General features: G+C 35.4%; 62 protein-coding genes and 1 rRNA gene (1 of these 63 running past the window's edge). 31 read left to right on the forward strand and 32 right to left on the reverse strand.

The features are described from left to right. Positions 1-181 precede the first annotated feature (181 nt). On the reverse strand, positions 182-466 hold the full coding sequence (locus QXW15_RS04355) for a hypothetical protein (protein WP_342790017.1): 285 nt from the start codon (positions 464-466) through the stop codon (positions 182-184). 15 nt (positions 467-481) lie between these two features. Further along, positions 482-787: a hypothetical protein gene (locus QXW15_RS04360; RefSeq protein ID WP_342790018.1), complete on the reverse strand. Its 306-nt coding sequence runs from the start codon at positions 785-787 to the stop codon at positions 482-484. Positions 788-1,739: 952 nt separating this feature from the next. Here QXW15_RS04360 and QXW15_RS04365 point away from each other — a divergent pair. From QXW15_RS04365 to QXW15_RS04390, 6 genes are all read left to right on the forward strand, one after another. Further along, entirely contained in the window at positions 1,740-2,021 is a 282-nt protein-coding gene (locus QXW15_RS04365; RefSeq protein WP_048101918.1) for a 50S ribosomal protein L44e, read from the forward strand. Positions 2,022-2,026: 5 nt separating this feature from the next. Further along, complete coding sequence (locus QXW15_RS04370; protein WP_048102169.1) at positions 2,027-2,227, forward strand: 30S ribosomal protein S27e; 201 nt, start codon at positions 2,027-2,029, stop codon at positions 2,225-2,227. Positions 2,228-2,236: 9 nt separating this feature from the next. After that, the gene (locus tag QXW15_RS04375; protein WP_048101917.1) at positions 2,237-3,001 is read left to right on the forward strand and encodes a translation initiation factor IF-2 subunit alpha; all 765 of its coding nucleotides are present in this window, start codon (positions 2,237-2,239) and stop codon (positions 2,999-3,001) included. A gap of 6 nt (positions 3,002-3,007) precedes the next feature. After that, complete coding sequence (locus QXW15_RS04380) at positions 3,008-3,187, forward strand: RNA-protein complex protein Nop10 (RefSeq protein ID WP_048101916.1); 180 nt, start codon at positions 3,008-3,010, stop codon at positions 3,185-3,187. After that, positions 3,168-3,920 carry a proteasome assembly chaperone family protein gene (locus tag QXW15_RS04385; protein ID WP_055032544.1) on the forward strand — a complete coding sequence of 251 codons (753 nt, stop codon included), beginning with the start codon at positions 3,168-3,170 and terminating at the stop codon, positions 3,918-3,920. The genes QXW15_RS04380 and QXW15_RS04385 overlap by 20 nt, the downstream gene beginning before the upstream one ends. Positions 3,921-4,034: 114 nt before the next feature. After that, positions 4,035-4,646, forward strand: a complete 612-nt coding sequence (locus tag QXW15_RS04390; protein WP_048101915.1) for a hypothetical protein — start codon at positions 4,035-4,037, stop codon at positions 4,644-4,646. Here the strand turns inward: QXW15_RS04390 and QXW15_RS04395 are convergent. From QXW15_RS04395 to QXW15_RS04405, 3 genes are all read right to left on the reverse strand, one after another. Then, positions 4,641-5,120 (reverse strand): AAA-associated domain-containing protein, encoded by a 480-nt coding sequence (locus tag QXW15_RS04395; protein WP_048102167.1) that lies wholly within the window; start codon positions 5,118-5,120, stop codon positions 4,641-4,643. The two genes, QXW15_RS04390 and QXW15_RS04395, sit on opposite strands and share 6 nt — an antisense overlap. 61 nt (positions 5,121-5,181) lie before the next feature. Next, complete coding sequence (locus QXW15_RS04400; RefSeq protein WP_054964493.1) at positions 5,182-6,804, reverse strand: ABC transporter permease subunit; 1,623 nt, start codon at positions 6,802-6,804, stop codon at positions 5,182-5,184. A gap of 9 nt (positions 6,805-6,813) precedes the next feature. Further along, positions 6,814-7,605 carry an ABC transporter ATP-binding protein gene (locus QXW15_RS04405; RefSeq protein WP_048101913.1) on the reverse strand — a complete coding sequence of 264 codons (792 nt, stop codon included), beginning with the start codon at positions 7,603-7,605 and terminating at the stop codon, positions 6,814-6,816. 224 nt (positions 7,606-7,829) lie between these two features. On the opposite strand from QXW15_RS04405, the gene QXW15_RS04410 reads away from it, so the two are divergent. After that, entirely contained in the window at positions 7,830-8,282 is a 453-nt protein-coding gene (locus QXW15_RS04410; RefSeq protein ID WP_052656807.1) for a PaaI family thioesterase, read from the forward strand. 45 nt (positions 8,283-8,327) lie between these two features. Further along, positions 8,328-8,702, forward strand: a complete 375-nt coding sequence (locus tag QXW15_RS04415) for a DUF2004 domain-containing protein (RefSeq protein WP_048101912.1) — start codon at positions 8,328-8,330, stop codon at positions 8,700-8,702. Here QXW15_RS04415 and QXW15_RS04420 read toward each other — a convergent pair whose 3' ends face one another. Genes QXW15_RS04420 through QXW15_RS04430 form a run of 3 tightly spaced genes read right to left on the reverse strand, consistent with a single transcriptional unit; the run spans position 8,703 to position 11,647 of the window. Beyond that, on the reverse strand, positions 8,703-10,037 hold the full coding sequence (locus QXW15_RS04420) for a DUF790 family protein (RefSeq protein WP_162216762.1): 1,335 nt from the start codon (positions 10,035-10,037) through the stop codon (positions 8,703-8,705). Further along, a complete protein-coding gene (locus QXW15_RS04425; protein WP_342790019.1) occupies positions 9,973-11,313 on the reverse strand; it encodes a DEAD/DEAH box helicase family protein in 1,341 nt (446 codons plus the stop codon). The genes QXW15_RS04420 and QXW15_RS04425 overlap by 65 nt, the downstream gene beginning before the upstream one ends. A 40-nt stretch (positions 11,314-11,353) precedes the next feature. Further along, entirely contained in the window at positions 11,354-11,647 is a 294-nt protein-coding gene (locus QXW15_RS04430) for an antibiotic biosynthesis monooxygenase (protein ID WP_048101910.1), read from the reverse strand. A 111-nt stretch (positions 11,648-11,758) separates the two neighbouring features. On the opposite strand from QXW15_RS04430, the gene QXW15_RS04435 reads away from it, so the two are divergent. The 4 genes from QXW15_RS04435 (at position 11,759) to QXW15_RS04450 (ending at position 14,856) form a co-directional block, all read left to right on the forward strand. Beyond that, complete coding sequence (locus tag QXW15_RS04435) at positions 11,759-12,526, forward strand: SDR family oxidoreductase (RefSeq protein WP_048102164.1); 768 nt, start codon at positions 11,759-11,761, stop codon at positions 12,524-12,526. Between the two features lie 122 nt (positions 12,527-12,648). After that, positions 12,649-13,863, forward strand: a complete 1,215-nt coding sequence (locus tag QXW15_RS04440; protein WP_287950994.1) for a YeeE/YedE thiosulfate transporter family protein — start codon at positions 12,649-12,651, stop codon at positions 13,861-13,863. Further along, positions 13,864-14,163 carry a hypothetical protein gene (locus QXW15_RS04445; RefSeq protein WP_048101908.1) on the forward strand — a complete coding sequence of 100 codons (300 nt, stop codon included), beginning with the start codon at positions 13,864-13,866 and terminating at the stop codon, positions 14,161-14,163. 63 nt (positions 14,164-14,226) lie between these two features. Further along, a complete protein-coding gene (locus tag QXW15_RS04450) occupies positions 14,227-14,856 on the forward strand; it encodes a helix-turn-helix domain-containing protein (protein ID WP_287950996.1) in 630 nt (209 codons plus the stop codon). Here the strand turns inward: QXW15_RS04450 and QXW15_RS04455 are convergent. Then, positions 14,851-16,011, reverse strand: a complete 1,161-nt coding sequence (locus tag QXW15_RS04455) for an acyl-CoA dehydrogenase family protein (protein ID WP_342790020.1) — start codon at positions 16,009-16,011, stop codon at positions 14,851-14,853. The two genes, QXW15_RS04450 and QXW15_RS04455, sit on opposite strands and share 6 nt — an antisense overlap. Positions 16,012-16,100: 89 nt before the next feature. On the opposite strand from QXW15_RS04455, the gene QXW15_RS04460 reads away from it, so the two are divergent. Next, positions 16,101-16,745: a phosphoribosyltransferase gene (locus QXW15_RS04460; RefSeq protein WP_287954625.1), complete on the forward strand. Its 645-nt coding sequence runs from the start codon at positions 16,101-16,103 to the stop codon at positions 16,743-16,745. A 9-nt stretch (positions 16,746-16,754) separates the two neighbouring features. Here the strand turns inward: QXW15_RS04460 and QXW15_RS04465 are convergent, their stop codons facing one another. Together QXW15_RS04465 and QXW15_RS04470 are read right to left on the reverse strand one after the other, a co-directional pair. Then, a complete protein-coding gene (locus QXW15_RS04465; protein ID WP_048101904.1) occupies positions 16,755-17,021 on the reverse strand; it encodes a ferredoxin family protein in 267 nt (88 codons plus the stop codon). 1 nt (position 17,022) lies between these two features. Next, a complete protein-coding gene (locus QXW15_RS04470) occupies positions 17,023-18,240 on the reverse strand; it encodes an FAD-dependent oxidoreductase (RefSeq protein WP_287950999.1) in 1,218 nt (405 codons plus the stop codon). Positions 18,241-18,365: 125 nt separating this feature from the next. Between QXW15_RS04470 and QXW15_RS04475 the strand changes: the two genes are divergently transcribed. After that, on the forward strand, positions 18,366-19,772 hold the full coding sequence (locus tag QXW15_RS04475) for an APC family permease (protein WP_342790021.1): 1,407 nt from the start codon (positions 18,366-18,368) through the stop codon (positions 19,770-19,772). Between the two features lie 40 nt (positions 19,773-19,812). Here QXW15_RS04475 and QXW15_RS04480 read toward each other — a convergent pair whose 3' ends face one another. Further along, entirely contained in the window at positions 19,813-20,115 is a 303-nt protein-coding gene (locus QXW15_RS04480; RefSeq protein ID WP_048101902.1) for a hypothetical protein, read from the reverse strand. A gap of 113 nt (positions 20,116-20,228) precedes the next feature. On the opposite strand from QXW15_RS04480, the gene QXW15_RS04485 reads away from it, so the two are divergent. Then, positions 20,229-21,443 carry an MFS transporter gene (locus QXW15_RS04485; protein WP_055041173.1) on the forward strand — a complete coding sequence of 405 codons (1,215 nt, stop codon included), beginning with the start codon at positions 20,229-20,231 and terminating at the stop codon, positions 21,441-21,443. Positions 21,444-21,484: 41 nt separating this feature from the next. Continuing rightward, a complete protein-coding gene (gene ileS / locus QXW15_RS04490; protein ID WP_048101900.1) occupies positions 21,485-24,568 on the forward strand; it encodes an isoleucine--tRNA ligase in 3,084 nt (1,027 codons plus the stop codon). On the opposite strand, the gene QXW15_RS04495 is transcribed toward ileS, so the two are convergent. Next, positions 24,561-25,523, reverse strand: a complete 963-nt coding sequence (locus QXW15_RS04495) for a DNA methyltransferase (RefSeq protein ID WP_048101899.1) — start codon at positions 25,521-25,523, stop codon at positions 24,561-24,563. The genes ileS and QXW15_RS04495 overlap by 8 nt on opposite strands. 9 nt (positions 25,524-25,532) lie before the next feature. After that, the gene (locus QXW15_RS04500) at positions 25,533-25,832 is read right to left on the reverse strand and encodes a DNA-directed RNA polymerase subunit L (RefSeq protein ID WP_048101898.1); all 300 of its coding nucleotides are present in this window, start codon (positions 25,830-25,832) and stop codon (positions 25,533-25,535) included. A gap of 260 nt (positions 25,833-26,092) precedes the next feature. Here QXW15_RS04500 and tuf point away from each other — a divergent pair, with 260 nt between their 5' ends. The 4 genes from tuf (at position 26,093) to QXW15_RS04520 (ending at position 31,022) form a co-directional block, all read left to right on the forward strand. Next, the gene (gene tuf, locus QXW15_RS04505) at positions 26,093-27,373 is read left to right on the forward strand and encodes a translation elongation factor EF-1 subunit alpha (RefSeq protein WP_048101897.1); all 1,281 of its coding nucleotides are present in this window, start codon (positions 26,093-26,095) and stop codon (positions 27,371-27,373) included. Positions 27,374-27,379: 6 nt separating this feature from the next. Continuing rightward, on the forward strand, positions 27,380-27,691 hold the full coding sequence (gene rpsJ, locus QXW15_RS04510; RefSeq protein WP_048101896.1) for a 30S ribosomal protein S10: 312 nt from the start codon (positions 27,380-27,382) through the stop codon (positions 27,689-27,691). 73 nt (positions 27,692-27,764) lie between these two features. Further along, positions 27,765-29,963, forward strand: a complete 2,199-nt coding sequence (locus tag QXW15_RS04515) for an elongation factor EF-2 (RefSeq protein ID WP_048101895.1) — start codon at positions 27,765-27,767, stop codon at positions 29,961-29,963. Between the two features lie 42 nt (positions 29,964-30,005). Further along, complete coding sequence (locus QXW15_RS04520; RefSeq protein ID WP_342790022.1) at positions 30,006-31,022, forward strand: pyridoxal-phosphate dependent enzyme; 1,017 nt, start codon at positions 30,006-30,008, stop codon at positions 31,020-31,022. On the opposite strand, the gene QXW15_RS04525 is transcribed toward QXW15_RS04520, so the two are convergent. The 4 genes from QXW15_RS04525 to QXW15_RS04540 form a co-directional block, all read right to left on the reverse strand. Continuing rightward, entirely contained in the window at positions 31,019-31,441 is a 423-nt protein-coding gene (locus QXW15_RS04525) for an OsmC family protein (protein ID WP_342790023.1), read from the reverse strand. The two genes, QXW15_RS04520 and QXW15_RS04525, sit on opposite strands and share 4 nt — an antisense overlap. Before the next feature lie 30 nt (positions 31,442-31,471). Then, positions 31,472-32,065, reverse strand: a complete 594-nt coding sequence (locus tag QXW15_RS04530; protein WP_342790024.1) for an ArsR family transcriptional regulator — start codon at positions 32,063-32,065, stop codon at positions 31,472-31,474. Between the two features lie 30 nt (positions 32,066-32,095). Continuing rightward, positions 32,096-32,632 carry an archaeal heat shock protein Hsp20 gene (gene hsp20 / locus QXW15_RS04535; protein WP_048102162.1) on the reverse strand — a complete coding sequence of 179 codons (537 nt, stop codon included), beginning with the start codon at positions 32,630-32,632 and terminating at the stop codon, positions 32,096-32,098. Positions 32,633-32,859: 227 nt separating this feature from the next. Next, entirely contained in the window at positions 32,860-33,378 is a 519-nt protein-coding gene (locus QXW15_RS04540; protein ID WP_048101891.1) for a cytidine/deoxycytidylate deaminase family protein, read from the reverse strand. A gap of 137 nt (positions 33,379-33,515) precedes the next feature. Here QXW15_RS04540 and alaS point away from each other — a divergent pair, with 137 nt between their 5' ends. Then, entirely contained in the window at positions 33,516-36,209 is a 2,694-nt protein-coding gene (gene alaS / locus QXW15_RS04545; RefSeq protein ID WP_236688945.1) for an alanine--tRNA ligase, read from the forward strand. A 28-nt stretch (positions 36,210-36,237) separates the two neighbouring features. Beyond that, entirely contained in the window at positions 36,238-38,049 is a 1,812-nt protein-coding gene (locus QXW15_RS04550; RefSeq protein WP_054964381.1) for a hypothetical protein, read from the forward strand. Here QXW15_RS04550 and QXW15_RS04555 read toward each other — a convergent pair. After that, positions 37,946-39,058: an isocitrate/isopropylmalate family dehydrogenase gene (locus tag QXW15_RS04555; RefSeq protein WP_048101888.1), complete on the reverse strand. Its 1,113-nt coding sequence runs from the start codon at positions 39,056-39,058 to the stop codon at positions 37,946-37,948. The genes QXW15_RS04550 and QXW15_RS04555 overlap by 104 nt on opposite strands. Before the next feature lie 89 nt (positions 39,059-39,147). Here QXW15_RS04555 and QXW15_RS04560 point away from each other — a divergent pair, with 89 nt between their 5' ends. Then, positions 39,148-40,512, forward strand: a complete 1,365-nt coding sequence (locus QXW15_RS04560; protein ID WP_342790025.1) for an aspartate ammonia-lyase — start codon at positions 39,148-39,150, stop codon at positions 40,510-40,512. Positions 40,513-40,515: 3 nt separating this feature from the next. Here the strand turns inward: QXW15_RS04560 and QXW15_RS04565 are convergent, their stop codons facing one another. Further along, positions 40,516-41,052 (reverse strand): Lrp/AsnC family transcriptional regulator, encoded by a 537-nt coding sequence (locus tag QXW15_RS04565; RefSeq protein WP_048101886.1) that lies wholly within the window; start codon positions 41,050-41,052, stop codon positions 40,516-40,518. Positions 41,053-41,244: 192 nt separating this feature from the next. Here QXW15_RS04565 and QXW15_RS04570 point away from each other — a divergent pair, with 192 nt between their 5' ends. After that, the gene (locus QXW15_RS04570; RefSeq protein ID WP_342790026.1) at positions 41,245-42,453 is read left to right on the forward strand and encodes a tRNA (N(6)-L-threonylcarbamoyladenosine(37)-C(2))-methylthiotransferase; all 1,209 of its coding nucleotides are present in this window, start codon (positions 41,245-41,247) and stop codon (positions 42,451-42,453) included. 4 nt (positions 42,454-42,457) lie between these two features. Here QXW15_RS04570 and dph2 read toward each other — a convergent pair whose 3' ends face one another. The 3 genes from dph2 to QXW15_RS04585 all read right to left on the reverse strand — a co-directional run bounded on the left by dph2 (position 42,458) and on the right by QXW15_RS04585 (position 45,370). Continuing rightward, positions 42,458-43,492 carry a diphthamide biosynthesis enzyme Dph2 gene (gene dph2 / locus QXW15_RS04575; RefSeq protein ID WP_048102160.1) on the reverse strand — a complete coding sequence of 345 codons (1,035 nt, stop codon included), beginning with the start codon at positions 43,490-43,492 and terminating at the stop codon, positions 42,458-42,460. Positions 43,493-43,591: 99 nt separating this feature from the next. Continuing rightward, on the reverse strand, positions 43,592-44,587 hold the full coding sequence (locus tag QXW15_RS04580; RefSeq protein WP_048101884.1) for an NAD(P)/FAD-dependent oxidoreductase: 996 nt from the start codon (positions 44,585-44,587) through the stop codon (positions 43,592-43,594). Between the two features lie 36 nt (positions 44,588-44,623). Continuing rightward, on the reverse strand, positions 44,624-45,370 hold the full coding sequence (locus QXW15_RS04585; protein WP_287950691.1) for an MBL fold metallo-hydrolase: 747 nt from the start codon (positions 45,368-45,370) through the stop codon (positions 44,624-44,626). Between the two features lie 107 nt (positions 45,371-45,477). Between QXW15_RS04585 and QXW15_RS04590 the strand changes: the two genes are divergently transcribed. The 3 genes from QXW15_RS04590 (at position 45,478) to QXW15_RS04600 (ending at position 47,563) form a co-directional block, all read left to right on the forward strand. Continuing rightward, a complete protein-coding gene (locus QXW15_RS04590; RefSeq protein ID WP_231563430.1) occupies positions 45,478-45,693 on the forward strand; it encodes a helix-turn-helix domain-containing protein in 216 nt (71 codons plus the stop codon). A 65-nt stretch (positions 45,694-45,758) separates the two neighbouring features. Continuing rightward, a complete protein-coding gene (locus tag QXW15_RS04595) occupies positions 45,759-46,889 on the forward strand; it encodes a DUF373 family protein (protein ID WP_048101881.1) in 1,131 nt (376 codons plus the stop codon). Continuing rightward, a complete protein-coding gene (locus QXW15_RS04600) occupies positions 46,886-47,563 on the forward strand; it encodes a 6-hydroxymethylpterin diphosphokinase MptE-like protein (RefSeq protein ID WP_342790027.1) in 678 nt (225 codons plus the stop codon). The genes QXW15_RS04595 and QXW15_RS04600 overlap by 4 nt, the downstream gene beginning before the upstream one ends. Here QXW15_RS04600 and QXW15_RS04605 read toward each other — a convergent pair. Further along, on the reverse strand, positions 47,560-48,216 hold the full coding sequence (locus QXW15_RS04605; RefSeq protein ID WP_342790028.1) for a 2-phosphosulfolactate phosphatase: 657 nt from the start codon (positions 48,214-48,216) through the stop codon (positions 47,560-47,562). The genes QXW15_RS04600 and QXW15_RS04605 overlap by 4 nt on opposite strands. A gap of 151 nt (positions 48,217-48,367) precedes the next feature. Between QXW15_RS04605 and QXW15_RS04610 the strand changes: the two genes are divergently transcribed. Genes QXW15_RS04610 through rpl12p form a run of 4 tightly spaced genes read left to right on the forward strand, consistent with a single transcriptional unit; the run spans position 48,368 to position 50,763 of the window. Next, positions 48,368-48,841 carry a 50S ribosomal protein L11 gene (locus QXW15_RS04610; RefSeq protein ID WP_048101878.1) on the forward strand — a complete coding sequence of 158 codons (474 nt, stop codon included), beginning with the start codon at positions 48,368-48,370 and terminating at the stop codon, positions 48,839-48,841. A 2-nt stretch (positions 48,842-48,843) separates the two neighbouring features. After that, positions 48,844-49,488 carry a 50S ribosomal protein L1 gene (locus QXW15_RS04615; protein ID WP_048101877.1) on the forward strand — a complete coding sequence of 215 codons (645 nt, stop codon included), beginning with the start codon at positions 48,844-48,846 and terminating at the stop codon, positions 49,486-49,488. Next, a complete protein-coding gene (locus QXW15_RS04620; protein WP_048101876.1) occupies positions 49,485-50,435 on the forward strand; it encodes a 50S ribosomal protein L10 in 951 nt (316 codons plus the stop codon). Before QXW15_RS04615 ends, QXW15_RS04620 begins: the two co-directional genes overlap by 4 nt. A 13-nt stretch (positions 50,436-50,448) precedes the next feature. After that, positions 50,449-50,763, forward strand: coding sequence for a 50S ribosomal protein P1 (gene rpl12p / locus QXW15_RS04625; protein WP_048101875.1), 315 nt, complete (start codon positions 50,449-50,451; stop codon positions 50,761-50,763). A 216-nt stretch (positions 50,764-50,979) separates the two neighbouring features. Here rpl12p and QXW15_RS04630 read toward each other — a convergent pair whose 3' ends face one another. The 8 genes from QXW15_RS04630 to QXW15_RS04665 all read right to left on the reverse strand — a co-directional run. Further along, entirely contained in the window at positions 50,980-51,429 is a 450-nt protein-coding gene (locus QXW15_RS04630; RefSeq protein ID WP_048101873.1) for a peroxiredoxin, read from the reverse strand. Positions 51,430-51,471: 42 nt separating this feature from the next. Beyond that, a complete protein-coding gene (locus tag QXW15_RS04635; RefSeq protein WP_052656804.1) occupies positions 51,472-51,921 on the reverse strand; it encodes a DUF1947 domain-containing protein in 450 nt (149 codons plus the stop codon). Positions 51,922-51,923: 2 nt separating this feature from the next. Beyond that, positions 51,924-53,300 carry a hypothetical protein gene (locus QXW15_RS04640; RefSeq protein WP_342790029.1) on the reverse strand — a complete coding sequence of 459 codons (1,377 nt, stop codon included), beginning with the start codon at positions 53,298-53,300 and terminating at the stop codon, positions 51,924-51,926. Next, positions 53,297-54,196 (reverse strand): transcription elongation factor Spt5, encoded by a 900-nt coding sequence (locus QXW15_RS04645; protein ID WP_342790030.1) that lies wholly within the window; start codon positions 54,194-54,196, stop codon positions 53,297-53,299. Before QXW15_RS04645 ends, QXW15_RS04640 begins: the two co-directional genes overlap by 4 nt. Before the next feature lie 10 nt (positions 54,197-54,206). Further along, positions 54,207-54,443 (reverse strand): protein translocase SEC61 complex subunit gamma, encoded by a 237-nt coding sequence (locus tag QXW15_RS04650; RefSeq protein ID WP_052656800.1) that lies wholly within the window; start codon positions 54,441-54,443, stop codon positions 54,207-54,209. Between the two features lie 125 nt (positions 54,444-54,568). After that, positions 54,569-56,038, reverse strand: a 16S ribosomal RNA gene (locus QXW15_RS04655). Between the two features lie 367 nt (positions 56,039-56,405). Next, positions 56,406-57,659 carry a 3-phosphoshikimate 1-carboxyvinyltransferase gene (locus QXW15_RS04660; RefSeq protein WP_048101869.1) on the reverse strand — a complete coding sequence of 418 codons (1,254 nt, stop codon included), beginning with the start codon at positions 57,657-57,659 and terminating at the stop codon, positions 56,406-56,408. Then, a protein-coding gene (locus QXW15_RS04665; protein ID WP_048101868.1) for a shikimate kinase crosses the window boundary here: on the reverse strand, positions 57,656-57,671 show its end. Its footprint extends 812 nt past the window's final position; only the last 16 of its 828 coding nucleotides appear in the window; its start codon lies beyond the right edge, outside the window — the gene reads right to left on this strand; it ends in the stop codon at positions 57,656-57,658. Before QXW15_RS04665 ends, QXW15_RS04660 begins: the two co-directional genes overlap by 4 nt.

Consider the following 57,671-nt stretch of genomic DNA (forward strand, 5'->3'; position numbering starts at 1 on the left):
ATTGATTTATCAGGTTGCATTCGGAAAAATTGCCAAGCCTGCAGAAGGTATGCCAATTCCAGCAGGAAGTAAGGAAATTGCTGCTAATACACTTATAATGTACTTTAAGAGCGAAAAAGAGGCTCCTTATAAGGTTGGAACCAAGTGGGATTTGATTAAAGTTTTAATGGAACACTAGATCTCAATCATGGCCGTACACTGTCTTATGGTCACAGACTTTTAGGAGCCTTATTATCTTCTTACCACCCTGTGTTACGGGCTCGTATACTATTCTATTAGATTTATCCACCTTGACGGCATAAGCATTATTAGAATACTTGAGCCCCTTCTTTCTCTTCCCGAATTTGAAAGGACCATTTGCGGCCAATTCCCGGAGCTTTTCGTCCACTTTAAGTCTAATGGAATTGTCCTTGCTCTTGTATAATTTCTTAAAAGTATCGCTCCAATCGAATACCCAATTCTCCAAGGAACGCACCTAAGATTAATCTTTTAAGTCCTTAAGGAGTTCGTCAATGGAGCCACGCTTGAATTTTCCTTCAGAATAATCCTTGAGGCTTGCTTCTATCTCGATCAATTCAACTTCGCTCAAGTAGTCTGGATCGTCTATATCTTCCGAATTAAAATCAAGCATATTATTTTCTATGCCAAAGGAGGATTGAAATCCTGGGAGATAGAGAAATGAATCAATTGCATTTTCTACCCTCAGATTGTTGTCTACATAGAATGATTGGGACTGAAATTCCCTGTCATTGTATTCCATTATGAAAGGTTCTAAGGTCTGTTCCATATTCATCTTTTTCTTGTAAGAGATACACTACCGCTTTCCGATACATTCAAATTCCGACCGGTCCATTTAATTTATTAATAGAATACTTTTATCTAGCCAGTCTTTATGTTCTTATGACGATCCAGCAGAAGTATCAGTAACCGCTTCTTAATGAGGACCTGCGAAGATGGTTTGATAATCTTAAAGTAAAATTATTTCTCACTTTAACATTTAAATTAAGAAACCTTGGATATTATTGCGAGCTTACACATATAACTACAAAGGAAATTTTGTACAAGGCAAAGTGTAACGAGAAGGATTTTAGATATGAATTAAATTTTGTTTTTAACTTTGGATGGATTGAACTTATGTATGTGAAATAAGGTCAGATGTTATATATTCAAGGCTAAGGAAAAATGATGCACAAGATTTAAATGCCTGTTGACATTATTAAATAGAGATGAAAAACAGGCTTGCGAATGTATGAAACCTCATGGATAAAAACAATTTAAAATATTTTATTATTTCTGTAGTTGCCTCAATTCTTTTAATTGTTTCAGGAATATTTGGAGTCTTTTATTTTATTTTGTTTATTAATACTAATTCATTAGCTTACCAGATCACATCATTTGTAATGGCTGTCTCAGGTATCTATTTTTTGTATACAAATTTAAAGAGGAAAAAAAGGCAAAATTATAGTAGCTTGGGGAGTTTTAAGAGAAAGTAACTTATTATTCTAATTCCTTATATCTAACTATTTTGTTAATTAATCATTATGTGATTTATGATATTTGTGAAAAAGAAATTGTATTAACTTAAAACCTTAATCAACCTGGACTAAAATATCCTATATATCAATAAATTTTATGGCATCATTGGAATGAATTTAAACCACAATGATTTTAAGAATTATATAATTAACTGTCAAATGTTATATATAAGTAAAAAATATAGTAAAAAGGTGTAAATTAAAATGAAAATGCCAAAGCAGATTAAAACTTACTGTCCATATTGCAAAAAACATACGATTCATGATGTTGAGAGGGTAAGAAAAAGAAAGGCAAGTGAGTTAAGGGCAGGTCAGAGAAGGTTTAGAAGGGTAACATCAGGTTATGGAGGTTTCCCAAGGCCAAGGTACGAGGGCAGGGAAAAACCAACTAAAAGAATAGCATTAAGATTGAAATGCACTGTATGCAAGAAATCTATAACACCAGAAGGCCAGAGGGCAAAGAAATTTGAAATAGTGGAGGCGTGAAAATTATGGCAGACGAATTTCATAAATTAAAAAACGTTGGGAATTCATTTGTAAAAATCAAATGCAAAAACTGTGGAAACGAGCAGGTGGTTTATTCAAAAATATCCTCACAGGTTGTTTGCAACATATGCGGGTCCACTCTTGCAAAACCAACCGGTGCCACACTCTCAACATCCGGTGAGCTGGTGGAAAAAGTTAAATTATGAGGTGTTATCATGCCTAGGGATATCCCGGATACAGGCGACCTTGTGGTTGTCACTGTAAAGGAAGTTAAAAACTACGGGGCAATTGTTGATCTGGATGAATATCCCGGTGTATCAGGTTTTGTCCATATTACAGAGGTTGCCACAGGCTGGATAAAGCATATTAAGGATTATTTACGGGTTAATCAGAGGACAGTATGCAAGGTTCTAAACGTTGACCCATCAAGAAATCATGTAGATCTTTCCTTAAAGCGTGTAAACGAACATCAAAAAAGGGAAAAAATAGAGGAATGGAAAAACGAACAGAAGGCTCATAAACTTTTAGACATGCTTTTTGAGGAGGAAAATATTAATGAAAGCAAGGAAAGGGAGGATATAGAGGATTTATTATTAACAGAATATGGAACACTTTACTCTGCTTTCTTTGAGGCCGCATCAAGCAAGGATTTTTTAAAAGATAAGGATTTAAAATGGAAAGATTCTCTTATTAAAATAGCAAAGGAAAATATAGCAATACCCACGGTAAAAATTGGTGGTTATCTGGAAATGTATTCCCTGGCACCCAATGGAATTGAAACAATAAAAAATGTTTTAACCGATGACCTTATAGATGATAAGGATGTGCAGATTACATATATTGGTGCACCAAGGTATAAAATAACAGTAATAGACGAAGATTATAAGTCCGCAGAGGAAAAGTTAAAAAATGTAATTAATGTTATAGAAACCAAAAGCAAAAAAAATAACGTTTCATTTGAATTTAATAGAGAGGAATAAATTATAATGAAAACATTAATTAGGAAATGCAGGAAATGCAATATTTATACACTTGAGGAAATATGCCCTAAATGTGGTGGAAGTACCGAAATGGCAATACCCATGAAATATTCTCCTGCTGATAAATTTCAAAAGTACAGAATTAAATTGAAGGAAAGTGATGATGATGGAAAAAATAATATTTAAAAAATATGAGGAGCCAGAACTTGAAAATCCCATCCTTGTTAGCGGTTTGCCTGGTATTGGCAACGTTGGAAAGATTACTGCAGATTATTTTATAGAAAAATTAAAAATGAAGAAAATGGCGGACATATTTTCAGAATATCTGCCACCTCAGGTTTTTATTTTTGACAATAAAATACACCTTGTTAGGGACTCAATATATTATAAAAAAACCGGGAAAAAGAATGATTTAATTGTTATTGCGGGTGATTTTCAGGGAACGACACAGGAAGGCCAGTATGAACTTTCATATGAAATACTAAATTATCTTAATAAATATAATATCTCAAGGATATATACCCTTGGTGGATATAGCATAGGCAAGATAGTTGAAAAGCCAAAGGTGCTCGGGGCGGTAAGTGATAAAAAACTTGTTAAACCACTTGAAAAAGCCGGTGTATCATTTCCATCAGGTGAACCCAGTGGCGGAATAGTTGGTTCTGCAGCACTAATACTTGGCATTGGCAAGGAAATGTTTTCAATAGACGGCGCATGTCTTATGGGCGAGACCTCTGGTTATTTTGCGGATCCAAAGGGTGCAAGGGAAATTATAATGGTTTTATCGAAGATCCTGAGAAGCAAAATTGATCTTAAGGATATAGATGAAAAGGCAAGGCAGATTGAGGAAATTACAGAGAAAATGAAGGAAGAATCCAAAAATAAAAATTCACGGGAGGATCTTAACTACTTTGGATAAAAATATATATTTTATTCATACAGTAACCATTTTTTATAAAAGCAGTTTTGATTCAAATTTAAGTTTCACGGTTAAAGGTTAAATTATTAAAATAGTTTTTAATTGAGTATATATATGAAACCCGAAATTATTAAGAGGCAGGGTTTAAGGAAGGTTTGCAAGCTTGCAGAGAGATCTGAGGGTGAAAAGAAAGAAATATTCTCTGCAGCCATAAAACTTTTTAGGATGTTTGATGATATCGAGTGCATTAAAATATATAATGAGGATAATGATGTTATCTTTAAGGTAAGACTTGCAGATAACGATTACCGATATGTCAAAATAGTCTTTGTAAATAATGATAGTTTTGACTTAATTAACCTTGATTTTTCACAGAGAAGAATTGGCAGAACCAATCTTTTTAATGAGATAATAAAATCCATACAGCAGTCACAATCAATTGATAGGCAGACAAGAATAGAAATCTTAAATTATATAGATTTTAAAAGGAACAGAAAAAAACTGATATGGATGCTTGCTGATACCGCATTTGATACCTATTACATTTTAACTGAAAATATGATAAAGGATTTAATACTTGAGGATATTGAATACAACTTTATAAAAAATAACAATCAGGAAAACTATTCATGTTCCATACCAAAATTTATTATACACAAATACTGGACAAACATGCTTATAAGAAGGAGGAAATCAGATTATGAACTCTGGAAAAATATACTATGATTGATCCTGTGTGTTTACCTCAAAACCATCATCTGTTTTTTTAAGAAGGCGTGAATAAACACCCCATTCTATTAAAATTACCTCCAGATCATGTAAACCATCCGGATTATTGAATGTCTGAACACCATTATCCTTCAATTTTTCAAGTATATCGTCCAGGCTAAATGATTTTAATTCAATTGCAGTTTTGAAAGGTTCTATATCCCTTAATGAATTGTTTATTATTTTTTTCCTCTGAATCATGCCGGATTTTATGTATTCCCTACCCTTATCTGAAATATTTATATCCCCAGATTCAACGGCAACAAGCCCCAATCTTTCAGCGGTGTATACTATGGGCATTAAATCATCAATATCAACTTCCATTTCCTTCTCCAGCTTGTACAGATCAGTTTTTCCGTTAAATATATTGTTTAAAACATATAAAAGTCCAACCAGATCAGCAATTCTAGCATCAGGATCAATAACATCCATAATTACCATATAACATTTTTATTTATAATATTAATGACACAATAAAAATAAATTATAAAAATTATGCAGCATAAACACCCTCTTCTGCCACGTATTTTTTCTGTGCCAGATCCATCATTTTTCTTGTAAATACAACAGAATATATTGCCACTATTATACCGAATATAAATGAACCCCATGCCGCAAGTGCTATATTTCCTGTACCTGTTGCAACATCTATTGTTTTCATTAATCCCTCATGGACATACAGTGAATGAGTACCATATATATGGGGCCAGTATTCACCTATCATAAGACCTCCCCACGCACTGTTTATTGTGGATGAGATTCCACTTATCATGTATGGAAATGTTGACGGTATGATAACCTTCCTCATTTTTTTAAAATAGCCAAGTTTTAGGTTCCTTGTTATTTCCCAGTATTCTGCTGGCATTGCCTTTACCCCCATCCAGAATGAGTAAAATACATAATAAAACGTGCTTACAAATCCAAGGAAAAGTACATAAAGTTCATTTGCAGTACCACCAAAAACGCTGAACATAAAAGGTTCTGTTGCTATAAATATAAATGGGAAATATATTGGTGCAGGATAGGCACTTAATGTCTGTATTAATGGGATTCCAACAAGCTCCGCATGCTTATTGACTGCAAGATAGTATCCTAGAAATATGGCTATAGCCATGGATACAAGCAATATTGTTAATACCCTTAAATAGTCAAATCCAAGGCCTGTGAGGAGCATCTTTGTTTTTGAGAATAAATACATCCATTCATTATATTTTACAGATATTATGGTTGAAACAGCAGCATATAATATTAATATTAAAAGAAAAATTCCTGCGGCTGCATATATATATTTTAAATATTTCTGTTTTTTGACCTTTTTCTCATATGTTTCCTCATGGCTCTCATTTTCCCTGTATTTATAATATCTGGACAGTCTGGAGAATGGGTTCTTTGATATCACTGCAAAGACCCTTGCTGTTTCCCTGAGATTAATCCTGCCACGTTTTAAAACAGGTGCATCATTATCCAGTGTGTATCTGCTAACAGCATATTTTGAGAATTCCCTGAGAATTAGAATAATGGCCACTATAATAATGCCAAGTATTAAAAGTGACATCTCTATTAAAAATGTATTGCCATCTGCAACAAATGTATCAAGCACAGACCCTATGCCGAATGTCTGGTATGTATGTATTCCAACCTCAAATACCTCACTTACTGTTATGTAAAAAAATCCATCAGAAACACTTGGAAATAAATTGGCTGCTATTCTTGGTATCGAAAATGGTATGTAAAGTGTTCTTAATTTTCCAAATAACTTATATTTAGAATTCTCAACAACCTCAACCATTTCTCGTGGAACTGTTTTAAATGCCTGGTATTCCCCCATCCATATATTCCATACAACTGCAGTGAAAACCAGAAAATCTGCAGCCATTTCAACACCAAGCGGCCCTCCAACCCGGTCTATGAATATAATAAGAACAACAGGGAAAAATGTTATTACCGGTACCGATTCAAAAATCTCTATTAAAATTATGTATGTATTCTCAAAAAACTTTGATTTTATGGATGCATAGGCCAGAAACCAGCCTGTTAATATTGATATTAATATCAGGCCTATTACCCGTCCCGCTGTGGCCATTACCGCCAGAATTATCAGCACTATCTGATTCATTATTACCCCTCATTCTCTTTTCCTCGGTGGCGTTAAATAACTGTATAGCATGTCAAGATTTGCATTAAAATCATCATTTCTAGGGTTTCTGGGTCTTGGCATATTTACATCAACCCTTCCTACCACTGTGGCAGGAATATTATTAAGTATGTATATAACATCGGCTAGCTCAAGAACCTCTGTAAGGTTGTGTGAAACCATTATAACTGATTTAAGTGGTGTTTCACCACTAAATAATATATTGTATATATCCTGGCGCAACCCCTCGGCGGTAAGCTCATCCAGATGGGCAAATGGCTCATCCATTAAAAATATGTAGGGGTCCGCGGCAAAGGCACGTGCTATTGCAACCCTCTGCCTCATACCACCGCTCATCTCCTTTGGATAAAGGTCCTCAAAACCCTCAAGGCCGACCCTGGCCAGGGCCTCCCTTGCCTTTTCCTCCATTTTTTCCCGGTCCATGTTCTTGGTCTTCATGGAAAGCATTACATTCTCCTCTGCCGTCATCCATGGAAATGTTACAATGGATTGATGTATAAGGGCAACCTCCGGGGTTGGTTCGTGCAAAACCCTGCCCATCAATCTGACCTCACCCCTATCGGGTTTTAAAAAACCGCCAAGAATCCTTAAAAGTGTTGATTTGCCAATACCTGATGGTCCAATAATGGCCACAAACTTACCACTATCCGCCTCTATGTTTATATTTTCAAATACCTTGTAGCCATTATCATATGAAAAGTCTATGTTTACCGCCTCAAGTACCACCTGGCTGACGCCCTCATTACCTGCCTGTGCCTCCATTATGAATCACCCCAGTGAAAATATCCCCGATCATAATGGCGTCGATTTTGATTTAATTATGATTTCTAATGCTATTTTTTATCACGAGGCTATCTCCCTTTCCATATTTTAATATTCTATATAATATTATCCTAGCCTTATAATAGTCTATTTATTGATTTAATTTAATATTTTTATCTTCTAATTATTAAGTAGAATTATAAACAAAAAAGTAATTAGTATGCATGCCAGGAAGAATAGAAAAGGCCATGAATTTGGCAAGTAATTTAAAGGCACTGAACGAACTTTTCTCTGCAGATAAGGTTTTTTCATATCTTGGCCTGGAAATAACCAAAGTTGAAGAGGGCCACTGTGAAATGTCCATGCCCTATTCTGAAAGGATAACCCGTGCAGGCATGGTATTAAATGGTGGGATGATGATGGCTGCAGCAGACTTTATAGGTGGGCTTACAGCAATGACGGTAAACAATGGTTCTGATCAGGTCACTCAGGAACTTAAAATCAATTTTTTAAATCCAATGCACAGGGGTCCGTTCAGGCTTGTTTCCGATGTAATTAAGGCCGGTCATAAATCTGTTGTTATTGAGATAAAACTTTACGATGCCGATGGCACAATGGGAATTATAGGGCTGGGTACATGGTACATAATTCATGATAGAATTATCAAAAAGGATTAATTTGAACATTAATAAAATAGTTATATAATAATATAATTTATTATAATGAAGGGTCTTGAAATTGCATTTCAGCTTAATAACGAAAGGGATTTTGATGTTGTTCCAGCCCTGGCCAATTTAACCGGGAATTATTTTAAAAACGAGGAAAAAATGGACATAACATGGAGAATATTTCATGTAACCCTTGGGGATCAAAAATATTTCAGGGTGCTTTACAGGGGTGATAAGATAAATGATTTTCATCCTGAAATTAAAAAGAAAATCCGCGAATATTTCGATAAACTGGCACATTTAAACTTTGAACAGCTTATGGAATTATATAATAAATCTAAGGAATCAAATGGTTTTAACATAATTAATATCAAGGAAATAACAGAGGAATATGATTTATGGCAGGACAAACTCTGGAATTATATATAATTATTTTTTTACTATAATAAGGTCCAGCCCCCTCCATTTCAATTTGTATCCAAGTGCCGGGAGGAGCCTTTCAGGTATAAGCCCCTCTGATTCTATATAATTGATGATCTTTTCTGTATCCGGATACAATTTCTCTATATTTTTTTTAATTTCATTTATTGAATACTCATCTATTTCCTTTTTAATTGAGATATTATTTGAATACTTTTCTTCAAGATACCTTTTTAATGCATTGAAATCTATATCATTGTAAAAGCAGATGCTACCGGGAATCATTTTTTCCTTATCCCTTAGAACATAGACGTTTTCCCAGTTAACATATTTTTTAACCTCATTTTCTGTCTTTGAGTCCTGCTTTAAATACCTGAGATTTGAAATATTTATATATACATCCTTTCCATCTATATTTATTATATAATCTGGAAAATATACATTATTTTTAATAATTAATGGTTCTGCCTTTTTTAAGAAACTGTATGATGGTGTATCCTCATTTATTTTCCTGTCAGGCAAATAATAAGATACATTATCGCCTATTTTAAGCTTGTACACACTCTCACTTTTGTCATATTTATCCTTTATTTTTATATCTGCATCTATTGCCCATTTATCCATTTTGTATAATTTCTCAATAAGCATGGCAAATCTTGTACCATACCTTTCTGTATTTTCGAAAATTGATACTGGTCCGGTCACCGTTATAAAATTCAGATTTTCGCCATCTGTATGTGTTTCATAAAGAAGACCCAGCAGTTTAATGGACCTTAGTGCATAATTCCAGTCTGATGCCTCTGTTATCCTTAGTTCAGTGCATTTCATCAGTATTGTCTCTATCTGTTCAAGATTATATATTCTGGCTATTTGCCAAACATCATCGGTTTTAACAGCCCTTAAAACCTGTTCATTATCACGATCTGCATAGAGTCCAGAAATTATCTCATCGTATGTTAATCCGTACTTTTCCATTACATCTTTTAAAATTTCAATCTTTTCCTCATAATCCAGGGGAGGTATCCTTGCAGCCTTAAAGACATCATACCTTAATTCGGGTGCATTTACAGAAACAGGCGGTTCAAAGATTGAATTTCTGTAGATTACTGTTGAAATTGCCCTTATAATTTTATTATTTGAGGATTTTGCCTCAAGTTCCTTCAGATTTTTTTCTATTATCTCCTTTTTATTTCCGATATTTTTTGTAAAAATATCCAGCACATTATCTATATAATCCGAATTTTCACCGGACAGGAATATTGGAAATATTAAACCATTTTTAGTCTTCCTTGCTATCATCAATTCCGACGGGAACACCCTTTCTCCTCCTTCTTGATGTGCCATATTCTGCAGTTCCTGCAGATATAAGCTCATATAAATAGCTTGATTTACCCTCGGAGGGCCTTAAAATTCTTCCAAGCCTCTGCCTGAACTGTCTGGTACTGCCTGATCCGCTCATTATAATGGCTATGGATGCATCCGGAACGTCAACACCCTCATCCAGGATTCTGGATGTTGCCAGCACGGTAATCTCACCATTTTTAAACATTTCCAGATATTTTTTTCTCTCCCTTCCAGGTGTCATGTATGTCATTGCAGGTACCAGAAATTCCTTTGAAATGGTATATGCCGTTGCAGTGTCCTCTGAAAAAATAATAATTTTTTCTCCAGCATGCTTGCTTAATAAATACCTTAAATATTCGATTTTCTTCTCAGCATTAAATGCTATCTCCCTGGCCCTTCTCCATGCAAGCAGGGCCTCGCGTCCCTCCTGGTTCCAGGATGTCATTATAAAGTGTTCAAAGTCCATATTGCCATTTAACTTAATATCCCTTTTTCTTAGATATGAAATAAAGATATCATGATTTTTTTGATATTCTATTTCATCCTCCTCGCTTAATTCAATGGGAATTCGAACAATTTTATAATTTGATATAAAATCATTTAATTCCTCATATCCAAGTTCGAAAACCTTACCACCCATATAAGTTTCAAGGCTCTCATGCATTTTATCCGGCCTTTCATACGTTGCGGTTAATCCAAGCCTGTAGGGTGCGGCATACATCTTTGCTATCTGTATGTAGCTTTCAGATGCCATATGATGCACCTCATCAGCTATAATGAACTTAAATCTATTCCCAAGGGGGTCCGCCATTAAATATGCAGAATCGTATGTTGATACGCTAATATCCTTTACATCCCTCTCGCCACCACCGATCTGGCCTATGTCAGTTTTTAAAAAATTTTTAAGCTTCTCCCTCCACTGTTGTATAAGCTCAATCGTTGGTGCTATAACAATTGTTGGTACCTTTAGCATTGTTATTGCATATATTCCAACTATGGTTTTTCCTGCAGCTGTGGGAAGCACTATTGTTCCAGAATAATTATTTTTCCCCCAGAGTTCAAGAGATTTTTTTTGGTATGACCTTAATGATATTTCTGATGATATATCAAGCTTTATGTCCTTAAAAACATTATCAGTAACATCTGGATATTTTCTTTTAATTTCAGCATATTTGTATGCAGGCGCCCTGTACATATTTATTCTTTTATCAAATACGAATATATCGGGGTCGTTAAAATCTGAAATTATTGTACCTGCCTTATAATTAATTTCCATTGCCTATTTATATTAAAATAGATTATAAATTTTATTAAATTTATTCCTTTGATTCTCCAAATATTTTATGCCTTGGCATGGATTCCAAAATAGTTTTTCCATAATCCACAGTTTGATTATATTCCTTCATTTTCAGAAAGTTTTTGAATGAATCTATGTCCTTCCATTCAGTGTATATCATGTATTCCCTTGGACAGTCAACTTCCTTGTATAATTTTCCATCCAGAAAACCAACATCAGAACTTTTTAATAATTTAACAACATTGCCAAATGCGTTTTCAAAATCCTTTTCATGGCCCTGCTTAACCTTGTAATAAAGACCGACATTAATCATGTTTCATAATTTTACCTTTATATTTAAATTTTTTAAATATTTGAATAAATAAATATTATATTAAATTGGAATAAAAAAAATATTTTATAAATGGGCGCATTATTAAAAATTATGAATCTTCTAAAGGATAAAATAGTTTTAATAACTGGTGCATCAAAGGGTCTTGGACGTGCCATTGCGGAAAAATTCAGTGCAGAGGGTGCAAGAATAGCCATTAACTATAATCATGATGCCAGATCTGCAGAACTTTTAAGGGAAAAATTACCGGGTTCAGAAATATTTCAGGCGGATGTTTCAAGCCATGACAGCGTAAAAAATATGATAGAAGAAATACATAAAAAAATGGGCACAATAGATATTCTGGTAAACAACGCCGGCATGTGGCATTTACTATCATGGGATGATTTTGACGACGCAAAGGTTAATGAAATGATTTCTGTTAATCTTATGGGCCAAATATACGCTGCAAAGGAATGCCTTGAGGATATCAAAAAGAATAAGGGCATAATAATAAATATGGCATCAAATGCTGGGGTTGGAACAGCAGCAAGCAATACCACATTTTATTCCATATCAAAGGCGGGCGTCATTATGTTAACAAAGAGGCTTGCATTTGACCTTTCAGGTACCGGTGTCAGGGTAAATGCCATAGCACCGGGATGGATAGAAACAGATATGACGATAGGTGGTAAAACCAGTGAAGAGATAAAAAATCTTGAACATTCTTTCATTTCAAGAACATCATTGAAAATGTTTGGAAAACCCGAATACATAGCAGATGCTGCCTTATTCCTTGCAACCGATGCCTCAAAATATATGAACGGTCAGGTGCTTGTTGTTGATGGTGGCAGAATAGATAATCTTACACACAGCCTATAATTTTAATCGTAAATATTTTTTAATATTAAAAATAATATACTTATATATTAGTTATTTAATTAAAATATTACCATACAATTATTCATTTAATATGACAAAAAAGTCATATTGAAGGATAAAATATGATAAGCGTAACAGCATGGGAATGGATAGGCCTTTTTATAGGAATGATAATAGGTGGCCTTGCAGAGGCATGGGGCATATCAAACCCTGAGGTCCTCATAAGATTGGGTAAATGGGAAGACCGTCTTTTTGTTGGGTGTATAGCAATTGCAATAGGTGCAGGTGCTCTGGCATTATATGGCCTGGCAGCACTTGGTGTTGGATTCCACTGGGGAATTAAACCGGATTACGTCTGGGGTGTTGCACTGGGCGGCGCAATATTTGGTACAGGTATAGCAATATCCGGATACGTGCCTGGCACAGTATGGATGGCACTTGGCGAGGGAAGAAGGGATGCAATTTTCGCCTTATTAGGCGGCTTATTGGGTGCCGCAGCATGGACATTAATATACCAGACATCATTCGGTCACTGGCTTGTAACATATGATAACTTTGGTTTAATATACTTTGGTGGTAAGGTCGATACAAACCTAACAGTGGGCTTTGGCATAGCAGTGGCCTGGGCCATAATAATGTTCTCAATTGCATATTTCCTACCAAGGTACAAGCATGGAAAGAGCTGTGCATACAACTCATTGCACAAAAATACAAAATTAAGCCCGGAGGAGGAGGCACAGTATGTGGAAACTGCCGGCATGCTTCTTGAAGGATCATCAATGCCTCTAGGCAAGAACAATTTACCTGAGAAGGTGAATTATCACTGGACTGTTTCATCAAAATTATTTGGCGTTGTTATGATGTCTGTTGGTATAATCATAGGTTTAACCGTTGTATTGGAAATGTTCCTTCACCAGATATTTGGTGAATCAACCACATATTCATGGATAGTTGCAAAGCTATGGCTACCAGCAGGAACATGGAAGTACAGCACATTGGTTGTTCATACAATAGGCTGGGAACCTTTCAGTGATATAGGCACATTATTTGGTGCATTCCTTGCATCAGTATTCTTCACAAGGAGATTTCAGTCATTTAATAATGTAATTCCACCATCATGGAAGGCCAGATTTGGGAACAGCCAGATTAAAAGGGCAGCAGGTGCATTTTCAGGTGCATTCTTAATGCTTCTTGGTGCAAGAATGGCAGATGGATGTGCATCAGGTCATATATTAAGCGGAGACCTTCAGATGGCAGTAAGCAGTCTGGAATTCTTCATATTTGTCATAATATTCCTTCTGGTTGTTGCACATATAATATACAGGAAGGTGGAGTAAATGGTTGAAAAAGATGAAATAGAGCAAACTGAAATTAAAAGGGAGGGTTCAGAACCTAAATGCAAAAGTGAGTCTGGCATTAAGGCATTCATAATAACAATGGTGGGCATAGTAATAATAACCGCAGCGCTGACATCGGGCACATACAATGGGTATGATCCAAGCTCATACTCTGTTGCAATCACTGGCTTCTTTGTCATAGTCACCATTGTAATGACTGCCATATGGTACAGGACGAAATATAATAATTACAGTTATGAACCCAACAATGAAACAAATAAAAAGGAAAGGAAACAATAATTTTTTATTATTTTTTTAATGTATATTAACAATATTTTTTAATACCGAATAAATATACATTTTATGAGCGAAAAATCAAAGGGCTCGGTTATAGCCCTTATAAAACTTCACCGAACAGACTGCGAGGTTACAAATTTTATAACCAAAAACTTTCATGATGTTGATATAAAAAGATTGAAAATAGGAGAAAATTATACGCTTCACTGCATATCATTCAATAAGGATGAGGATTATTACGATAAAATATCTGAATTAAGAAAAGTTTCAAGGAACTTTATTAATGTCGGAAAAAATAAGATATGGGCAGAGGGCCCTAGCTGCACTGCATGCCATTTTATGGCAACTGCAGATGTTGAAATACTCAGCAATAAATCCCTTGGTTCTGATTATGTTCTTTACAGGATACTTGTATCCAACAGGGCAAAACTTAGGGAGCTTGAGGAAAAAATGGATGAGGCAGGCCTTGACCCTGAAATAATTGACATTACCTATTCAAACGACCTTGAGCTTACATCCAGGGAAAAGGATATAATTAAAAAATTATTTGATTATGGTTATTTTGAACTCGACCGGAAAAAATCATTGACAGAGATAGCAGCATCCCTTGGAATATCCACAACAACATTATCAGAAATCATGCGTGTTGCACTTAAAAAGATTGTTAAAACATATATTAATGATAATATTTCATAGGCCCATAAATGCCTTTGATATTATTAAATTCATAATGTTTAATGCACCCTCTGCACCCACAAGGTAGCTGAATATCCCCCTTGCACTTTTCTCAAGGCCTGCCTCCCTGCCGTATGAATATGCACCAAACCACATCATGACATTCTTTACTATATCAAGGGCAATCTGAGGTGCCTTGAACTTGGACATTGCACTGTATATATAAAGATCATTTGAATCAATGTCTGCAAGGTACGCAGCCTTGTATGTTAAAAGCTTTGACATTTCAAGTTCTGTTTTTAATTCAGAAAATTTGAAAGACACACCCTGGAATTCTTCAAGTTTTTTCCCGAATGCACTTCTCTCTTTAATGTAATTCAGCCCCCTTTCAAGGATGGAATCGGATAGCCCGTTGCAGGCTGCAGCAACAAGAATCCTTGCATGGTTAAAGCCATCCATGGCATAATAGAACCCTTTGTTTACCTTTCCAATAATGTTTTCTTCAGGGATCTCAACATTGTTATACCTTATTATGCATGTTGATATGCCCATCCTGCCCATGTTGTTAATTTTATACATTTCGATGCCCGGGCTGTCAGCAGGCACATAAACCATGGAAATTCCCTTATGCCCACCGTTTTTATCAGTTTTTACCAGTGTTAAATGTCCGCCACCATTATTTTTTGCCTCAATCCCGCCGCTTATATAGGCCTTTTCACCGTTTATGATAATTTTTCCATTCCTTATTTCCCCGGATGTTTTAATGGCCGCAACATCACTTCCACCAGATGCCTCGGTTGATGCTATGCCTATAAATTTTTTTCCTATTGCAATATCTGGTAATATTTTTGATTTTATAAATTTATTTCCATATTTTTGCAATATATAAGCCCATGATGTGTTTAGCAGATAATACACTGAGGTGGCCATGCTTGTATCAACCTTTGCTATTTCCTCCGATATTATTGCAGCATCCATAAATGATAGCCTTGCTCCACCGTATGGGGTCTCAATAAGTGGCGATATAATACCGTGGGAACCGGCAGCCATTAAAAAACTTTCAGGTATTTTTTCATTGGTATCAATGGAATCTGCAACCGGCTCAAGATATCTTTTCAAAAATTCCCTTGTTGTCTCCCTTATAAGCTGTTCCTCCTCGGAAAATGAAAAATCCATGAGCTTTTATTTTAATATTAATATTAAATATTTCCATGGATTCATAAAAGAACCTTAAAATAATTAAAATCACTAAACTATGGATAATAATGGAATTTAAGGCAGTTTATGTAACATGGCAGGACATTGAAGACTGGTGCTCAGGCATACTCGACATGGTTCTTGAGGACAGATATAACCCAGATGTTATTGTTGGCATAGCAAGGGGTGGCCTTGTTCCGGCAAGAATGATTTCGGATTATCTGATTAAAAAGGAATTGATATCAATAAAAACAGAACACTGGGGATTAACAGCAAATATGGATGGAAAGGCAGTGCTTGCAGGTAAAACAAATTATGACATGTCTGGCAAAAAGGTGCTCCTTGTTGACGACATCACCGATACCGGAGAAAGCATGAAGGTGGCCCTTGATTACATTAAATCATTAAATCCTTCCGTGGTAAAATCAGCATCAATGCTTTATGTCAATGAGGCATCCTTCCGGCCCGATTATTTTGGCATTGGAATTAAAAAGAATGATTGGGCATGGTTCATATTCCCATGGAATGTTTATGAGGATACATACAATCTGCTTAAGAAGTTTTTAGGCGAGCCCAGAGACCCAGAAACCGCAGAAAAAATATTAAGGGACAATTACGGGCTTGATACATCCCGGGTAAATCTTTCAAATATACTTAAAAATCTTTCCAGGTCAGGAATGATAAAAGAAAATAAAGATAAATTTTATATTTAAAATTATTTTTTATCCGTATGTGTAGCTTATACCCTTTTCAGGGAAGGTAAATTCAATTGCCCCAAACGGGCAGGCCACAAGTGCTGCGCCACATTCAAGGCATCTCTCATAGTGTACTGTAAGTATCTCCTTTTCATTTGCCTCGTAGGTACCCGCAGGGCAAACCTTTGTACAGGGCTTATATTTGCACGTTCTGCAAATATCTGTATTCACCTTAATATGCGACTCGTTTCCAGTTTCGTATTTATTTAATGCCAGCCTTTTTAATATATCCATTTTACATCACCCTCATTGCATCACGCAGAATGGATGCAACACTGAGTCCATTCTGATGTGCCTGATCAAAAACAATATTTACAGGCTTTCTCCTATTTTTACCATCCACATTCATTAACTCAGAAAGAACACCGGTCAAAAAGTCCGGATACTTTGTAAATAGATCCTTATTACCCAGAAGGTTAAACATGGGCCATGCAATCCTCATGTCATTCATAATAAATGATTCATCAAGCATTTTCTTATATATTTCTGTGTTTGAATAATCACCAGAATCTAATATAATTTTTGCAGCATTTCCTGCTATCATGCCCGATTCTATGGCAAGGTCCATGCCCCTTATGGTGAAGCCATCATTTATTAAGAAACCTGCAGAATCACCAGCAACAAGTATATTGTCATAGTTTACAGGCGGCAGATTGCCATATCCATAATAGGGTATCATATGTGCCGAGTATTCAAGCATTTTTCCATCTATGCCCAATTTTTCCCTGACCTGCTCTATTAAATCTGGAGATTTTAAGTTATTTGCATCTTCCTGCAATGATTCTATCTTAACGGTGTATCCAACAGATAATGTATCCCTGTTCTCGTAAACAAAGGCACCGCCCTTAAGGTCCCCTGTTAATCCCAGAATTGTCCTTGTTTCTCCATAATCCCTGTCTGTCTTATTTTCAATAACCTCCTTAACGCCCAGCATATTGTATTTTGGCTGCAGCCTCCTACCCTGAAGCCTTGATATAAGTGCGGCTGACCCGTCAGCCTCTATTACCAGTGGTGTTTTAATATCCCCCCTGTCTGTTATTACATTGATAAGGTTATTTTCCCTTGAAATTCCCTTTACAAGTGTGGAATATGATACTGTACAGCCATTTTCCTCGGCGATCCCTGATAAATACCTGTCAAATTTTGACCTGAGCACTGTGTAACTGTTTTTCTTATTTTTTTCCTCAAAGGAAAATGATATTTTTCCATCCTTAGCATATATTTCATATGTATCCTTATACACCGGCAGTTCCAGATATTCATCAGAAAACTGGTCTCCCAAAAGTTTCCTTAGTGAATGAACATACATCCTGCCGCCGGTAACATTCTTTGACCCGGAGTAATCGCCGCGTTCAAGAACTATTGCGGATAAATTGTTTTTTGTGGCTGTTATTCCAGCTGAAAGACCTGAAAGGCCGCCACCAACTATGACAACATCAACATCATAATCCATGGCTTGAAATCCCGTTATAATATATGAACATTTATAATGTCATATAAAAATATTTTGTCTGTGGATAGTTTTAAATATTAAAGTATACTTACTAAAAAGTAAATATACTTTAGCAAGGTGATCTATTGCATAAGGGCGGTGCTTATTCAAAGAAATACGATTTCTCTGTGGGCCAGCTAAGAAATAATGTACATAAATTTATGGATCTGGCATCCCTTTCAACATCAAGTGTTGCACCTGCGTTCAGCATAGCAGCATCATATGGTGTTATTGCCTTTTACCTTGGCATCTATTCTATTATGGGCGTTATAATTGTATTTCCCGTTTACCTTTTTGCATCCATTATATTCAGAAAGTTTAATAGATTATATCCAAATGCTGGTGCATCATATTTCTGGGGCAGCAAAATAGTGTCAAAATCCTATGGGTCCTTTCAGGCATGGATTATTACACTTGCATACTTTTTTTCAATTCCACCAATAGTTATACCTGCAGGGGAGTACACTGCACAGTTTTTATACTCTCTGGGCATAATAAGTTTCAGCCTTTTAAATAATGCATTTACCATATTCATACTGGGGTCCTTCTGGATTTTAATTACGTTAATTGCAGGTATTTTGGGGGCAAGGCCCACTGCCAAGATAACAGAGCTGTTCCTTGGAGTAGAGCTTTTTGTTATTATAATGTTTTCTTTAATTGCAATATATTACCTTCCGGATCATATGGTAAACCACATATCATTTTCATGGTTCTTTTCATTTAATGAAATAGTAAAAAAACCATACGCATTTGTACTGGCATTTCCTGTTATTGCAACCATTATGGATGGCTGGGAAATAGATTCATATGCCTCTGAAGAATCCTTTAACAGGGAAAAATGGCCGGGTACAACAGGGATTATGGGATTTTTAATAGTCTTTTCAATATACATGATAACCATGACGCTTATGGATGCTGAAACACCCTTAAACCTTCTTTCTGGAAGTATAGACCCACTTGCTGAATGGGCATCATACATAATACCAAAATATGCGGTTATCATGTATATAGCAGTAATAGCGTCCACAGCCAGTTCATTATGGCTTACAACATATATACTGAGCAGGGCATGGTATGCCATGTCAAGGGATCATTTATTTCCACAAATTTTTGGTTACACTCATAAAAAATATAAAAGCCCATGGTCAAATCTTGTTATAATCGCTGTTACCGCCGAGGCAATAAACGCATTTATGCTGTTTATACCATCCATAGAATCATTTTTCGCCCAGCTTCTGTCCATTTCAGGAATTTTCCTGATGATGGAATTTGCATTTGATGCTTTTTCAGGAATTTATCTATTTAAGGGAAGTAAAAATATATTATACCTGTTAATCTCAATAATAACATTTATAGCATTTATATTCATGATAATTATGGGAATAGCCACAAGCACATTTTATATTGCACTTGCTGTAATCCTTCTAATTCCCGGGATACTAATGTTTTTTATTCAAAGAAATGGAATAAAATTAAGGAAAATATTAAATTGAAAAATAAAGCAAATACAATAAATCTTATAATATTATTAAATTACCTGTACTTGCTGTAAGCATATATTAAATCCAGTAGATTTTTTTCCATATCCTCTGTGATTACACCGTCATTCTTCTTTTTAACTATAAAATCCCTGGCCTCCCTGGTGCCCTGCTTGGACATAATTGAATATATGCCACCACGAAGTGCGCCCCTAACACTCTCCGGGAGATCCCTGACTATGGTGCCAAGCATATAATTAAACTCCTCATTCTTCCTCATATCAAGCTTTTTTACCGATCTTTTCTGATCATTTCTATAATTTCTATAGTTTTTATTTTTATAACTATTCCTATCCATGTCATATTAAATAATGTATATAAATATATAACATTTCTTATCTTAATTAGGGTCATTATTGCATTAATAAATATTTCAGTTAAGAATAAATAATGTGTTGTAATACTTTACAAATGAATAATGCCAATAGTAAATTAATTTTTATCAATCTAATTATACTTCTTTCAGTTACATTCACAATGAGGGCATCCACAAACATGCTTATGACCGTTGTTCCGGTCTTCTCAAAATATGTTCTCCTTGCAAACCTTATTTTTGTTGGATTAACCGCAACACTATACGGCATTGGGGCCCTTATTTCAAATATTTTAATTAATGGGCGTGTAAACATATCAAAAACGCCGAAAATGATAACATTATTTCTATTTATCATGACAGCATCCATTTTTGCATTTATATTTACCAAAAATATCTATGAGGTTCTTGTGCTTTCATTTATAACAGGGTCCTCAATGGGTGTTGTTCAGCCCCTGCTCATGACAGTAACCAATATAATATCACCGCCTGATAAGAGGGACAGATATATAGCTGCCTACACTGCATCATTATCCCTGAGCCTTATATTTGGAGTGCTTTTACAGGGCTATGTAATATCATTTTTAACAATCAGGTATGCTTTTGTTATCTTCTTCTTTATCTCACTGGCATCATCAATATTAATGCTGATTCTATCAGGTAAAATAAAAATAAGCTCAGACAATAAAAAAATAGGCTTCAGGGAAATACTTTCAAAGGCGTCATACTCACTTAAACAGGGGAAGGTACTTTTTGCCATGTTTGGAAACATTTCATATGCATTTCCATTCATTTTGTTATTAACATATGGCAGCATAATGGGCAGGGAATACTATGGAATAAATCCGGATATATTTTTCTATTTCCTGGCAGTCTTCTTTTCAATATCATTTGCATCCAGAATGTTTCTTTCACTGAAAACTGTAAAAAATAGGGACATAATAATGTATGCATCATTTATTTTAAGCATTGCAGGATATGCCATGCTTGGTCTCACCGATTATATTTACGTATTTATAATTGGCCTAATATTTCTGGGAATTCCCCACGGAACCATATACCCTATATCAAGCTATTATATTGCCACAAGCATAGATATAAAATATCTGAACATTGTTTATTCTGTTTTTACATTTATAATGGATGTAATATTCTTCTTTATACCATTTGTATTTGGCCTGATTTCTGATCTGTATTCAGTAAGGATGGCAATTTATGCAACAATATTCCCAATGGCTGCACTTATTATAGCGTCAATAATCTTTAATGTAAAATCCGGAACGCAATCAAAAGGCACTGCAACTAAATTATAATATAAAAAATAATATATACATTTTATTACTAAACTGTTAAAATGACAGGAAAAATATATGAGGATATAGATATCAATAAGCCAGTTACTGAAATTGATAAGGAAATTCTTGATTACTGGAAAAATAATAATATTATAAATGAGGCATTAAATACCAAAAGGGATTTAAAAAAATTCGTGTTTTTGGAGGGTCCACCAACCGCAAATGGAAGACCACATGTCGGTCATTTAATGACCAGAACCATGAAGGATACCGTAATGAGGTATAAATTCATGGATGGCTATGATATATTAAGAAGAACCGGTGGCTGGGATTGCCACGGTTTGCCTGTGGAACTTGAGGCTGAAAAGCATTTTGGATTTAACAGCAAGAAGGAAATAGAGGATTTTGGAATACAGAAATTCAATGAATACTGCCGTGAGAGCGTATTCAGATATATAGACGAATGGCATGAGGTGGACGATCTCATAGGCTTCTGGATAGATCAGAATAAGTCATACATAACCCTTAAAAATGATTATATTGAAAGTGAGTGGTGGGCATTAAAAACATTATATGAATCAAAAATGCTTGTCAAGGACTATAAAATAGTCCCATACTGCCCAAGATGCGGTACATCATTAAGCTCACATGAGGTTGCACAGGGTTATAAAAATGTGGACGACCCATCAGTTTATGTTAAATTCAGGGAAAGGGGATATGAAAATAGATTTTTTATTGCATGGACAACAACACCATGGACGCTTCCATCAAATGAATTTCTTGTTGTAAACCCTGACTTTGATTATTCATTAATATCCAGTCAGGGCGAGGAATATTATCTTCTCTCATCAATGGTCGACACGCTTTTTAAGGATTATAAAATAATTAAAACATTCAAAGGCCGTGATCTTGATGGAATAAGGTATGAGCAGCTCATGCCATTTTTACATGTTCCGGATAATGCACTTCGTGTTGTTACCGGAGATTTTGTGACGGCCGAGGATGGTACCGGTATTGTGCATGCAGCCCCCGCCTTCGGTGCAGATGATTTTGAAATAGCCAAAAGGGAAAATGTTTCCATGGTAAATCCCGTATCACTGGATGGAAAGTTTGTTGATGACCTCCCATGGAAGGATATGTTCTTTGAAAATGCCAATATACCAATAATAGATTACCTTAAAAAGAATAAAATACTTTTTAAAAGCCAGAAGATAAAGCATACATATCCATTCTGCTACCGCTGTGGTACAAGACTGATGTACTATCCCTTAGATGCATGGTTTATAAAAGTTTCTGAAATAAGGAACCTTTTAATGGAAAATAATGAAAAGATAAACTGGTTTCCGGATTATTTAAAGGATGGCCGTTTTGGAAACTTTCTTGCAGAGGCAAAGGATTGGGCACTTAGCAGGGATAGATACTGGGGTACACCACTGCCGGTATGGAAATGTAAAAATGGGCATTATGTAGCTGTTGGAAGCAGGGAGGAACTAAAGGCTCTTGGCGGCAATGTTCCAGAAGATCTTCACAGGCCATTTATAGACGATGTTGTTTTAAAATGCCCGCAATGTTCGGAACCCATGCACAGGGAACCACACGTAATAGATACATGGTTCGATTCTGGCAGTGCACCATATGCAGCACTGCATTATCCGTTCAATAAGGAATTTAATTCTGAAACCAGCATACCTGTGGATTTTATTACAGAGGCAATTGATCAGACAAGGGGCTGGTTCTATACCCAGCATGTAATATCATCGTTATTATTTAAAAAGAATGCATATAAAAATGTTCTATCAATAGCATTCATACTTGACGAGCATGGCCAAAAAATGAGCAAGAGCAAGGGCAATTTCGTTACAGCAAGGCAGTTCATTGATGATTTTGGTGCGGATCCCGCAAGGTTGTTCTTTTTCTCAGGTGCACCATGGAACTCAAAATCAATTGACAGAAAATTAATAGGCGATTTAACAAGAAAATCACTTGGCACCCTTGGCAATATTTATTCTTTCTTTGCATCAAACGCCAATCTTGATAATTTTGTATTTGAAAGGCTTGAAAAATCTGAAAATATACTTGATATGTGGTTGCTTTCCAGACTCAATTCAACAATAAAATCTGTAAGGATTAATATGGACTCATTTAACATGCATATAGCCCTAAAAAATATAATGGATTTAATTGACGATTTTTCAAATTTTTACTTAAGACTGTCAAGGAAAAACTTCTGGGAGGGCGAGCTCTCAGAGGATAAGAAAAGATCCTATGAAACCCTATATTTCACATTATTAAGCATAATAAAAATGCTTGCACCAATGGCCCCATTCTATTCAGAATACCTGTATCAGAAGCTATCTGGAGAAAAAAAGAGCGTTCATTTTGAGGATTATCCTGTCGCAGATACTTCCTATATAAATGAGGATTTGGAAAAGACCTTTAAATATGCAGAGACCGTACTTGAGCTATCAAGAAGGGCCAGACAGGATGCCGGAATAAAGGGAAGGCAAACTGTTAAAGAAATATTAATTTACAGCGATGTTAATCTTCCAGAAGATGTCTTAAATATAATTTCCCCAGAATTAAATGCAGAATCAATAAGATTAATAAATCAGAAGGATAGGCCAGTAAAAGTTGTCATGAAACCTGTATATGCAAGGGTTGCACCAGTTATGAGATCAAAAACATCGGAATTTTCAGATTTTGTGTTAAAGAATTCTGAAAAAATATACAAGGAAATAATGGATAAGGGTTACACTGAATATAACGATTTACAGTTTAAGAAGGAGGATTTTGAAATAAATGAAATCCCGGATGAAAATTATTCATTTGCATCTGCTGATAAACTTGGGCTTAATGTATTTATTAACAGGCATATAGATGAGAAACTTAAACTTATTGGCTATGCAAGGGAGATAATAAGAAGAATCCAGATAATGAGAAAGGATATGAATCTTGAATATTCTGAATTTATAAATACAAGCATTGACTGCACAGGAGACATAAAAGAAGCAGTTGAAGAATATTCAGATTATATTAAAAAGGAAACATTAAGCAGGGATATCAAGTTTGGATCCGGTGATGATTACCGTGTATGGGATATAGACGGCGGGCACATAGGAATTAAAATAGAAACAATTAACTAATTTTTTCAATTATTACAAAATATCTTATAAGTGATCTGTGCTGGTAAACCGGCACACTGTTTATTATCTTAAAAAATTTCTTTGAATATTCCAAAAGCTCCAGATTATTAACTATAATTGAACATTTACCATGACTCTTAAGAAGCTCATTAAATTTTTCAAAGGAGGTCTTGTACAAATTTTGTATGTCATAATCATTTACGGATGAACTCCTGCCATATGGCATATCAGTAACAATGGCGTCCACAGCTTTATTAATATTTAAATCCTTTATATCCAAATTGTATATTTCAATGTATTTTAAATCGAAATATTTTAAATTTAATTTTGTACCCATTACCATGTTCAAAAGGGCATCATTTCCTATTATTCTTCTTCCCATAAGTGCTGCCTCTATAAGTATACCACCTGTTCCACAAAATGGGTCAAGAACGGTATCCCCGGGCCTTGTGTATGAGGTATTTATTAGATATCTCGCATATTTTGGATGAAGCGATACCGGTGAAAAAAACGGTCTTAATGGTGCCCTTCTTGATTCAAAATCTTTTTTATTTCTTGAGTATACAAGTATTCCAAGATACCATATATCAGCCTTAACAGCACGTACAATAAAATCTGGGTTATTAAATGAAATCCTGCCCCTACCACCCAAAATCTTCCCAACAGTGGATTCTACCATTTCAGTATTATACCCGGGAGGCACAGAGGCCCTGACATAAAACTTTCCCTCTGGAATTTTACAATTAAACTCATTATAATCCGGTTTTTCATCTATTATCTGCGATATATAATTGATAAATCCTGAATTCTCTATATCCCTGTAATTCCCCTCTATTATGTATATAAAGTCTGATTTATAAATTATGTCAAAATCCCTAAAAGTTTCTTTTATTGCGTTTATTTCTGATGATACAATATCACGATTTTCCCTTGTATACTCAAGAACATATCTCATTTTTTATTTTTATTGTTTTTTTGATAATTTTTCTTTTTCCTTTAACAGGTCATTGTACATGCTTTCATATATTTTATTCATTTTTCTTATAGTACGCTTTATTGCGGCCTGTGGTTTACCCGTACTAACCTTGATATAAATTTGCGGGTTGTCTATTTCAGGATGCTTTATGTAGTAATGGGCTATTTCTACCTTATCGTCCTTGGTAACCTCTTCCATTAAAGGTCTTAAAAGCGTATTATCATAATTAATTACCTCTAATGTAATAGAATCTTTATTCCTTGAAACAACATTAAATTTTGAATCCATAAAACATCATTATATCTGAATATATATTTATTACTAATTTAATAGCATTAGGCACTGAAAATGTCATTTTAAAAATAGAACATAAAAGTTATTAATATAAAAGTCTCTATGAATCAATATGAACTATTATGCAAAATTCTTCCATGTTAAAATGTATTTTAGAATAAATTATTTATATTCGAATAAGCATAAAAAAAAGATATTTAAATATTAAAGTATTATATGGTAAAAGGAAATAATCCTATTAAAGGTGAAAAAATATGGCACAGGAATTACCACACATAAATTTAGTAGTAATAGGGCATGTAGATCACGGGAAATCTACCCTTGTAGGGAGGTTGTTATACGAGCACGGAGAAATCCCACAGCACATTATAGATGAATACAAAAAGGAATCAGAGGAAAAGGGAAAGGCAACATTTGAATTTGCCTGGGTTATGGATAGATTCAAGGAAGAGAGGGAGAGAGGAGTTACAATTGATCTTACACATAGGAAATTTGAAACAGACAAGTATTACTTTACAATTATAGATGCCCCGGGCCACAGGGATTTTGTCAAAAACATGATTACAGGTACAAGCCAGGCAGATGCAGCCGTCCTTGTTGTTTCAGCAAGGGAAGGAGAGGGCGTCATGGCACAGACAAAGGAACACGCATTCCTTGCCAGAACACTTGGAGTGCCACAGCTTATATGTGTTGTTAATAAGATGGATGCCACACAGCCGCCGTACAGTGAGGCAAGATTCAACGAGGTTAAGGACCAGATCACAAAGCTTCTCACACCAATTGGATACAGGGACGTTCCAATTATACCTATAAGTGGATACAAGGGTGATAACATACTAAAGGCCAGTCCAAACCTTTCATGGTGGAAGGGCCCAACATTAATGGATGCACTTAATGCATTAAAGGTTCCTCAGAAGCCAACAGACAAACCATTAAGAATACCTGTTGAGGATGTATATTCAATTACCGGTATAGGAACAGTTCCAGTTGGAAGGGTTGAAACAGGTATTATAAAGGTAAACGACAAGGTTATATTCATGCCTGCAAACAAGGCTGGAGAGGTAAAGTCAATAGAGATGCATCACACACCAATGCAGCAGGCTGAGCCAGGAGATAATATAGGTTTCAACGTAAGGGGTATTGCAAAGAACGACCTTAAGAGGGGTGACGTCTGCGGTCCACAGTCAAACCCACCAACAGTTGTCAAATCATTTACAGCCCAGATAGTTGTATTGCAGCACCCAAGCGTTATAGCCGCAGGATACAAGCCTGTATTCCATGTCCATACAGCACAGGTTGCATGCAGAATTGATGAAATCATCAGGACAATAAATCCAAAGGATGGTACAACATTAAAGGACAAGCCAGATTTCATCAAGGCCGGAGATATAGCAGTTGTTAAAGTCGTTCCAGACCGCCCACTTGTACTTGAGAAGGTATCCGAGTTCCCACAGCTCGGAAGGTTCGCAATCAGGGATATGGGCATGACAGTTGCAGCAGGTCAGTGCATAGATCTTGAAAAAGCATCAGCGTGATCATAAATGGCATATAAAGCACGTATTTCACTTAGTGGCACTGAAAATAAAATAGTTGACGTTGTCTGCGACGAAATTAAAACAATTGCCAAAAGAACCGGCGTTGAAATACATGGACCAATACCATTACCAACGAAACGGCTCATGGTACCTGTGAGAAAGAGTCCTGATGGTGAGGGCTCACCCACATGGGACCGCTGGGAGATGAGGGTTCATAAAAGGCTTATAGATGTTGACGCAGACGAAAGAACATTAAGGCAATTAATGAGAATATCTATACCTGATGGTGTTAGAATAGAAATACAGATAAAGAGTTAATTTTTTTAATTTTTATTGTTTGAAAATAGTATTAAATAATAATTTACAATATGGTTTTTTATAAGGTGTTATTATGGGTCGAAAAGAGGATAATATTGCAAAGGCAATGAAATTAATTGAAAATCCTGAAAGAATTAGGAATATAGATATAGCAGCTCATATAGATCATGGTAAAACCACGCTTAGTGATAACCTTATAGCCGGCGCGGGAATGATGAGTGAGGAACTTGCAGGTAAACAGCTTCTTCTGGATTATGATGAGCAGGAACAGGCAAGGGGAATAACAATTAATGCCGCAAATGCATCAATGGTGCATGAGGTTGATGGGAAAGAATATTTAATTAATCTTATAGACACACCAGGTCATGTGGACTTTGGTGGGGACGTTACAAGGGCCATGAGGGCTGTCGATGGCACGGTAATAGTTGTTGATTCAGTTGAGGGTGTCATGCCCCAGACAGAAACAGTTGTGAGGCAGGCATTAAAGGAAAAGGTTAAACCTGTTTTGTTTATTAATAAGGTTGACAGGTTAATAAATGAGTTGAAGTTAAATGCAGAGGAAATGCAGAAGAGATTTATTAAGGTCATTTCCGATGTAAATAGGCTTATATCTAAATATGCACCAGAAGAGTTTAAAAATTCATGGCTTGTAAATGTACAGGCCGGAACCGTAGCCTTTGGTTCTGCATATAATAACTGGGCACTGTCTGTGCCGGCCATGGGCATATTTAAGATAACATTTAAGGAAATTACAGATCTCGTCAGCAGTGGCAGGCAGAGAGAGCTTGCAAAAAAGGCACCGCTGCATAAGGTTGTTCTTGATATGGTAATCAAAAATCTGCCAAATCCGGCAGAGGCACAAAAATACAGAATACCCCAGATATGGCATGGAGACCTTGACTCCGAGGTTGGAAAGGCCATGCTTAAGTGCGATGATAATGGGCCGGTAAGCATGATGATTACAAAGATCCTAATAGACCCGCATGCTGGAGAAATTGCCGTGGGAAGGGTTTTTAGCGGCATAATTAGGAAGGGCAGTGAGCTTTATGTTACCGGTGCCGGCAAATCAAAGGTTCAGCTGCTATCAATGATGGTTGGTCCAGACAGAATAGCAGTAGATGAGATCGCTGCAGGAAACATAGCTGCGGTAATAGGTCTAAAGGGAGCGATTGCCGGTTCCACAGTATCCTCAATACCGGACATGGAGGATTTTGAGCCAATGTCCCATTATTCAGATCCGGTTGTAACACTGGCCATAGAGGCAAAGCATACGGCAGACCTTCCCAAACTTATAGATGTTTTGAGGTCGGTTTCAAAGGCAGACCCATCAATACAGGTTGATATAAATCAGGAAACAGGTGAGCATTTAATATCAGGTATGGGTGAACTTCATCTGGAAATTACACTTTACAGGATAAAGAATGATTATAAGATCGATGTGGTAACATCAGAACCGCTTGTTGTTTACAGGGAGACCGTTGATAAGACTGGCGGGCCATTCGAGGGAAAATCACCAAACAAACATAACAGATTCTATTTCAAGGTTGAGCCACTGCCATCTGGCGTTGTTCAGGCAATACTTGATGGAAAGGTGCCAGAGGGATCAAAGTTTAAGGACAGAAAGGCTGTTATGGCAACACTTGAGGAGGCCGGATTAACGCATGATGAGGCCAGGGGTCTTGTTTCAATACACGGCACAAATGTTATGCTTGATATGACCAAGGGAATACAGTACCTTGATGAGACCATGGAGCTTCTCATAGAGTCATTTAATGAATCTCTTGATAAGGGTCCTCTTGCAAATGAGAAGGTTTATGGTGTTAAGGTAAGCCTTATGGATGCCAAGCTTCATGAGGATAGTATTCATAGGGGCCCGGCACAGGTTATACCTGCTGGAAGGAACTCCATTTATGGTGCAATGTGCCAGGCAGGCAGGGTTTTACTTGAACCAATACAGAAGGTTTACATAAGCGTACCCCAGGAATTGATGGGTCCCGTAACCAGTGAAATGCAGCAGAGGCGTGGTGTCGTTGAGGATATGCAGCAGAATGGGGATGAAATAACCGTTGTTGCAAAGGTTCCGGTGGCAGGTATGATCGGTTTTGCATCTGCCATTAGGAGCGCTACAGGTGGAAAGGCCATCTGGAACTCAGAAAATGCAGGGTATCAGAGGGTACCATATGAACTTCAGGCCGGCATAGTTGCAAAAATTAGGGAGAGAAAGGGACTTAAACCAGAACCCTATGATGAGTCCTATTATGCCTCCCTGTAATTTTAATCAAAACATTTTTTAGATATAAATTAATCATTTTTTATGAAATATTTATGTTTTAATGGTCATGATCGTAAAAATAATGAGTTATTCTGCAATGTTTGTGGATCCCCATTTGAAATAATTGTGGATGAAAAATATCATGACAAAATACTCGATAACTATCCATATATAAAAAAATGGATAAACCTGGGTGAGGTTACCACACCAGTAATCGGTAACGGAGACCTTTATTTTAAACTTGATTATTATTCTCCAACATTCTCATACAAGGACCGTGGTTCAAGGACATTAATATCCTATTTGGCATCCAAATACGATAATCATAATTTAAGCATAAATGAGGATTCATCAGGCAATGCCGGTGCATCCATAGCTGCCTATGGCCATATGGCGGGTTTTAATGTAAATATATTTGTTCCTGAAACAGCAAATGCAATGAAGCTTGGTCAAATAAAGCTTTACGGTGCAAATATAATAAAGGTTAAGGGCAGCAGGGATGAGGTTCAGAATGTGGCAATGAAATACGATGGAATATATGCATCCCATGTGTTAAACCCTGAGTTCAGGGATGGCATACGAACCCTGGCATATGAGATATTTAACCAGTTTGAGCATATGCCTGATAGGGTTTTTATACCGGTTTCAGCCGGAACATTACTTTCAGGGTTATTCTCAGGTTTTAAGCACCTTCTTGATTCTGGGGAGATAAATAAAATACCGGAAATAATTGGTGTCCAGCCTGAGATTATATCACCATTATGCTCTCAAATCAACGGTACATTATTTGATGAGAACAATGATAAGTCATCTGTGGCCGATGCACTTGTATCCAAAAAGCCCGTGTTAATTAAAAAAATGTATGATATTATTAAAAATTATGGAAGATGTGTTACTGTATCTGAAAATGAAATAATTACGGCAAGAGGTGATCTAGCATTATCAGGCATACTTACCGAATACAGTTCTGCCACGGTATATGCCGCATATAAAAAATTAAACAAATATGGTAAAAATCTTTTAATACTTACAGGAAATGGCTTAAAAACAAATTATTAATTTACCTCGTAATCCTTACCATTTATGGTAAAATAATATGATACATTGATACCTGCATTTTTAACAGTTAATGAGACTGAACAGTACTTTGTCATTGATAATTTAATGGCCTTTGCTGCACTTTCCGGATCAACATCTCCCTCAAATATATAATGTATTTTCGCATATTTGAGAAATCTTGGGTGCTCATCCCTTTTTTCTCCCTCAATCTCACATCTATATGATTTTATATCCATCTTCATTTTGTTTAAAATTACAAGAACATCATCACTGGTGCATGCACCCATGGCCATTAATAATAATTCTGTTGGTGAATGATAAATCTCCTTTCCAACAATCGAATTCTTAATTTTTACATCATCCTTCCCATCATCTGATATAAACCCTATATCATTATCGAATTTTATCGACACCTTCATGGAAATTGATTTTTATACATTATATAAAGTTTATTCACTGGTAAATTTTGTAATTATTTCATTCACAACGTATTCCGGAACACCTGTTTCCTTTGATGTCCTGGATATATCAAGATTCTCAAGAAATGATCTTATTACCTTTCTGCAGAAATCATCGTATTTATCCGCCGCAGTTTTTAATTTCTCAATAATTTTATCTTTTATTGCCAGTAATTCGGTACGTTTTTTCTCAATATCATTTATGGCATTATTTATATCGTTTAATTTTTTTATAAGAGAGATGTTTAAATCAGGCAGGTCAACTTTATTTTCATATTCTATATCCAGTTTTTTGATTCCCATAAAATTTTTTGAATAATCTATAATTATCGTTGAAAATCCCTGAGATTTATATATTTTTCTAGGTGCACCAAGGGAGGATGGTATAATTCCGCTGGCAGACACAAGCCCTATTTTTTCCAGTATATCAAGCTGCTTCTTAATTGCCTGCTGTGATATTCCCATGGCCTTGCTAAGCTCAAGTGCATATGAATCATAATTTGCCAGCATTTTAAGCAATTCCCTTCTGGTATTATTTTCCAGTATGTTAAGTAACGTCCATAGATCATCCTCTATTGAAATCACCCTAAAATTAAAAAGAATAATTTAATGGTTTTAATCTATTTTCACTGTCTTTCCAGAATTCCTTCCGCCAGTTTTTGATATTGTGACATCGAGGACACCATTTGTGAACTTTGCAGAAACGCTGTTTACATCCACTGGTGTGTTGAACTCTATGTTTTTGTAATATTTTCTTTTGTCAGTGTCAACAGTTAATTCCACATTATACTCATTTACAGTTAATTTTATGTCTGATTTATCAACGCCGGGCAGTTCATATGTTATGTATATATTTTTATTATCCTCATTGATATCTGTTAATGGCTCCCTGAAACCCTCTTTTATGTTCTCGTTGAATCCAAGCCTCCTTGGTACGTTCCCAAATTCCTGGAATGTTGGCTTGCCGTCAGGGCCTATCTTATATGTAAAGCCATATACATATGGACCCATAACCTTGGCATTACTGTTACCTTTCATTACAGATTCCCAGAATTTGGCTATTTCGTTATTTATCCTCCTCATGTCAAAGCCAAATTCATCGTACAGCTCATCAAATATATCATCCCAGTCATCATATTTTTTATCCACCATATATCTCACCTCAGTTGACAACCTTTAGTTGTCAACTTATATATTAAAAAATAGTATATAAAGTTTTCTACTAAAATGTTATTATATTGCACCATGATTTTTTTAGTCATTATAAAGCAATACATTTTTCATTGCAAACAAATTCCATATTTATATGCAATTAACAGAGCGACACCATATCGGCTTATTATCTTTTTAGTGCTTATTATAAAAAATAATCTTAAAAATTAATCCTCCCCATCCTTATGTATGTAGAAGGTTCCTATGATATTCTCTATATCAGAATCAGGAAGCCTGAACTCCCTTATCTTAATATTGCTTTCAAGAAGCATTAATTTTGCAAGGTCATCAGGGTAACCTTCAGCATATATAATCTCTGTTAATCCTGCATTCATTATCATCTTGGAGCAAACAACGCATGGATGTGTGGTAACATATATTTTGGCTCCCTTAATGCTTACTCCATTTACAGCAGCCTCTATAATTGCATTCTGTTCAGCATGCAATCCCCTGCACAGTTCATGCCTTTCGCCTGATGGTATACCCATCTCATCACGTATGCATCCAACAACGTCACAGTTAACGGTGTGTGTTGGTGGTCCATTATAGCCTGTGGCCAGAACCTGGTTATCCCTAACGATAACAGCACCCACCTTTCTTCTGGTGCAGTTAGATCTGGATGCGGCAAGATAGGCCATCCTCATAAAGTATTCATCCCAGGTTGGCCTCCTATATTCATACTCCATGCTTATTAATTAATAATAATGATATAAATATTATTTAAAATTTATCTTAACATTCACTATATATAAAAATAAAATTTATCCTAAAGTATTAATTATAATGTATTTAATAAGATTATATTTATGTATGTCCATGCATTATGGACTATATGCCGGAAGAATTTGATATAGATTTTTTTAGGGATACAGGTTTTATGAGGAAACAGTGTATATCATGTTCATCATATTTCTGGACCCTTGATTCTGAGAAAAAGACATGCGGTGACCCTGCATGTGAAAGCTATTCCTTTATAGGCAACTCACCAGTATACAGGAAATATACAATAGATGAGATGCGTGAAGAGTTTATAAAATTCTTTCAGAATGACAGTGAATTCAGGCATAAATTTATTCCAGCATATCCCGTGGTTCCCAGATGGCGCGATGATGTGCTTCTTGTAAACGCATCAATTTATGATTTTCAGCCACAGGTTACGTCCGGGCTTGTACCACCTCCGGGTAATCCAATTGTAATGTCACAGCCAAGTATAAGGATGCTTGACCTCGATCTGGTTGGCAAAACCGGGCGGCATTTGACAACATTTGAGATGCTGTGCCATGATGCATTTAACTATGAGGATAAATTTGTATACTGGAAGAATGAAACAATACGATACTCATTTAGATTTTTAACTGAAAGGCTTAAGGTTGATAAAAATTTAATTACGTATAAGGAAAAACCATGGTTTGGTGGGGGGAATGCTGGCAATGCTGTTGAGGTTTTTGTTAGGGGACTGGAGGTTGCAACCCTCGTATTCATGGACTTAAAGGAGGACCCAAACGGCGATGTTGAAATAGAGGGTACAAAATATTCGCACATGCCATTGAGGGTTGTTGATACGGGATATGGGCTGGAACGTCTGGTATGGCTATCCGCGGCAACATCAACAATCTATGATGCAATATATGATAAAACAATTAATTTTTTAATAGAAAATTCTAAGGCTAAAAAAATTAATGATAAAATTATGGCAAAGATCTCAGAAATCTCAGCTGTTATAGACCCATACAGTGAAGAAAAGGTTATGAATGAAGTTAAAAAATTTATGGAATCCAAAAAAATGGAATATAATGAAGATTTCATTAAACAGCTAAAGTTTCTAAGAGAGGTTTATTCACTTGCAGATCACACCAAAACGCTGTTACTTATGTTTTCAGATTATGTTATCCCCTCCAATGTGAAGGTTGGCTATCTGGCCAGAACGTTAATAAGGAGGTCATTTAGATTTATTGATGATATTGGATTTAAATATGATCTTGAAAAACTCCTTGAATTTCAGTATGGTGAGTTTAAAAATATAATTCCAAGGTTCGATGAAAAATTTATTTCCGATATAATAAAGATAGAGAGGGAAAAATATAATGCTGTTAATCAATCATCATTCAACATTGTTAAAAAATTTATAAAGGATGACGATTTACCTCTGGACAGCATTATCCGACTTTATGAGTCCTATGGAATAAATGAGGATCTAATTTCAGATATTTACCACCAAATTACTGGTAAAACATTAATCATTCCGGATAATTTCCATGAACTGATAATTAAAAACAAGGAGATTGGCCGTAAAGAAACAAAAAAGCAGCTTACCTTTCCAGATATAAAAACAAGGCCATTGTACTACGACAACACAAAAATTCTTGAGTTTACCGCAAATGTATTGTATTCATGTGATAAAAAAATTATACTTAACCAAACGGCGTTTTATCCAGAGGGCGGTGGGCAGCCTTATGATCTTGGTTATTTCATATACAACGGAAAACGTATAAACGTCTTAAATGTGCAAAAATATGGTGATTCAATAGTTCATTTTCTTGATTCGGATATACCCGAACATTCTAGGATTAAGGGTGTTGTTGATTATAATAGAAGACATCAGCTTATGATACATCATTCAGCAACACATCTGCTCCTTGGGGTAATGAGGTCATATTTTGGAGACCATGTATGGCAGAGTGGGGTAAAAAAGGATGTTAATGAATCAAGGCTGGATATAACACATTATAAAAAAATCACCGAGGAGGATATAAAAAATATAGAGGATTTATGTTTTAGGGCCATAGAGGATGGTAAAACAATAAGGGTTACAAACGAGAAATGGAATACGGCATTGGATAAATACGGTTTCAGGCTCTTCGAGGGAGGGGTACCTGTATCAAAAACAATAAGGGTTGTAACCATCCAGGATATAGATTCGGAGGGTTGTGGGGGCACGCATTTAGATAACACATCAGAAATACATTTTATTAAAATAATAAAAACTGAAACACTTCAGGAGGGCATTCAAAGGGTTACATTTGCAGCAGGTCCGGCTGCATTAAGATACGTACAGAAATTATACAACATAATAAAGGCGGAACAGGAATATATGCGTGTTGATGAGGATAAAATAGCCGATCAATCAAAGAAATACATTGAGGAATTAATAAGTTTAAGGAAAACTTACGATGATCAGTCCAGGGAGATAACAAAAAATATTATAAATAACCCTGAAAAAATAAATAACATTAATGTGTATAACATTGAAAATTATACGAATATAAAACTGCTTATATCGGCACTTCAAAAGTTTAATCAGGAATCCATAGTAATCAACAGGCTCCAGAATGAGGTTATTATTTATATAATATCCGGGCAGGCATCATCAATTACAGACAGCCTTATAAGCTTAATAAAGAATAATGGTATCGAGCCGGACAGGGTAACAAAATCACATGGTATATGTATAATGAATGTAAACAACATTAAAAATACAGATATACTATTGGATTCTATTAAAAAAGTGAAAAGTTAATTAAGGTGATTTTGGTAAGTATAAAAGTATGGACAATCCAGATAAAATTATAAATTTAACAAAATTTTATTTTGATTTTAAGAAATATGAGATATCAGAAGATTCAATAACATTCGATATAAACTGTAATGGCGATGAAAGGAATTTTTCAGAGTATATAGATCAGCTTAATTTAATTGGATACACAGCATTTACTGATTATTATGATGGCTGCAAATTAATAGTTATAAAATATAGCAAACATGGTGGGCATTCCATTATTAAGATCATTATGGGTATAATAACAATTTCCACAATAATTTACAGTGGATTTATATATGATTTATCATACTCTGGTGGAACTCCTGTTAAAAGCCTGCTGGGAGGTATATTTTTTTTTGCAGTCCCATTAATGATTATTATTTTGTTCCGGGAGTTTGGCAGATATATTGCATTTAAAAGAAGCGGCATGCATTATTCCTTTCCAATTATGGTCCCATCCCTTGGTATAGGCACACTGGGTTTTATTAATACATCAAGGGATCAGTATAAAACCGGAAAATCCATGCTTTTTTCAGGATTTTTATCAATACTCTTTGGTTTTATCTCATCAATAATAATTATAATTCTGGGCTTTTTTTATGAGCCTTCAGTATTAATATATCATAACATTGATTACATGCCCGTAAATAGATTGGATTTACCATTAATGTCAACATTTTTTTTAAACAAAATAATCCCTGCTGCAAGCTTAAAGCCTCCAATGGAATTTGCAGGCTATTCAGGATTAATAAGCACTGCCCTAAATGCACTTCCATTAGGATTTCTTGATGGTGGTCTTGTATCCTCGGCAATTTCAGGAAAAAACCAGATATATTTATCCATTGTTTCAATTATTATACTTCTAACTTTAAGTTTTATATTTCCGTTTATACTTATACTTTTAATTATCTCCGTTATAATAGGAATTAGAGGGCCGGCACCGTTAAATAATTTGATAAAAATTCCAAAAAAGGCAATGATTACCGCAGCCACCATTGTTACTTCCATACTCATATTTACCATGGTTCCTGCAGGGATTCAGGTCAATCATAATGGCGGAATAACTGTAAATATGCCATCATATGTAATTGTCAATAAAAACTGGCATGAAAATGCAACGCTTAAGGTGAGCATTGTAAACCACGGTGCTGGGAGAATAACCCCACAGTTCTATATAGATAACCTGAGCATGGTGGTTAACAATGGTCCCATGTATATAAATCCTGGTGGTTCAGGAACTTATAATATAAGCATTATGACGTATAATACAAACCTGAGCGGTTATAAAGACTATAAAATGTTGATATATACCGGTATGCAGACTTACAATGGCACGCTTAAGGTATATTATATTAAATCCACGCCAACAATGGTATCAGGAAATTACAGTAATACAAGTTCCGGAACAGTAGTGATTGGTGCAATGGTTGGAAGCAATATAACACTTAAAATATCAAACAATCTAAATTATACAATGAATTTACAGGCGGTATCGATATCCAACGGTATGGATATATTCAAGCTGACAAACTCTCATATATGGGAAAATATAACAGCGTCATCAAACATATTTGGCAACGGTATTATGCTTCCGCCGGACCACTCAATAAATATTACATTTAGGGCCCTAACACCAGGAACATGGATAATATTATTCTATTCTAATAATACATCCACACTTGTTATAATAAATGTGCATGCAGTTCATAAAAGATTTACATTTTCATTCTTTTTATTATTTCATCAGCAAATTCAGAACATTTTACAGGCTCAATATGCTCACGATCTGCAAGGTCCTTGGGGAGCTTATTCTCAATAAAGGTCTGGTGAACCGCATTTTCAATTATCTCAGATGATTTTTCCCATCCAAGGTACTTAAGCATCATTGATCCAGACATTATAAATGAGATTGGGTCAGCCACATCATACCCCGCATCCTGTGGTGCAGATCCCTGTATTGCCTCGAAAAAAGCAATACCATCACCAAAACTTCCACCATATTCTATATTAACCGAATTAACCAAAAATGATAATATAATCCTGTTTGAATAATTATCAAGTAAAACCATATCAAAATTTTCCGGATGATCAATTATCTGGCCGATAAATTCAGTTAATTCCATAATTTCAACATCCGGACTTGGGTTTAATTTTAATATTTCCTCCCGGCACCACTCAGGAAACTCTGGGTTTATCCTGCTATATACAATTGTTATTCTGTTCTTTCTATTATAATTATAATACTCGGCTGCAAGTTTTGCCATTTTTTTTGCCCTGAATCTGCTCTGGCTGATTATCATCAGGGCTGAATCCTGGCTTATATTTATATCATAATTTTCTGACATAAAATTAATTAAGTCCCTTGTTTTTTCAGAGGAATAATTAAAAGTGATTTCATTGTTCACCGAATCCCTGATTACTGTAATATACAGCCTTTCAAAATTTTTTATCATAACCGATATGCCCGGTAAATATCTTATTACCCTGACATTGGCATATAATCCAAGTTTTTGCCTTAAAAGTACATTTATGTTGCTTCTGTCCGGAAGGAAATTAAGTGTGGACTTCATTATTACCCTTATCTTTTTAATTTCCTCAAGTGAAATATCAGGTATGTATCTACCATACCTCTCATATGCCTCCCTGCCAATTATTATCTTATGCCATTCTATTGATTTTTCTCCTGAATAGGCTAGTTCAACAGCACTGTTCACGACCTTAATCATTGATGCTGTAATTTCAGGCCCGATGCCATCACCCTCAATGTATCCAACTGTGGTATGATTTGGTACATTCAGTTTATTATCATCGGAAACTGTTATGTTCATACACCACTTTATGCTTTATTTTATTTAATTTTATTGTTTGTTTTTTATTTCAATTAAAAGTTTTTTATACAAATTAATAATAATTGATTATGAGAACAGAACATGATGTTATCGGCGATGTATCCATAGAGGATAATGTTTATTATGGTGTAAATACATACAGGGCCAAAAATAATTTTCAAATCTCAGGAATAACTGCTGATTCTGATCATATAAAATCCATGGCACTTGTTAAAAAGGCTGCGGCATATGCCAATTATAAATCAGGCAAATTGGGGGAGGACCTTTACAGGGAAATATCCAGGGCATGTGATAGATTAATCAACGGAGAATTTAGGGACCAGTTTGTTGTTGATGTGTTTCAGGCCGGTGCCGGCACATCATTTAACATGAACACAAATGAGGTAATAGCAAATATCGTGCTGGAATCAATGGGCCATAAAAAAGGCGAATACAAATACGTGCATCCAAACGACATTATAAATATGAGCCAGTCAACAAATGATGTGTATCCAACAATGATGCGTGTTAATATAATGATTAAATCACAGAAATTCATCGAAAATGCTGAGCATCTTTTGGAATCATTAAAATCCAAGGCCCTTGAATTTAAGGATATATATAAAACCGGGAGGACACATCTTCAGGATGCGGTCAGGGTAACCCTGGGTGATGAATTCAATGCATATTACTATGGATTATCAAAGAGCCTTGGTGAATATAAAAACGCACTTGAGTACATCCTTGAATTAAATATAGGTGGTACTGCAGTGGGCAATGGTGCAAATACACCGGAAAATTATAAAAAATATGCTGTTGAGGCGCTTTCCACGGAAACTGGCTTTAATTTCAGGGAAAGCCCTAATACCATGGGCATAATGCAATTTATGACCGATTTTTCAAGGGTTATGAATGCACTCGCCAACATATCCCTTGATATAAGCAAAATAGCCGATGATCTGAGGCTCCTTTATTCCGGCCCAGGATCGGGCATACATGAAATAGTTCTGCCAGCTGTTCAGCAGGGGTCATCCATAATGCCCGGGAAAATTAATCCATCAATAGCCGAGGCCATGAATATGATATGCAATTCCATACTTGGATCACAGATGGCGGTTAATTATTCCGTTAAGGCGGGACAGCTTGAATTAAATGTAATGATGCCACATATGGATTACGAAATATCAAAGTCCATAGACAGGCTCTCAAATGGAATTAAAATGCTTGATGAAAAGGCAATATCAGGAATTAAACCCGATTTAAATAAAATCAGGGAAAACATGGAAAGAAGCTTTGGTTCAGCAGCACTTTTAAACCCCTATCTTGGCTATGATACAGTGGCAAAAATAGTTGAGGAGGCCCTTGAAACAGGAAAAAGCATTAAAGAACTTGCACTTAAAACAGGAAAAATAGACGAAAAAAAATACAATGAAATATTTAGCTTTCTGAAATAATTTTTATATACCAACCCATGGGTCTTTTTTAAATGCCTTTGAAACTATCATTGTATCGTATTTTATAACTCCCGGTTTTGTTGCAAGCTTATCCTCAAACTCCTGTATTGCCTCAAGATTCAAAAATAATCCCTGAAGAAGCAGCTGATTCTGCCCCCTCCTTCTGTAAAGGGAAAGCACATCAGGTTCATTTGCTATATCCTCTGCAATTTCATCAAGTTTTTCTGCCTCTGTATCTATTCTTATACATACCTTTATGCTATTTTCTATGGAATGCAGGTCAACAAGTGCAGAGAAACCGGTAATAATTTTTTTTCTTACAAGCTCATTAATCCTGCGTCTTACAGTAGCCTCACTGGTATTAAGCATTTTGGCTATTTCAGCATTTGACATTCTTGCATTATATCTCAAAAAACACATAATTTCCTTATCCAGCTCGTCAAAAGGCAGTATTGATGCGTCAATTTTGCTCCATCTTATGGATAAATCACACTCATAATTTTTACCGTCATTTTTATCTATATTTTTTTCTTCTGTCATATTTTTGTATTTTAATTCGATATATAACTTTTTTTATTTTTTTATGAACTAATTTTACTTTTTATTATCGAAAAATAATGTTAAACTATACTAATATATCACCATATTGCTTTATATAGTAGAAAAAAATTTTTATTTGTTAATGTAAATTCATAAAAATCATTATTAATTAATTTGCCATATATGACCATTATGAAAATATATTTTGAATCATATGGATGCACTCTTGAAAAATCCGAATCATCATTATATTTAAATAAGCTGCTTATGGATAAAAATAACACACTGGTTTCTGATCCGAATAAGGCTGATCTTAGCATAATAGGCACCTGTGTTGTAATAAAGCACACAGAGGATAAGATGATCAGGAGAATAGCCGATCTATCCTCAAAATCCAAAAGAGTGAAGGTTCTTGGATGCCTTAGCACAGTTAACGGAAACACTCTTGAGGGAGAGAATATTGAGGTCATTAAACCCCATGAGTTCAGGGATTTCTACCGTGGGTCTCTGGATGATATTGAAATAAATTCCGGGGTTTATGATGGTATACCAATAAACCAGGGGTGTACAGGAAGCTGTAATTTCTGTATTTCTCATATAGCCCGTGGAAAATTGCTATCAAGACCTCCAGAAAAGATTGTACGCCAAATAGAAATGGAACTGGATCGCGGTATACAGGAAATAAGAATATCATCTCTTGATACCGCGGCATATGGAAAGGATCTTGGCATTGATCTTGCCGACCTTATAAACAGTATAGTTTCCATAAACCGTAAATTTAAACTGCGTGTGGGAATGATGGAGCCAAGAAACACACATGACATACTTGAAAAATTAATAAAATCATATCAAAATGATAAGGTATTTAAATTCCTTCACCTGCCAGTTCAGAGTGCTGACAATAATGTTCTTTCAGCCATGAACCGTGAGTATACCATTGAGGAGGCCTCCAGGGTTTTCAACGAATTTAAAAAATCTTTTCCGGATATGGTGTTATCAACAGATATAATACTTGGATATTATAAGGATTCTGAAGAAAGCTTTGAAAGAACATATAAATTCATACAGGATCTTAAACCTGATATAATAAACATTACAAGGTTCTCCCCAAGACCATACACAAAAGATTTTGATAAGCAGCCATTAAATTCCAATACACTTAAATCATGGTCAAACCAGTTAATAAAGCTCCATGAGGACATAATATCAAAAAAATTTGAAAGATTCATTGGTCGTGAGGAGAATGTCCTTATAACCGAGACAGGGAAAAATGGCACATCCATAGGCAGGGATCTAAACTACCGTCCTGTGGTGCTAAGTGGAAACTACAGAAAGTATGAAAACGTAAAATGCAAAATAGTTTCATTTGGAAATAACTATCTTATTGGAGATGCAGAATAGATTATTATGCATTAATGCCTTTAGTTTCAGTATTTTTATTTTCCTCCTGTTTATCCACAGAGACTATTTCGTCCATCACATACCTTTTACTTTTTTTAAATCCAAAAATTAAATCAAATTCAGTGGGCGTAAGCACAGGCATTTTAAACTTTTCCTCATCGTCTATTGGCACCCTTGGGCATCCTGTGAAAATAATGGCATCACACATGAAATTTTCAAAATCGGCAGGATTAATATTATCTGCGCTTGTCATTATAACATTTTTATTAAGCGCCTTTAATTTTTCATAAATTTCATTTGCAATTTTCATTCTGTACTGTCCAATCTTGGTATCGACAACAACACAGAATCTCTTGGCATTCAATGCCCTTTCCATTCTTGCATAACGTTTTTTAAGAAAAATATCAGTATCATGCCTTATATTATGTATCTTTTTATCATTTAAATCAAGGATATAAACATCCCTGTCATCTGAAGATAACTGCACACCTATGCCATGGAAAAGTCCGGTGCTTATTAGGAGAAATGCATCAACATATAGAGATACAGAATGTGCAGTGCTAAAATTGCATCCAAGAACCTGCCCAGGATATTTTAGCCTCCCATCGTTTTTCCCAACGTAAACACTGAATCCGTTTCTTTCCAATCTATCCTTTATATAAAGCATTTCATTGTAGTACTGAACAGATGATAAAAGACCAATTTTATTTATGCCATCAGATTTAAGAACATCAAAGGTGGAATCATCTATTTCAATGGTATTGTAATAATATTCTATGAAAATAACAGGCAGTGGATAATTTATATTTGGTATCTCTGTGTGGCCTAGCTGAACAATGCAGTCAACACCTTCATAAATCTCCCTATTCCCAATATCACATGCACCGTAAAATGATGATGAGCTTACTATTACATTAAAATCTGAAGCAAAATAATTAAAAATGTCAAATGCCTGTGGTTTAAGGCCGTCTGGAATCTGTAATAAAATTTTTTTCGCATTCATCCGCTTTAACTGTTTAAATGCCTCCTCCTTATCCATAAAAACACCAATCATGGTATATGCCTTATTTATAAATCAAGTTATCTGTATAACTTTAAAACAAATAAAATATAATAAATAATGCATTGAATTAAATTTTTATAAGTTAAGGCTTGAGCTGTGCCCACCAAAGATTGATGCCTCAGGGTTAAGATACTTCTTTATTATATTAATGGCCATGTATGCATCCCCACCCTCAACTGCAATCAATGGGTGTATTGGTTCCCCGGCTATGGAGGCAACGTCACCAACAGCATATATTCCTGGAATATTTGTTTCAAATCTATTATTCACCATAATGTTTCTTTTATTTGGGCTTGTCTCAAGGTTTATTGATTTAAATAGGTTTGCCTTGCCCACATGGCCTATCGCTATGACCAGCCTGTCCAGTTTTAATATTTTATCTGTATTATCATTTACATTATGCAGTGTAACATTTTCAAGCACGGAATTCCCCGAAATCTTTGAAACGCTGGTATTCATTATGAATTCAATTTTCTGGTTTTTTCTTGCATTTTCAAGGGTCTTCTCTGCAGCCCTGAATTTTTCACTATGATGTATTACATAAACCCTGGAAGCCACCTCCGCAAGTTCGTTTGCATAATCAATGGCAGCATCACCACCTCCCACCACTCCAACAACGGTATCCTTAAATTTTTCTATGTCCTTAACAGTATAACTTAAGCCTTTGTTAAGATAATCATCCTCTCCCGGGCACCCTATTTTCCTTGGTGTGAAATCTCCCATGCCGGTACATATTAATACAGCACGTGATGAATACAATTTTTCACCATTAACCTCCACATTGAACCCATTATCAGTTTTTATTATATCTGTAACCTTGGAATTAAATAAAATCTCATTGCCAAACATTCTTGCCTGTTCCTCCATCTTATCCCTTAATTCCATTGCGTTTATTCTTGGTATTCCCTGAACATCATAAACTGTTTTCTCAGGGTAAAGCTCTGGTATCTGTCCGCCACTGTAATCAAGCGCTTCAAGTGTAAGGCTCTTTATATCCCTCAGGCCGGCCAGGAATGTTGAGTAAAGACCAATAGGACCGGCACCAATTATTATCAACTCATAGTTTTGCATATGACTACATTAGGTTTTACTACAAAAATTTTAGTATTAAAATGTATAAATAGAGCTACCATTTTCCTGAGATGCACACTCTATTGTTCTATATTTTTTTCCACGGTTGCCTAGATATGACTTGGCATATGATAGGGCTATATCTGGTGTATTATTATTCTCACTAAGATGTGTAAGTATTATATGTGTATTTTCTGAGGCTGATTCGAACAGGGCATCGGCACTCTGTTCATTGGATAAATGGCCGTACTCACTTAAAATTCTTCTTTTTAATGGCTCCGAATACTTACCGTTGATTAACATATTGTAATCATAATTTGATTCAAGGGCAAGTATATCAGAATTTTTTATGCAGTATAATAAATCATCTGAAACCCTGCCAAGGTCAGATACAACAGCCATTTTAATGTTTCTATTTTTAATTATATAAACCACAGGGTCAATGGCATCATGGCTTACACTTACAGGTATTACTGAAAAATTTCCAATTGCAGTTTCATCATTTATTTTAAAGCCGGATATATTCAATCTTTCAAGTGTTCCAGGCCTGGAATATATATCTGCACCTATATTTTTAGAAATGGTTTTGGCCCCTGAGGCATGGTCGGAATGCTCATGGCTGATAAATATAGATTTTTCCAGATCATCAAAATTAAATGATGCAGTTTTGGTCCTGAATTTTCTCAGGCTAATACCCGCATCAATTATTATTAAATCATCCTCATCCCATATTAATGTTGAATTGCCCTTGCTTCCTGAGGCAATCATAAGGAAATTTATCATGGTTCATAATATTATTATTGTATTATAGATTTTTTATTTAAAAATAAAATAATATTGCTTTATAATAATGTTTATATATTTACCTTAAATATATCCCCCTGATAATCATGGATGATCTATCACCTAATGCACAGAAAGTTTATGATGCCATGAAAAAAATTGGCGCGGTTTCAGAAAGCAAATTAAAGACAGCAGACGATATTATGAAGGCTGCAGGTCTGGGCAAATCAATGATAACTGCATCATTGCAGGAATTAATGGATAAAAAATATGTAAAAAGGGTGGCAAGGCAAAAAAGTGCCGGGTATTTTATAACAAAATAAATTTTTGTATTTTATTTTTATAAATAAATATTTAAATAGTTTTATCTCTTTATTAATATGCACCTATGAAGACATTAATTTTAAACATCGACCGGGATAACGATTACGGTATGAAGGCCGGTATTACCGGACCGATTATTGGATATAATAACTGCTACAGGGCAGCCACTGCCCTGATAACAAAGGACCCCGAAGATTCTGATTCAAACGCACTTTTTGGTGCACTAAAACATTACCAGGAATTAAAGGATAAGGGAGAAAATGTGGAAATAGCACTAATCACCGGTGATAGTGACGTTGGGGAAAAATCAGATGAGATTCTGAGCCTTCAGCTTGATGAGGTATTAAACATGGAACATTATGATGATTTAATCCTCATTTCTGACGGTGCCGAGGATGATTATATAACACCAATAATAGCATCACGAATTAAGATAAGGTATGTTAAGCATATTATAGTAAGGCATAATGAAAATATTGAATCCACATATTATTATATTGTTAAAGCCTTTAAGGATAAAAAAGTTTCAAGGAAGTTCACCGTGCCTGTTGGTCTGCTTTTACTCAGCTATGGTATTGCACTGCTAATATTTACTGTATATTCCATGATAATAAGCAGGTCATATGTTATTATACCATCAAGCGGTGCAATTATGCTTGTTACAATAGTTATAGGTTCCTATTTTATTTTAAAGGATGCGGATATAAGGCCAAAAATTGTAACAGTATTAAGCGCTTTAAAGGAATATTCAGAAGAAACAAAGATATCCATGCTATCATATGTGGTGTCCTTCTTTATAATAATTATAGGCATTGCATATACATATGAGCAGACACTTAAAACAGTACCATTGTTAAATAAAATTCTGGTTTTTCTGGCAATAATTTCATGGTGGGTTTACGGGTCTTACCTATCAAGATCATTATTTGAGGCCTTTGATATATCATTTATTAGCAAGGCTGGAAGGCTCTCAAAAATATGGTACGGCGTATCATTTTCAATAGCCCTAGAGTTAATTACCTACGGAATGATAAATTATATAAGATATGTTGTGGGCTTTATAAAATTTTCATCTTTTATGATCTACTTTGTCTATCTGATAGCCGGGATTATTATGGCCCTCGTCACAGCAGTAATACATAAGTACCGTTCAACAATAAAATCAAAGCAAAAATCATTATTTGGTGTAAAATGAATTTAATACAATGGTTAAAAATATATGAGGATATAACAGACTCATTGGGGATAAACCGCAATGAAGATTTAATATCATCATTTATTCTTTCAAATTATATTAACAGCAATGAAAATTTTTTAAAAAAATACCATGGTAAAAATTTCTTTATAGTAGGAAATGGAAAAAACATGCCTGAAGGATTAAATTCAATATCTGGCGGTGTGGTTATTGTTGCCGATTCAGCAGTAACAAGATTCCATGAATATGCATCAATTAAGCCCGATATAATTGTTACAGACATGGATGGTGACATTAATTTAATTCATAATTATTATAAAAATGGTACTGATTTAATAATACATGCTCATGGGGATAATATTAATAAAATACTCAAGTATTCATCGAAATTCCCAAGGGCAATGGGAACCACACAGAACATACCCATAAAAAACATAAAAAATTATTTTGGATTTACTGATGGGGACAGGTCAGCATTTCTTGCAAAGTATCTTAATGCTTCCAGTATAATATTGATTGGATTCTGTTTCAAAGAGGTTACCATAAAGCCATACTATGACGAAAATTCCATAGCATTTAAGAAAAAAAAGTTATTTTGGGCAAGGAAACTTCTTGAAATACTTGCCAGCGAAAGGCATAAAAAATTCATTGAATCAAGTGTGATTGAGATTTAGTTTTTTGTAATTATTTTGCCATCCCTGTATATAACAGGATAATTATACATATCAACCTTTATTGAATAGTCTATATCATGACCCGCACCCATAATCTTTAATCTTTTTGCTCCATGACTGTTTATAATTTTATTTATATAATCATCAATATTTACCTCATTTCCCTCAAGCCTGCTTTTAAGCATTTCTGCATAAATATAATCCTCATCAGATTTACCATCCGGTCTGTTAGATACCACAAGGGAAATATTTTCATTATCTTTAATGGCATTATAGGTTGCCGTGAAATTTATAAATGAAGAAATATAGATATCTCCAGGATATTTGATAAGCTTGAATAGCACCTTAATACCGTTTGTTGATGTAAATAAGACTATTTTTCCAGAAAGGTCAGCATTCATAATGGAGTATGGTGAATTTTCAAAATTAAACCCGGGTATTTTTAATCCAAATCTTTCCCCACTGGTAATATAATCCTGATTCTTATTTTTTAATTTTCTTGTCTCTGTTATGGTTCTTACCGGAATTACATATTTTGCACCACGGTATAAAATTAATGGAATTGTCGTTGTAGATCTAAAAATATCTATTAGAACTTTTGTTGAACCGTCAAAAATTTTTTCTTTTCGCCCATCAACTATATTTACATTCATCTGTATTGTATAATATATAAATATAAGTTATTTTTTATAGGAGCATAAATTTTCAAAAACTATTATGTAATTTTTATAATTGTTAAACATTTTAAAAAAGAAAAATATTAAAAATATGTTTATAATATGGTATAATCAAAAGGTGTAACATATGGTTGCTGTTAAAACAATGGTTGAGGGAGGTAAAGCCACAACTGGCCCGCCTCTTGGTCCGGCCCTTGGACCTCTTGGGCTCAATCTCGGACAGGTTGTTAAGGATATAAACGAGAAGACAAAATCCTTCGCGGGGATGCAGGTGCCTGTAACCGTAAATGTTATAGACCCCACCACAAAAAAATATGAGATAATAGTGGGTGTGCCCCCAACATCCGCCCTCCTAAAGAAGGAGGTCGGAATAGAAAAGGGATCAGGAAATGTAAAGGAAAAAATAGCTGGCAATGCGACACTTGAACAGATAAAAAATGTTGCAAAGGCCAAGAAACCATCATTACTTTCATACAATATGAAAGGAGCTGTTCTGGAGGTTTTGGGAACTGCTGTTTCCCTTGGAATAACAGTGGAGGGGCAGAGCCCAAAAGAGATACAGAAAAAAATAAAGAACGGCGAAATAGAAATAGGTGAATAATAATGGCCGGTGGAGTAATTAAAAGCATACAGGAAGCAAAACAGGGAAAGGAAAGAAAATTTAAGGAAAGCCTTGAGCTTGCCTTTAATCTAAAGGATGTTGATATGTCGGACCCCAAAAACAGAATCAATGAGGAAATAATACTTCCCGGGGGTCGTGGCAAGGATATTAAGGTTGCGCTCATAGCCAGTGATGAAATGAGGCTAAAGGCACAAAATGCCGATTATAAATACAGTCTTGAGGATTTAAATAATTTTATAGACGATAAAAAGGCATTTAAAAAGCTTGTAAATAAAATAGACTTCTTTGTGGCTGAATCCACAATGATGGGGTCTATTGGTAAAAGTCTTGGTATAATACTGGGACCCAGGGGTAAGATGCCAAAACCCGTGCCTCCAGGCCAGGACCCAACACAGTTGATAGAAAATCTTAAAAAAAGTGTAAGGGCGCGCAGCAGGGACAAAAGGACTTTCCATGTTCCCATAGGCGTTAAGGATATGCCCGACGATGTGATTTCCCAGAATTTGAATGCAGTTGTTAAAAGGGTTATATCACATCTTGAGAAGGGAAAAAGCAATCTTGCGTCTGTGTACATAAAATCTACCATGGGCAAGGCTGTAAACATAGATTTGGGTGATATAGAATGAGCGAGCCAGCAAAATGGAAGGTTGAATTGGTAGATTCGATTACCAACGAAATAAACAACAGCCCGGTTGCAGCTGTTGTTAGCATAAAGGGCTTAAGAAACAAGGAATTCCAGAAGATCAGAAACGATCTGAGGTCAGATGCACATATTAAGGTCATGCGTGCAAGGCTCCTGCAGAGGGCCTTTAAAAATAGCAATAAAAAAAGCATAGGGAACATGGCAGAATTTGCCAACGGACAGGTTGCACTTTTAACAACAAAGGAAACACCAAAATCAATATATGACATACTAGAATCAAAAAGAACAAAGGCAGCAGCCAGAGGCGGTGAAATAGCAGAGGATGATATAATAATAGAGCCAAAGGAAACAAATTTTCCACCAGGCCCAATGATAACTGTATTTCAGAAGGCAGGTATACCAGCAGGTATTGAAAAGGGTAAGATTGTAATAAAAAGTGAGGTAAAACTCGTAAAGAAGGGAGAGGTCATAACAAAGGATAAGGCACAGATACTTGAAAAACTTGAAATACTCCCTGTTACAGTTGGACTTGACCTTCTCTCTGCATATGAGGATGGCATTATATTCACAAGGGATGTGCTATCAATTACCGTTGAGAGCATAATGGCAGATCTTTCAAAGGCATTCTTCGGTGCAAAAAATATTGCAATGGAAATTAAATATCTCGTACCGGAAACTGTTAAAGAATTTATTTCAAAGGCATATCTGGAGGCACAGGAACTTGCATTAACCACAAACTTTGTGGACGAAAAGAACATTGAAATCTTTATAAGGAAGGCTGCAATAAATGCTGGCGCAATTAATGCGTTAACAAATAAAGATTTAAATAATGAAAACATAGAGGATAAAAAGGAAGAAAAGAAAGAAGAAAGCAAGGAGGAAAAATCTGAAGATGATGCAGCTTCAGGACTCGGAGCTTTATTTGGATAAGGAGGTAGTTTGAATGGAATATATATATGGAGCATTGTTACTCCACACAGCTGGAAAAGAAATAGATGAGGAGAACTTGAAGAAGGTACTCGAAGGCGCAGGAGTTACTGCTGATGAGGCAAGATTAAAATCTCTTCTTGAAAGCATGAAAAATGTGAATATAGATGAGGTTCTTAAAAATGCAGCAGCAGCTCCAGTAGCCGCAGCAGCACCTGCACCGGCAGCATCTGAGAAGAAGGAAGAGAAGAAAGAGGAGAAAAAGAAGGAAGAAAAGAAAGAGGAAGCAGAATCAGATGCAATGGCTGGACTAAGCTCTCTGTTTGGATAAATATATAAATGAATTAATATGAATTTAAATAATTTTTTTTGGTTATTAATAAAATATATTATACCACTTGCAATTTTAATTTACTCTCTTATAAGGTTTAACTCATTTTTACTGCTTATATCAATAATATGGCTGATTTCCTCCATTGGGGTAACAATAATGGATGCTGATATAAAAAATAATTTTATTTCCGATTAAATATAACAAATATAAAAATTATATTAGATTCAATTCTTTGAGTTTATCATAAACCTCTTTTGCATGGTCCTTTGGTGTAACCTTTGGAAATACATATACTATTTTTCCCTTATTTATTATATAGGTCACACGCTTTGCGGTTGACAGCCCAAGAACTCCGTAATCCTTAACTATTTTCTTTTCCTTATCTGAAACAAGTGTAAAATTTAATCCTTGCTTTTCCTGAAACCTTTTATGCGATTCTGGTGAATCGACGCTGACACCAAGAACCGTCACGCCATTTTCATTAAAAAGGTCTATATTATCTCTGAAATTCTTTGCCTCCACGGTGCATCCTGGGGTGTTATCCTTTGGATAAAAATAAAGAACCACCGTCTTATCGGCAAAATCGCTCAATTTTACCCTGTTCCCATCCTGATCTGTGGCCTCAAAATCCGGTGCAGTATCGCCAACATTTAATAATTCCATGATTATATATAATTAATAAATTAATAATATTTTTGTATTTTTTTAAAATAATTTCATGATCTGATCATTCATATAATGTATTATTTTAACAGCCTCTCCCTTTTTATTCCTCATTATATTTTCACCATCATCCATTGCAATTCCCAGTGCAATATAATAACCCTTACTGCTTTTTATATAAACTGTATCCCCTTTTTTAATATTAATATCCATATCTATAATGCCGGGTGCGAATAGGTTTGAACCATTATTTATATGGGGTTCTGCCCCTGAATCTATAACCACCACCCTGTCCTTTGGCTTAATGTAATTAATAAGGTATATTGTTGGCATATCATTGACTATCACAGGTCTGCCCATATAATAATATATTTTATCCTTCTTTTTTTCCTCAACCTCAATATTTTCAAGTCCTGATATGTCCATGCCCTTTGCTGCCATCTTGTCCCTTAATTCTTTATAATCTTTTTTTGATATTACATGTTTAGACATAATTAATCAATTATGGCTTTTAATTTATTTAACTCTTTGTTAATCTCAGTGCCATTTATTATGTTCTTCATATATGGGTATATTAGCTCTCCAAGTTTTTCCTCACTGTCAGAGAAACGCCACCCCTCATTCTTTCCAAGAACAGAAAGAAATGCAGAGTATATCCCCTTTTTTATTGGGCTATCCACTGATCCCCTCTGGCCATACACTATCCCCGCCTCCTCACCGTGGCTAAAATATTCTGTAATCAGCCCTATTAAAAATCCAGAATTTTCAGACCAGGGCTTTACTATTTTATTTTCCGCATTTTTCCTGTTTTTAATATCTGCAGCCATATTCATTATCTCAAGTGGACCACCTTTTAGTTTTTTTATTTCATCATCATTTAAACCATACATCAGTTTAATTATTTCATTTTTATATCGGGGAAATAGAAATTCAAATATTTTCCTCTGGTTAGCGTTTTCCAGATAAAATCCTGTTTTTGATTCCCTTAATTTATCCTTGATAAAATCTGAAATTTTTGGGTCAAAATTTAATATTTTTACAAAATCCTCAACACCATAATTTTTATTATCTATTACAAAGAGTGCATTATTTTTTACATAATTAATCTTGAATTTTTTTATTTTTGAAAAGAACGTTCTGCCATCTATGTTATTATTTATATACTCAAAAACTGTACCTTTATCATCATCGATGAATTCAAGAAAATCAGTTTTAATATCAAGATTGTAATCGTACATTGCAATGTGTTTAAATAATAAATATGGTATGTTCTGCTGAAAATCCTCATAAATAATAATTTTTATGTTAAACAAATTAAACTCCATTTTATTTCCGGAGGTCCCAAATATAACATCACCATTTTCTATTTTATATTGAAGTTTTTCATCATTTAATATATCCTTAAGGGTTTCTATATTAATCATGTTTTTACATGTTGCCTGAAAAAAATTGGACGAGGAATAAACGTTTAATTTTTTGTTTTTTATAACATTTTTAAATGCAAGCAGCCTGTAAACAGCATTGTTGTAATTTTGAACCCCTGATAATATATACTCATCGGAATTTCCCCTTTTGCAGAATGATACAGACCCATAATTCGTTTTTATTATTCCGGTTAATGGAACCCTCTCATTTTCCAGTATTTTATAGGATTCTGATATGGCACTGAGCAGCTGGTCTGCGGAATTAAAATATTTTCCAAAATTTTTGTTCTGCATCATGGCCTCAATCTTTTTTTTATAAGATTTTACCGGGCAGAACATGCAGCTATCGGTGCATTCAGGAAGTATAACAAGTGGGTCTTCAAAAAATTTTTTTATATTATCAATAAATTTTCTTTCACTATCTGCTGAATTACTTTTAATTTTCATGCCTTATCAAGATTTCTAATGGCCTCAGCCTTTACCGTTACCGGTATTGGTACCATGGATTCTATTAACTGGACTGTTACCTCCTCCCTGGCGGCATCTATTGATGTTATCTTTGCCCTTTCGCCCTTGAATGGCCCCTCAACAATCTCCACAAGGGCTCCCATTTCAAGGCCCGTAACCGCTGGCTTTGGTGTAAGGTATTTTTCTATCTCTGATATATCTATTTCACCGGAAACCAGGCCCTTAAATCCCCTTATCTGCCTTGCCAGAAGCTCAACGCGGTCCACATGCATGGTTTCGATAAAGAAGTATCCCTTTATTTCATATGGAGACATTATTGCCATTATTTCATTTTCAGCATTTGGGTTGCTCTTTTTTCTATCGTCCTTGTCCTTCTCCCCATGATTTGAAAGGTCTATGGCAATATCAAGTTCCTTGCCTATTGTACATTTTGCTATTATTATTACCGGTCTTAAAATTACCTTAAATATTTTATTATACTTATTTATGCCATCCTCTGAATTTATTGTTAGATTTACTGTGAGTGAGTCATTCATATACCCCCCTCTTGGGGTATCTATCTCTAAATTCAGATCGCGGCTTTTATTTCCCTCTATATCAAAATCCTCATTTATTTCTTTATTATCCTTTGGGGACAAATTATAATCATTTTTTAATTTAATCTTCCATTCTATTAATGGATCTTTCTGATTGAAGCTGCATTTTATATTTACATTAAACTTTCTTTTTACATTCTGAATGTTTTTAACAGTTAAATTTAATGGTATTAAACTGCTATCAGTATCCTTTTCCTCCCTCTTCTTAATTTTCTTATTGCATCCCGCATTTATTTCATCACCAATATTTGATTCCAGCCATTCAAATTCCTGTTCCATTAAAACTCACCTAAAACACTATCTGCATTATATAATATATAATAAAACCTATTAATCCTAAAAGAATAATTCCAACACCTGCTATAAGGGATATTTTAGTGTATTCCTCACCTGTTGGTTTTTTGGCCATTTTTAAAATCCTTGAATATTTTCCCTTGCCTATTCCCTGAAATCTTCTCTCTATTTTCTCCTGCTGCTCGATTAGCCTGTCCTCAACGGTCTTTTTGTCCTGAGTAGTTTTATCCATCATATTGATAAGACAAACATAAAATAAAATCTTTTCTAAATTGTATTAAAATTCTTTATAAAAACATTAAAGCATACAAAAATTAAAAAATAAAAAAAGTAGTGTAAGGCAAAGCTGCCTTTTCATGGAGGTGATCCATCCGCAGGTTCCCCTACGGATACCTTGTTACGACTTAACCCTCCTCACCGACATCAGATTTGACTTAACCCTCTCGAATTAAGCCTCATCCAACACCAACTCGGATGGTTTGACGGGCGGTGTGTGCAAGGAGCAGGGGCATGTTCACCGCGGGTTGTTGACCCGCGATTACTACGGAATCCAGATTCATGAGGGCGAGTTACAGCCCTCAATCCTAACTATGGACGGGTTTCGCGATTAGCTTCCCCTTTCGAGGTTGCAACGCATTGTCCCGTTCTTTGTAATGCGCGTGTAGCCCGGGAAATTCGGGGCGTACTGACCTGCCGTCGACCGCTCCTTCCTCCATCTTAGCGATGGCGGTCTCTCTAAAGTGCATGTATATTCGCATATACATTAGCAATTAGAGATGTGGGTCTCGCTCGTTATCACACTTAAGTGAACGCCCTACGGTACGAGCTGACGACGGCCATGCACCACCTCTCCTGCTATCGAGTAAACTCGTCAGGTTGACTCTCATCCACAGGTCGTTCCCGGTGAGTTTTCCGGCGTTGAATCCAATTAAACCGCACATTCCTCCCGTTGCGGTGCTCCCCCGCCAATTCCTTTAAGTTTCAGTCTTGCGACCATACTTCCCAAGCGGCCCACTTAACACCTTCGCTCCGACACTGCCTTCCCTCAACGGAAAAGCAACATCAAGTGGGCAGTGTTTACAGCTAGGACTACCCGGGTATCTAATCCGGTTTGCTACCCTAGCCTTCGTTCCTCACCGTCAGATTCGTTCTAGTTAAACGCCTTCGCCACCGGTCGTCCTTCCAGGATTACAGGATTTTACCCCTACCCTGAAAGTACGTTTAACCTCACCCGATCTCAAGTTTTGCAGTCTCTTCAGGCCTTCTGAAGTTAGGCTTCAGGATTTACCTGAAGATTTACAAAACCGGCTACGAACGCTTTAGGCTCAATAAAAGTGACCACCACTTGTGCTGCGGGTGTTACCGCGGCGGCTGGCACCCGTCTTACCCAGCACTTATTCCTTATACTTTTTAGGTATAAGAAAAGTCTTGGCTATGCCAAGACACTCAAGCTCCCCGTGTCGCGCTTTCGCGCATTGCACAGTTTTCGCGCCTGCTGCGCCCCGTAGGGCCTGGACTTATGTCTCAGAGTCCATCTCCGGGCTACCCCTCCCAGGGCCCGTACCCGTCTAAGGCTAGGTGGTCCGTTACACCACCTACTACCTGATAGGCCGCAGACTTATCCTTGGGCGTCGAAACTTTCATTGCCTAAACCTTCCAGTTTTAAGCAACTATAAGGTATTAGCCTCAGTTTTCCGAGGTTATCCCTTTCCCAAGGGTAAATTATCCACGTGTTACTGAGCAGTATGCCGGCATCTTACGATACCTTGACTCGCATGGCTTAGTCGGAACTTGATAGCAGTGGCCGCCGGCAGGATCAACCGGAGTTAATCCTACCTCCACTTTTATTGTTAAAGAAATTAGCGGCTTTGCCTTACATATCGGAACCCATTATTCAAATGGGAACTTCATCTCTGCCAACCCTGGAAAATAGATTTCATCCAAATGCATTTTCATGCATATTATCCATCTATCCGTTTGAGATTGGTTTTGTGCTACTATTAGTAATTACATATCTGTATATAATATTTTTCAATTTTAGAGATTTTATAAATTAATAAAAAATTTTAAAATAATTATATTACCTACAATATAAATTATTACAATACTGTAATTTAAAACATTCTCAATTAAATTTATAAAAAATTCATTTTTAATTTTCCAGATATTAAACTTAATTAAGATTTTTTTATGACTATATTTCAGTATTAAATCGTATATCAGCGCCAAGTTTTTTCAGGTCATTTAGGAATGAGGGGTAACTCTTATTTATGGCCTCGATATCGCCATATCTTGTTTTTGACCCTGCAATTATTCCGGCTATTATGGCACTCATTACCATTCTATGGTCACTGTAAATTAATGTGTCAGGATTCTTAATACCACCGGGGTGAATGAACATAAAATCATCTTTAATTTCAGCAATCCCGCCAAATTTTTCAACCATGTCCAGAATATTAAGATAACGGTTAGATTCCTTAATTTCCAGCCTCTGATAATTTTTAATGATAACCCCATTTTTTGAAAATATGCCTATTACAGATGCAACTGGTGCAAAATCAGGAGTTGCTGATACATCAACAACAACTGTTTTTATTTCATATGCCTTATTTATTTTTATATAATCATCAAAAATTTCTATGCATCCGGCTGCATCATTGAGTATTTTAATTATTCCACTATCAGGCTGCAGGCTGTTTTTTTTGAGATTTTTTATTAATATATTTCCTGTAAAGATGCCAAGAACCATAAAATATGACGCTGATGAGTAATCACCCTCTATATGAATGTCATTTTTTGATTTCAGATATCCATCTATGATAAATTTGTTATTCTCACGCTTAATATTAATACCAAAATCTTCCAGTGTTTTTACTGTTATATCCATATATTTTTCTGAAACCATGGAATCTATGCCAAAACATGCACTTTTAAAAAATGAGTAATAAAAAAGCATGGCGCTTGCAAACTGTGAACTTTTTGATGCATTTAAAGTGCAGTAAACATTACCTGAATTTGTTGCATCTATTTTATAAAACCCCTCACTGTTTTTATAAAAAATTGATCCAGTATTTTCAAGGCATGAAATAAGGTCTTCAACTGGTCTTTTGGCAAGGGCAGGTTTTCCAGATATCTCCGTGGTGCACTTCCTTCCTGCCAGCAATCCCAGTGAAAGCCTGTACGATGTTCCAGATTCACCAACATAGATTTTTTTTGGGCATTTAAAATCAGGAGTTATTTTTACATCCCTCCTTTGATATTCAATATGGGCATTGCAGCTTTTTGCTATATCTATTGCAATAAGCTCATCATCACAGTATGATATATTCCTTAATGTTACTGGTTTTCCAGAAAATGCAGAGTAAAGGACATACCTCTGTGTAAAACTCTTTGATGATGGGGCCTCCACGATGCCACCAATTTCTCCAGGCTTCACTTCAATAATCATTGATATATTATA

The organism is Acidiplasma sp. (assembly GCF_038728925.1).
Classification (GTDB): Archaea; Thermoplasmatota; Thermoplasmata; order Thermoplasmatales; family Thermoplasmataceae; genus Acidiplasma; species Acidiplasma aeolicum.

Excerpts from the sequence above, each read along its gene's own strand:
- QXW15_RS04360 (WP_342790018.1), bottom strand. The coding sequence starts at position 787 with ATGGAACAGACCTTAGAACCTTTCATAATGGAATACAATGACAGGGAA.
- QXW15_RS04365 (WP_048101918.1), top strand. The coding sequence starts at position 1,740 with ATGAAAATGCCAAAGCAGATTAAAACTTACTGTCCATATTGCAAAAAA.
- QXW15_RS04370 (WP_048102169.1), top strand. The coding sequence starts at position 2,027 with ATGGCAGACGAATTTCATAAATTAAAAAACGTTGGGAATTCATTTGTA.
- QXW15_RS04375 (WP_048101917.1), top strand. The coding sequence starts at position 2,237 with ATGCCTAGGGATATCCCGGATACAGGCGACCTTGTGGTTGTCACTGTA.
- QXW15_RS04380 (WP_048101916.1), top strand. The coding sequence starts at position 3,008 with ATGAAAACATTAATTAGGAAATGCAGGAAATGCAATATTTATACACTT.
- QXW15_RS04385 (WP_055032544.1), top strand. The coding sequence starts at position 3,168 with ATGGAAAAAATAATATTTAAAAAATATGAGGAGCCAGAACTTGAAAAT.
- QXW15_RS04390 (WP_048101915.1), top strand. The coding sequence starts at position 4,035 with ATGAAACCCGAAATTATTAAGAGGCAGGGTTTAAGGAAGGTTTGCAAG.
- QXW15_RS04395 (WP_048102167.1), bottom strand. The coding sequence starts at position 5,120 with ATGGATGTTATTGATCCTGATGCTAGAATTGCTGATCTGGTTGGACTT.
- QXW15_RS04400 (WP_054964493.1), bottom strand. The coding sequence starts at position 6,804 with ATGAATCAGATAGTGCTGATAATTCTGGCGGTAATGGCCACAGCGGGA.
- QXW15_RS04405 (WP_048101913.1), bottom strand. The coding sequence starts at position 7,605 with ATGGAGGCACAGGCAGGTAATGAGGGCGTCAGCCAGGTGGTACTTGAG.
- QXW15_RS04410 (WP_052656807.1), top strand. The coding sequence starts at position 7,830 with ATGCCAGGAAGAATAGAAAAGGCCATGAATTTGGCAAGTAATTTAAAG.
- QXW15_RS04415 (WP_048101912.1), top strand. The coding sequence starts at position 8,328 with ATGAAGGGTCTTGAAATTGCATTTCAGCTTAATAACGAAAGGGATTTT.
- QXW15_RS04420 (WP_162216762.1), bottom strand. The coding sequence starts at position 10,037 with ATGGCACATCAAGAAGGAGGAGAAAGGGTGTTCCCGTCGGAATTGATG.
- QXW15_RS04425 (WP_342790019.1), bottom strand. The coding sequence starts at position 11,313 with ATGGAAATTAATTATAAGGCAGGTACAATAATTTCAGATTTTAACGAC.
- QXW15_RS04430 (WP_048101910.1), bottom strand. The coding sequence starts at position 11,647 with ATGATTAATGTCGGTCTTTATTACAAGGTTAAGCAGGGCCATGAAAAG.
- QXW15_RS04435 (WP_048102164.1), top strand. The coding sequence starts at position 11,759 with ATGAATCTTCTAAAGGATAAAATAGTTTTAATAACTGGTGCATCAAAG.
- QXW15_RS04440 (WP_287950994.1), top strand. The coding sequence starts at position 12,649 with ATGATAAGCGTAACAGCATGGGAATGGATAGGCCTTTTTATAGGAATG.
- QXW15_RS04445 (WP_048101908.1), top strand. The coding sequence starts at position 13,864 with ATGGTTGAAAAAGATGAAATAGAGCAAACTGAAATTAAAAGGGAGGGT.
- QXW15_RS04450 (WP_287950996.1), top strand. The coding sequence starts at position 14,227 with ATGAGCGAAAAATCAAAGGGCTCGGTTATAGCCCTTATAAAACTTCAC.
- QXW15_RS04455 (WP_342790020.1), bottom strand. The coding sequence starts at position 16,011 with ATGGATTTTTCATTTTCCGAGGAGGAACAGCTTATAAGGGAGACAACA.
- QXW15_RS04460 (WP_287954625.1), top strand. The coding sequence starts at position 16,101 with ATGGAATTTAAGGCAGTTTATGTAACATGGCAGGACATTGAAGACTGG.
- QXW15_RS04465 (WP_048101904.1), bottom strand. The coding sequence starts at position 17,021 with ATGGATATATTAAAAAGGCTGGCATTAAATAAATACGAAACTGGAAAC.
- QXW15_RS04470 (WP_287950999.1), bottom strand. The coding sequence starts at position 18,240 with ATGGATTATGATGTTGATGTTGTCATAGTTGGTGGCGGCCTTTCAGGT.
- QXW15_RS04480 (WP_048101902.1), bottom strand. The coding sequence starts at position 20,115 with ATGGATAGGAATAGTTATAAAAATAAAAACTATAGAAATTATAGAAAT.
- QXW15_RS04485 (WP_055041173.1), top strand. The coding sequence starts at position 20,229 with ATGAATAATGCCAATAGTAAATTAATTTTTATCAATCTAATTATACTT.
- ileS (WP_048101900.1), top strand. The coding sequence starts at position 21,485 with ATGACAGGAAAAATATATGAGGATATAGATATCAATAAGCCAGTTACT.
- QXW15_RS04495 (WP_048101899.1), bottom strand. The coding sequence starts at position 25,523 with ATGAGATATGTTCTTGAGTATACAAGGGAAAATCGTGATATTGTATCA.
- QXW15_RS04500 (WP_048101898.1), bottom strand. The coding sequence starts at position 25,832 with ATGGATTCAAAATTTAATGTTGTTTCAAGGAATAAAGATTCTATTACA.
- tuf (WP_048101897.1), top strand. The coding sequence starts at position 26,093 with ATGGCACAGGAATTACCACACATAAATTTAGTAGTAATAGGGCATGTA.
- rpsJ (WP_048101896.1), top strand. The coding sequence starts at position 27,380 with ATGGCATATAAAGCACGTATTTCACTTAGTGGCACTGAAAATAAAATA.
- QXW15_RS04515 (WP_048101895.1), top strand. The coding sequence starts at position 27,765 with ATGGGTCGAAAAGAGGATAATATTGCAAAGGCAATGAAATTAATTGAA.
- QXW15_RS04520 (WP_342790022.1), top strand. The coding sequence starts at position 30,006 with ATGAAATATTTATGTTTTAATGGTCATGATCGTAAAAATAATGAGTTA.
- QXW15_RS04525 (WP_342790023.1), bottom strand. The coding sequence starts at position 31,441 with ATGAAGGTGTCGATAAAATTCGATAATGATATAGGGTTTATATCAGAT.
- hsp20 (WP_048102162.1), bottom strand. The coding sequence starts at position 32,632 with ATGGTGGATAAAAAATATGATGACTGGGATGATATATTTGATGAGCTG.
- QXW15_RS04540 (WP_048101891.1), bottom strand. The coding sequence starts at position 33,378 with ATGGAGTATGAATATAGGAGGCCAACCTGGGATGAATACTTTATGAGG.
- alaS (WP_236688945.1), top strand. The coding sequence starts at position 33,516 with ATGGACTATATGCCGGAAGAATTTGATATAGATTTTTTTAGGGATACA.
- QXW15_RS04550 (WP_054964381.1), top strand. The coding sequence starts at position 36,238 with ATGGACAATCCAGATAAAATTATAAATTTAACAAAATTTTATTTTGAT.
- QXW15_RS04555 (WP_048101888.1), bottom strand. The coding sequence starts at position 39,058 with ATGAACATAACAGTTTCCGATGATAATAAACTGAATGTACCAAATCAT.
- QXW15_RS04560 (WP_342790025.1), top strand. The coding sequence starts at position 39,148 with ATGAGAACAGAACATGATGTTATCGGCGATGTATCCATAGAGGATAAT.
- QXW15_RS04565 (WP_048101886.1), bottom strand. The coding sequence starts at position 41,052 with ATGACAGAAGAAAAAAATATAGATAAAAATGACGGTAAAAATTATGAG.
- QXW15_RS04570 (WP_342790026.1), top strand. The coding sequence starts at position 41,245 with ATGAAAATATATTTTGAATCATATGGATGCACTCTTGAAAAATCCGAA.
- dph2 (WP_048102160.1), bottom strand. The coding sequence starts at position 43,492 with ATGGATAAGGAGGAGGCATTTAAACAGTTAAAGCGGATGAATGCGAAA.
- QXW15_RS04580 (WP_048101884.1), bottom strand. The coding sequence starts at position 44,587 with ATGCAAAACTATGAGTTGATAATAATTGGTGCCGGTCCTATTGGTCTT.
- QXW15_RS04585 (WP_287950691.1), bottom strand. The coding sequence starts at position 45,370 with ATGATAAATTTCCTTATGATTGCCTCAGGAAGCAAGGGCAATTCAACA.
- QXW15_RS04590 (WP_231563430.1), top strand. The coding sequence starts at position 45,478 with ATGGATGATCTATCACCTAATGCACAGAAAGTTTATGATGCCATGAAA.
- QXW15_RS04595 (WP_048101881.1), top strand. The coding sequence starts at position 45,759 with ATGAAGACATTAATTTTAAACATCGACCGGGATAACGATTACGGTATG.
- QXW15_RS04600 (WP_342790027.1), top strand. The coding sequence starts at position 46,886 with ATGAATTTAATACAATGGTTAAAAATATATGAGGATATAACAGACTCA.
- QXW15_RS04605 (WP_342790028.1), bottom strand. The coding sequence starts at position 48,216 with ATGAATGTAAATATAGTTGATGGGCGAAAAGAAAAAATTTTTGACGGT.
- QXW15_RS04610 (WP_048101878.1), top strand. The coding sequence starts at position 48,368 with ATGGTTGCTGTTAAAACAATGGTTGAGGGAGGTAAAGCCACAACTGGC.
- QXW15_RS04615 (WP_048101877.1), top strand. The coding sequence starts at position 48,844 with ATGGCCGGTGGAGTAATTAAAAGCATACAGGAAGCAAAACAGGGAAAG.
- QXW15_RS04620 (WP_048101876.1), top strand. The coding sequence starts at position 49,485 with ATGAGCGAGCCAGCAAAATGGAAGGTTGAATTGGTAGATTCGATTACC.
- rpl12p (WP_048101875.1), top strand. The coding sequence starts at position 50,449 with ATGGAATATATATATGGAGCATTGTTACTCCACACAGCTGGAAAAGAA.
- QXW15_RS04630 (WP_048101873.1), bottom strand. The coding sequence starts at position 51,429 with ATGGAATTATTAAATGTTGGCGATACTGCACCGGATTTTGAGGCCACA.
- QXW15_RS04635 (WP_052656804.1), bottom strand. The coding sequence starts at position 51,921 with ATGTCTAAACATGTAATATCAAAAAAAGATTATAAAGAATTAAGGGAC.
- QXW15_RS04640 (WP_342790029.1), bottom strand. The coding sequence starts at position 53,300 with ATGAAAATTAAAAGTAATTCAGCAGATAGTGAAAGAAAATTTATTGAT.
- QXW15_RS04645 (WP_342790030.1), bottom strand. The coding sequence starts at position 54,196 with ATGGAACAGGAATTTGAATGGCTGGAATCAAATATTGGTGATGAAATA.
- QXW15_RS04650 (WP_052656800.1), bottom strand. The coding sequence starts at position 54,443 with ATGGATAAAACTACTCAGGACAAAAAGACCGTTGAGGACAGGCTAATC.
- QXW15_RS04660 (WP_048101869.1), bottom strand. The coding sequence starts at position 57,659 with ATGATTATTGAAGTGAAGCCTGGAGAAATTGGTGGCATCGTGGAGGCC.